Annotated in this window: 50 protein-coding genes and 3 tRNA genes (1 of these 53 cut by a window edge); 31 read left to right on the top strand and 22 right to left on the bottom strand. The window is 53.1% G+C overall.

The annotated features are described in order from the left end of the window. The first annotated feature begins 50 nt into the window (after positions 1 to 50). Together ACMV8I_RS19225 and ACMV8I_RS19220 are read left to right on the top strand one after the other, a co-directional pair. Positions 51 to 127, top strand: a tRNA-Asp gene (locus ACMV8I_RS19225). Positions 128 to 672: 545 nt separating this feature from the next. Beyond that, a complete protein-coding gene (locus ACMV8I_RS19220; RefSeq protein WP_498866800.1) occupies positions 673 to 1,476 on the top strand; it encodes a lysophospholipid acyltransferase family protein in 804 nt (267 codons plus the stop codon). A 197-nt stretch (positions 1,477 to 1,673) separates the two neighbouring features. Here the strand turns inward: ACMV8I_RS19220 and yafC are convergent, their stop codons facing one another. Further along, positions 1,674 to 2,567, bottom strand: coding sequence for a DNA-binding transcriptional regulator YafC (yafC, locus tag ACMV8I_RS19215; RefSeq protein ID WP_498866799.1), 894 nt, complete (start codon positions 2,565 to 2,567; stop codon positions 1,674 to 1,676). 280 nt (positions 2,568 to 2,847) lie between these two features. Between yafC and ACMV8I_RS19210 the strand changes: the two genes are divergently transcribed. Continuing rightward, entirely contained in the window at positions 2,848 to 3,657 is an 810-nt protein-coding gene (locus ACMV8I_RS19210; protein WP_498866798.1) for an endonuclease/exonuclease/phosphatase family protein, read from the top strand. A 69-nt stretch (positions 3,658 to 3,726) separates the two neighbouring features. Here the strand turns inward: ACMV8I_RS19210 and mltD are convergent, their stop codons facing one another. Then, complete coding sequence (gene mltD / locus ACMV8I_RS19205) at positions 3,727 to 5,109, bottom strand: murein transglycosylase D (protein WP_498866797.1); 1,383 nt, start codon at positions 5,107 to 5,109, stop codon at positions 3,727 to 3,729. A 70-nt stretch (positions 5,110 to 5,179) separates the two neighbouring features. After that, positions 5,180 to 5,935 carry a hydroxyacylglutathione hydrolase gene (gene gloB, locus ACMV8I_RS19200; RefSeq protein ID WP_498866796.1) on the bottom strand — a complete coding sequence of 252 codons (756 nt, stop codon included), beginning with the start codon at positions 5,933 to 5,935 and terminating at the stop codon, positions 5,180 to 5,182. A gap of 42 nt (positions 5,936 to 5,977) precedes the next feature. On the opposite strand from gloB, the gene ACMV8I_RS19195 reads away from it, so the two are divergent. After that, positions 5,978 to 6,706, top strand: a complete 729-nt coding sequence (locus tag ACMV8I_RS19195) for a class I SAM-dependent methyltransferase (RefSeq protein ID WP_498866795.1) — start codon at positions 5,978 to 5,980, stop codon at positions 6,704 to 6,706. 74 nt (positions 6,707 to 6,780) lie between these two features. On the opposite strand, the gene rnhA is transcribed toward ACMV8I_RS19195, so the two are convergent. Then, a complete protein-coding gene (rnhA, locus tag ACMV8I_RS19190) occupies positions 6,781 to 7,263 on the bottom strand; it encodes a ribonuclease HI (protein WP_498866806.1) in 483 nt (160 codons plus the stop codon). Between the two features lie 54 nt (positions 7,264 to 7,317). On the opposite strand from rnhA, the gene dnaQ reads away from it, so the two are divergent. Together dnaQ and ACMV8I_RS19180 are read left to right on the top strand one after the other, a co-directional pair. Continuing rightward, positions 7,318 to 8,067 (top strand): DNA polymerase III subunit epsilon, encoded by a 750-nt coding sequence (gene dnaQ, locus ACMV8I_RS19185; RefSeq protein WP_498866794.1) that lies wholly within the window; start codon positions 7,318 to 7,320, stop codon positions 8,065 to 8,067. A gap of 126 nt (positions 8,068 to 8,193) precedes the next feature. Then, positions 8,194 to 8,270: transfer RNA gene (locus ACMV8I_RS19180), tRNA-Asp, on the top strand. A gap of 80 nt (positions 8,271 to 8,350) precedes the next feature. Here the strand turns inward: ACMV8I_RS19180 and ACMV8I_RS19175 are convergent. Next, positions 8,351 to 9,853 (bottom strand): NCS1 family nucleobase:cation symporter-1, encoded by a 1,503-nt coding sequence (locus ACMV8I_RS19175; protein ID WP_498866793.1) that lies wholly within the window; start codon positions 9,851 to 9,853, stop codon positions 8,351 to 8,353. 189 nt (positions 9,854 to 10,042) lie between these two features. On the opposite strand from ACMV8I_RS19175, the gene ACMV8I_RS19170 reads away from it, so the two are divergent. The 3 genes from ACMV8I_RS19170 to puuE are packed head-to-tail and all read left to right on the top strand — an operon-like array spanning position 10,043 to position 12,481. Further along, a complete protein-coding gene (locus ACMV8I_RS19170; RefSeq protein ID WP_498866792.1) occupies positions 10,043 to 10,777 on the top strand; it encodes a GntR family transcriptional regulator in 735 nt (244 codons plus the stop codon). Continuing rightward, positions 10,777 to 11,544, top strand: a complete 768-nt coding sequence (locus tag ACMV8I_RS19165; protein WP_498866791.1) for an aspartate/glutamate racemase family protein — start codon at positions 10,777 to 10,779, stop codon at positions 11,542 to 11,544. Before ACMV8I_RS19170 ends, ACMV8I_RS19165 begins: the two co-directional genes overlap by 1 nt. Next, positions 11,537 to 12,481: an allantoinase PuuE gene (puuE, locus tag ACMV8I_RS19160; RefSeq protein WP_498866790.1), complete on the top strand. Its 945-nt coding sequence runs from the start codon at positions 11,537 to 11,539 to the stop codon at positions 12,479 to 12,481. Before ACMV8I_RS19165 ends, puuE begins: the two co-directional genes overlap by 8 nt. 659 nt (positions 12,482 to 13,140) lie before the next feature. Here the strand turns inward: puuE and hpxZ are convergent. From hpxZ to ACMV8I_RS19140, 4 genes are read right to left on the bottom strand one after another with little or no spacing between them, the layout of a single operon-like run. Continuing rightward, the gene (gene hpxZ, locus ACMV8I_RS19155) at positions 13,141 to 13,524 is read right to left on the bottom strand and encodes an oxalurate catabolism protein HpxZ (RefSeq protein WP_498866789.1); all 384 of its coding nucleotides are present in this window, start codon (positions 13,522 to 13,524) and stop codon (positions 13,141 to 13,143) included. 19 nt (positions 13,525 to 13,543) lie between these two features. Then, positions 13,544 to 14,944 carry an AtzE family amidohydrolase gene (locus ACMV8I_RS19150; RefSeq protein ID WP_498866788.1) on the bottom strand — a complete coding sequence of 467 codons (1,401 nt, stop codon included), beginning with the start codon at positions 14,942 to 14,944 and terminating at the stop codon, positions 13,544 to 13,546. Beyond that, complete coding sequence (gene hpxX, locus ACMV8I_RS19145; protein ID WP_498866787.1) at positions 14,941 to 15,135, bottom strand: oxalurate catabolism protein HpxX; 195 nt, start codon at positions 15,133 to 15,135, stop codon at positions 14,941 to 14,943. The genes ACMV8I_RS19150 and hpxX overlap by 4 nt, the downstream gene beginning before the upstream one ends. Before the next feature lie 21 nt (positions 15,136 to 15,156). After that, positions 15,157 to 16,743 carry a gamma-glutamyltransferase family protein gene (locus ACMV8I_RS19140; RefSeq protein WP_498866786.1) on the bottom strand — a complete coding sequence of 529 codons (1,587 nt, stop codon included), beginning with the start codon at positions 16,741 to 16,743 and terminating at the stop codon, positions 15,157 to 15,159. Between the two features lie 246 nt (positions 16,744 to 16,989). Here ACMV8I_RS19140 and ACMV8I_RS19135 point away from each other — a divergent pair, with 246 nt between their 5' ends. The 7 genes from ACMV8I_RS19135 (at position 16,990) to hpxK (ending at position 23,460) form a co-directional block, all read left to right on the top strand. After that, positions 16,990 to 17,829: a MurR/RpiR family transcriptional regulator gene (locus tag ACMV8I_RS19135; RefSeq protein WP_498866785.1), complete on the top strand. Its 840-nt coding sequence runs from the start codon at positions 16,990 to 16,992 to the stop codon at positions 17,827 to 17,829. 226 nt (positions 17,830 to 18,055) lie between these two features. After that, positions 18,056 to 18,847: a transporter substrate-binding domain-containing protein gene (locus ACMV8I_RS19130; RefSeq protein WP_498866784.1), complete on the top strand. Its 792-nt coding sequence runs from the start codon at positions 18,056 to 18,058 to the stop codon at positions 18,845 to 18,847. Between the two features lie 21 nt (positions 18,848 to 18,868). Then, positions 18,869 to 19,534, top strand: coding sequence for an amino acid ABC transporter permease (locus ACMV8I_RS19125; RefSeq protein ID WP_498866783.1), 666 nt, complete (start codon positions 18,869 to 18,871; stop codon positions 19,532 to 19,534). 2 nt (positions 19,535 to 19,536) lie between these two features. After that, on the top strand, positions 19,537 to 20,205 hold the full coding sequence (locus tag ACMV8I_RS19120; RefSeq protein WP_498866805.1) for an amino acid ABC transporter permease: 669 nt from the start codon (positions 19,537 to 19,539) through the stop codon (positions 20,203 to 20,205). Next, positions 20,186 to 20,935: an amino acid ABC transporter ATP-binding protein gene (locus tag ACMV8I_RS19115; RefSeq protein WP_498866804.1), complete on the top strand. Its 750-nt coding sequence runs from the start codon at positions 20,186 to 20,188 to the stop codon at positions 20,933 to 20,935. The genes ACMV8I_RS19120 and ACMV8I_RS19115 overlap by 20 nt, the downstream gene beginning before the upstream one ends. A 24-nt stretch (positions 20,936 to 20,959) precedes the next feature. Continuing rightward, on the top strand, positions 20,960 to 22,198 hold the full coding sequence (locus ACMV8I_RS19110) for a pyridoxal-phosphate-dependent aminotransferase family protein (protein ID WP_498866782.1): 1,239 nt from the start codon (positions 20,960 to 20,962) through the stop codon (positions 22,196 to 22,198). Further along, entirely contained in the window at positions 22,198 to 23,460 is a 1,263-nt protein-coding gene (gene hpxK / locus ACMV8I_RS19105; RefSeq protein WP_498866781.1) for an allantoate amidohydrolase, read from the top strand. Before ACMV8I_RS19110 ends, hpxK begins: the two co-directional genes overlap by 1 nt. A 1-nt stretch (position 23,461) precedes the next feature. Here hpxK and ACMV8I_RS19100 read toward each other — a convergent pair whose 3' ends face one another. Further along, a complete protein-coding gene (locus tag ACMV8I_RS19100) occupies positions 23,462 to 24,772 on the bottom strand; it encodes a glutamine amidotransferase-related protein (protein WP_498866780.1) in 1,311 nt (436 codons plus the stop codon). A 299-nt stretch (positions 24,773 to 25,071) separates the two neighbouring features. Here ACMV8I_RS19100 and ACMV8I_RS19095 point away from each other — a divergent pair, with 299 nt between their 5' ends. After that, positions 25,072 to 25,581, top strand: coding sequence for a DUF1993 domain-containing protein (locus ACMV8I_RS19095; RefSeq protein ID WP_498866779.1), 510 nt, complete (start codon positions 25,072 to 25,074; stop codon positions 25,579 to 25,581). Positions 25,582 to 25,656: 75 nt separating this feature from the next. Here the strand turns inward: ACMV8I_RS19095 and ACMV8I_RS19090 are convergent, their stop codons facing one another. Then, complete coding sequence (locus ACMV8I_RS19090) at positions 25,657 to 26,430, bottom strand: amidohydrolase (protein WP_498866778.1); 774 nt, start codon at positions 26,428 to 26,430, stop codon at positions 25,657 to 25,659. Beyond that, the gene (locus tag ACMV8I_RS19085; protein WP_498866777.1) at positions 26,418 to 27,578 is read right to left on the bottom strand and encodes a pyridoxal phosphate-dependent aminotransferase; all 1,161 of its coding nucleotides are present in this window, start codon (positions 27,576 to 27,578) and stop codon (positions 26,418 to 26,420) included. Before ACMV8I_RS19085 ends, ACMV8I_RS19090 begins: the two co-directional genes overlap by 13 nt. 165 nt (positions 27,579 to 27,743) lie before the next feature. Here ACMV8I_RS19085 and ACMV8I_RS19080 point away from each other — a divergent pair, with 165 nt between their 5' ends. From ACMV8I_RS19080 to ACMV8I_RS19070, 3 genes are read left to right on the top strand one after another with little or no spacing between them, the layout of a single operon-like run. Continuing rightward, positions 27,744 to 28,358 (top strand): methylthioribulose 1-phosphate dehydratase, encoded by a 615-nt coding sequence (locus ACMV8I_RS19080; RefSeq protein WP_498866776.1) that lies wholly within the window; start codon positions 27,744 to 27,746, stop codon positions 28,356 to 28,358. Further along, entirely contained in the window at positions 28,355 to 29,041 is a 687-nt protein-coding gene (gene mtnC, locus ACMV8I_RS19075) for an acireductone synthase (protein ID WP_498866775.1), read from the top strand. The genes ACMV8I_RS19080 and mtnC overlap by 4 nt, the downstream gene beginning before the upstream one ends. Before the next feature lie 12 nt (positions 29,042 to 29,053). Continuing rightward, positions 29,054 to 29,599, top strand: coding sequence for a 1,2-dihydroxy-3-keto-5-methylthiopentene dioxygenase (locus ACMV8I_RS19070; RefSeq protein ID WP_498866774.1), 546 nt, complete (start codon positions 29,054 to 29,056; stop codon positions 29,597 to 29,599). A gap of 710 nt (positions 29,600 to 30,309) precedes the next feature. On the opposite strand, the gene ACMV8I_RS19065 is transcribed toward ACMV8I_RS19070, so the two are convergent. The 4 genes from ACMV8I_RS19065 to mtnA all read right to left on the bottom strand — a co-directional run bounded on the left by ACMV8I_RS19065 (position 30,310) and on the right by mtnA (position 33,376). Further along, positions 30,310 to 30,969 carry a DUF799 domain-containing protein gene (locus ACMV8I_RS19065; protein WP_498866773.1) on the bottom strand — a complete coding sequence of 220 codons (660 nt, stop codon included), beginning with the start codon at positions 30,967 to 30,969 and terminating at the stop codon, positions 30,310 to 30,312. Next, positions 30,966 to 31,343, bottom strand: a complete 378-nt coding sequence (locus ACMV8I_RS19060) for a DUF4810 domain-containing protein (protein WP_498866772.1) — start codon at positions 31,341 to 31,343, stop codon at positions 30,966 to 30,968. Before ACMV8I_RS19060 ends, ACMV8I_RS19065 begins: the two co-directional genes overlap by 4 nt. Before the next feature lie 15 nt (positions 31,344 to 31,358). After that, complete coding sequence (locus tag ACMV8I_RS19055) at positions 31,359 to 32,024, bottom strand: CsgG/HfaB family protein (RefSeq protein ID WP_498866771.1); 666 nt, start codon at positions 32,022 to 32,024, stop codon at positions 31,359 to 31,361. Positions 32,025 to 32,347: 323 nt separating this feature from the next. After that, positions 32,348 to 33,376, bottom strand: a complete 1,029-nt coding sequence (mtnA, locus tag ACMV8I_RS19050; RefSeq protein ID WP_498866770.1) for an S-methyl-5-thioribose-1-phosphate isomerase — start codon at positions 33,374 to 33,376, stop codon at positions 32,348 to 32,350. A gap of 112 nt (positions 33,377 to 33,488) precedes the next feature. Here mtnA and mtnK point away from each other — a divergent pair, with 112 nt between their 5' ends. Continuing rightward, entirely contained in the window at positions 33,489 to 34,688 is a 1,200-nt protein-coding gene (gene mtnK / locus ACMV8I_RS19045; RefSeq protein WP_498866769.1) for an S-methyl-5-thioribose kinase, read from the top strand. Positions 34,689 to 34,794: 106 nt separating this feature from the next. Further along, the gene (locus ACMV8I_RS19040; protein ID WP_498866768.1) at positions 34,795 to 35,319 is read left to right on the top strand and encodes a YehS family protein; all 525 of its coding nucleotides are present in this window, start codon (positions 34,795 to 34,797) and stop codon (positions 35,317 to 35,319) included. A gap of 108 nt (positions 35,320 to 35,427) precedes the next feature. Here ACMV8I_RS19040 and fadE read toward each other — a convergent pair whose 3' ends face one another. Further along, positions 35,428 to 37,884, bottom strand: a complete 2,457-nt coding sequence (gene fadE / locus ACMV8I_RS19035) for an acyl-CoA dehydrogenase FadE (RefSeq protein ID WP_498866767.1) — start codon at positions 37,882 to 37,884, stop codon at positions 35,428 to 35,430. Positions 37,885 to 38,132: 248 nt separating this feature from the next. On the opposite strand from fadE, the gene lpcA reads away from it, so the two are divergent. Together lpcA and ACMV8I_RS19025 are read left to right on the top strand one after the other, a co-directional pair. Next, entirely contained in the window at positions 38,133 to 38,714 is a 582-nt protein-coding gene (lpcA, locus tag ACMV8I_RS19030; protein ID WP_498866766.1) for a D-sedoheptulose 7-phosphate isomerase, read from the top strand. 26 nt (positions 38,715 to 38,740) lie between these two features. Then, entirely contained in the window at positions 38,741 to 39,508 is a 768-nt protein-coding gene (locus ACMV8I_RS19025) for a class II glutamine amidotransferase (RefSeq protein ID WP_498866765.1), read from the top strand. Here ACMV8I_RS19025 and dpaA read toward each other — a convergent pair. Continuing rightward, positions 39,479 to 40,204 (bottom strand): peptidoglycan meso-diaminopimelic acid protein amidase, encoded by a 726-nt coding sequence (gene dpaA / locus ACMV8I_RS19020; protein ID WP_498866764.1) that lies wholly within the window; start codon positions 40,202 to 40,204, stop codon positions 39,479 to 39,481. The genes ACMV8I_RS19025 and dpaA overlap by 30 nt on opposite strands. Before the next feature lie 254 nt (positions 40,205 to 40,458). Then, a complete protein-coding gene (locus ACMV8I_RS19015) occupies positions 40,459 to 41,355 on the bottom strand; it encodes a glycerophosphodiester phosphodiesterase family protein (RefSeq protein ID WP_498866763.1) in 897 nt (298 codons plus the stop codon). Between the two features lie 238 nt (positions 41,356 to 41,593). On the opposite strand from ACMV8I_RS19015, the gene dinB reads away from it, so the two are divergent. Continuing rightward, a complete protein-coding gene (gene dinB / locus ACMV8I_RS19010; protein WP_498866762.1) occupies positions 41,594 to 42,652 on the top strand; it encodes a DNA polymerase IV in 1,059 nt (352 codons plus the stop codon). 137 nt (positions 42,653 to 42,789) lie between these two features. Here dinB and pepD read toward each other — a convergent pair whose 3' ends face one another. Next, positions 42,790 to 44,250 carry a beta-Ala-His dipeptidase gene (gene pepD, locus ACMV8I_RS19005; protein ID WP_498866761.1) on the bottom strand — a complete coding sequence of 487 codons (1,461 nt, stop codon included), beginning with the start codon at positions 44,248 to 44,250 and terminating at the stop codon, positions 42,790 to 42,792. Between the two features lie 463 nt (positions 44,251 to 44,713). Between pepD and gpt the strand changes: the two genes are divergently transcribed. The 6 genes from gpt to ACMV8I_RS18975 all read left to right on the top strand — a co-directional run bounded on the left by gpt (position 44,714) and on the right by ACMV8I_RS18975 (position 50,222). Then, the gene (gene gpt / locus ACMV8I_RS19000) at positions 44,714 to 45,172 is read left to right on the top strand and encodes a xanthine phosphoribosyltransferase (protein WP_498866760.1); all 459 of its coding nucleotides are present in this window, start codon (positions 44,714 to 44,716) and stop codon (positions 45,170 to 45,172) included. Between the two features lie 570 nt (positions 45,173 to 45,742). Further along, positions 45,743 to 46,990, top strand: a complete 1,248-nt coding sequence (gene frsA, locus ACMV8I_RS18995) for an esterase FrsA (RefSeq protein WP_498866759.1) — start codon at positions 45,743 to 45,745, stop codon at positions 46,988 to 46,990. A gap of 63 nt (positions 46,991 to 47,053) precedes the next feature. Further along, on the top strand, positions 47,054 to 47,455 hold the full coding sequence (gene crl, locus ACMV8I_RS18990) for a sigma factor-binding protein Crl (protein WP_498866758.1): 402 nt from the start codon (positions 47,054 to 47,056) through the stop codon (positions 47,453 to 47,455). Between the two features lie 141 nt (positions 47,456 to 47,596). Beyond that, positions 47,597 to 48,700 carry a glutamate 5-kinase gene (gene proB, locus ACMV8I_RS18985; RefSeq protein WP_498866757.1) on the top strand — a complete coding sequence of 368 codons (1,104 nt, stop codon included), beginning with the start codon at positions 47,597 to 47,599 and terminating at the stop codon, positions 48,698 to 48,700. 23 nt (positions 48,701 to 48,723) lie between these two features. After that, positions 48,724 to 49,977 carry a glutamate-5-semialdehyde dehydrogenase gene (gene proA, locus ACMV8I_RS18980; protein ID WP_498866756.1) on the top strand — a complete coding sequence of 418 codons (1,254 nt, stop codon included), beginning with the start codon at positions 48,724 to 48,726 and terminating at the stop codon, positions 49,975 to 49,977. Between the two features lie 169 nt (positions 49,978 to 50,146). Continuing rightward, a tRNA-Thr gene (locus ACMV8I_RS18975) sits at positions 50,147 to 50,222 on the top strand. Between the two features lie 14 nt (positions 50,223 to 50,236). On the opposite strand, the gene ACMV8I_RS18970 is transcribed toward ACMV8I_RS18975, so the two are convergent. Beyond that, positions 50,237 to 51,334, bottom strand: a complete 1,098-nt coding sequence (locus ACMV8I_RS18970) for a tyrosine-type recombinase/integrase (RefSeq protein ID WP_498866803.1) — start codon at positions 51,332 to 51,334, stop codon at positions 50,237 to 50,239. Further along, positions 51,217 to 51,412, bottom strand: partial view of a helix-turn-helix domain-containing protein gene (locus ACMV8I_RS18965; protein ID WP_498866755.1) — the 3' portion only. Its footprint extends 167 nt past the window's final position; 196 of the gene's 363 nt are visible here — the last part of the coding sequence; its start codon lies off the right edge, out of view; its stop codon occupies positions 51,217 to 51,219. Before ACMV8I_RS18965 ends, ACMV8I_RS18970 begins: the two co-directional genes overlap by 118 nt.

Here is a 51,412-nt window from a genome sequence, read left to right as displayed (position 1 = left end):
CAGGAACAAACTTGTATCAGACATTTTCTGATGTGAGTGAAAGAACCGGTGGAGCGGTAGTTCAGTTGGTTAGAATACCTGCCTGTCACGCAGGGGGTCGCGGGTTCGAGCCCCGTCCGTTCCGCCAATTATTGCATAAACCCTGGATCTTATGATTCAGGGTTTTTTGCATCAGAATAGCGAAAGAAATAATACGTTATCTCTATTATTCTATTCAGAATAGAGCCATAAGTAGGTTCATATATTACTTCATTAATATCCCAGTGATTTTTTTTAAAAAATAATTGGTTAATATATTTATTTCTATCAATTCTTCATTTCAATAATTCATTTTAATAAAGGCTTTTTTGGGTTTTTATACTTTTATTTGTGGGTTTTTAAAAATCTAATTCTTAAAATAAAATATATTATCTGAACTAATAGGGTTCAGCTAGCGGTGAAAGAAGAATTAAGAAAGTTACGGATGCAACTGGGAGGAAAATGGAATAAAGTCATTTCTCTTTCGGATCTGAGACTCATCTGGTATGAAATACCCCCCGAACTTTCTTGATTGGTACGTGTTGGCGCCAGCTATCACCAATAAATATGACTGGATCCGTTGGGTAGCTCAGCAACTATGCGTCTTTTTGGACGTCTCTACAAAAACACCCTAGTGATAATGGATAGTCCAACATGACGAATAAGCCTGTGTGGAACAATATTTTCAACCGGCTCTGGCGCTGGGTTTCAACAGGGGTGTTTTTTGCCCTTTTCGGAATTGGTGGCCTGGTGCTTTCTCTGATTTGGTTTACTCTGTTGCGTCTTACCGTTCGTCGGCAGGATCTTCTACAGCAGCTGACGCACAGCAGTATCCGCAATAGCTTCAGATTTTTTCTGAATGCGCTGCGGCTAGCCGGTGTGATGGACTATCAGATTATTGGCGTGGAGAAGTTCAAACAAGACCGAGGATGCCTGGTTGTAGCAAATCACCCCAGTCTACTCGATTATGTCTTTTTGGCATCTTGCATGCCACGCTGTGACTGCATTGTTAAACAAGCCTTGCTGGATAACCCTTTTGTCCGAGGTGTCATCAAGGCTGCAGGGTATCTGGTTAACTCGGATTCTGAGGCATTGATGCTTGCATGTGAGCAGAGGCTTCAGACGGGTGGTACACTACTTATCTTCCCTGAGGGAACACGTTCGATTGTTGGCCAACAATTAGTTCTGCAACGAGGAGCAGCCAATATCGCCGTCAGAGCTGGGTGTGCTGTAAGGATAGTGCAGATCTCCTGCCAGCCGCCAATGCTGACGAAACAGGGTAAATGGTATAGGATCCCTGAGACGAAGCCTCAGTTTATAATCAGGGTTCAGGACAAGATCGACGCCAGACAATTTATCGATGATCATGATCTCTCTCCCGCGCTGGCGGCGAGGCGTCTTACCCGCTATATCCAGTCAGAACTGATGCACGTCGGCACTGAAAGTAACGAGAAATAAGTCATGGGTTCATTAAGTCACAATAAATATTAAATTCTTATTATTGGAATCCCTTAATCTTGAAGGGGGTCACTCCAGAGGAAATTGTCATGTACGCACCTTTGCTTGGTGATGCTCTGGAACGGAACGCCATAGGTGCCCTTGAATTAAGTCTGGCATTAAAAAAACAAATCTGACTTACGCTCCGACGTGGTTTTTTATATCTGCGAATTGAGTTTTTCGCTGAGGAAATCAACAAAACAGCGAATGCGCGAGCTAACAGTCTGATCGCTGTAATAGACGGCGTGCAGCGGCATGGCGATGCGCATAATGTCCGGTGCCAGTAATTCAATTAGATCTCCTCGTTTTACATCCTGTTGAGTCATGAAATCAGACAGGCAGGCGATGCCGTTACCCATCAGGCAGAGCTGGCGCAGCGTCTCCCCGCTCCCAGAACTGATAAATGGCGTAATGGTCAACTGTTGTCCGTCGGCACACAGCAGCGGCCATTTGTTCAGAGCCAGCACCTCATTAAATGCCAGACAACGGTGTTTTTTCAGATCATCGGCATTTTGCGGTACTCCCCATTTTTGCAGATAAGCCGGTGAAGCCAGCACACTGCGATAGCTCAACATCAGTTTGCGGGCCCGCAGGCTAGAGTCCTCCAGTTCGCCTACGCGGATCGCTACATCCACCTTCTGATCAATTAAGTTAATGTTACTTTCAGATGAAAACAGAGCCAGCGTCATCTTGGGAAACCGCTCGGTGAATTCGACCACCAATGGTGAGATCACGTGCAGAATGACCGGCGTGGCAGCATCGACGCGCAGCAAACCTTGCGGAATATCCCGGTGATCTAGCAGTTCATCTTCGGCGGCAGCCATATCCTGCAAAATCTTCTGTACGCGCACAAAGTAGCGCTCACCTTCGTGGGTCAGGTTGATTTGCCGCGTGGTACGATTGAGCAGGGTGATACCGAGTTTTTGCTCAAGGCGTTTGACGGTACGACTGACCACCGAGTTATCCTGCTCCAGTTGCTCAGCGGCGCGGCTGAAACTACCGGTTTCCACCACGGTCACAAAGGTGATTAGCTCTTCCGAACTGGCTTTCATTGTTGTTACTCCAGCAGAAATAATTTCATACTTTGATTAGCCTGGGTATTTAAGCACAGGCTAATCATCATCATCATCATTTCATAGGCGGTATTGTGGAGTAAGGCTATGCCGCATCTATCGTATGCTACCTTAATAATAAAGTCTGATGACAGCGTGTGAATAGCTTGTATACGATTGTAAACAGATTGGGCCTGAGCACTGGCGGGCGTATACTGAAATGTCCGCTGTTGGTATTATCCGAACAGCATGATTTTTAATGGTTGAATAGGCGATAAGCGTGCCGAAAAGAACTTACGCAATGAGGTATGTTGCAGGTCAGCCGGTTGAGCAGATCTTTCCAGGTGCCCTTGCTCATTTAGGCACTGGATTACCTCCCGGAGCTGCGCTACCCAATTCAAACACCTTACGCATAATGGTGTGGAACATTTTCAAACAGCAACGGGCCGACTGGCTTTCAGTGCTGCAAGGGTTTGGTAAAGATGCTCAGCTGGTATTGTTACAAGAAGCACAATCTACGCCAGAGCTGATTCGTTTTGCTACGTCTCATTATCTGGCAGCCGATCAAGTACCAGCCTATATGCTCCCCCAGCATCCATCAGGCGTGATGACACTTTCTGCCGCGCATCCGGTCTATTGTTGCCCGCTGCGAGAGCGGGAACCTCTACTGCGCCTTGCGAAATCCGCTTTGGTGACGGTCTATCCGCTGCTTGACGGGCGGCTGCTGATGGTTGTGAACATTCATGCGGTAAATTTCAGTATCGGTGTCGACGTTTATAGCAAGCAACTGGAGACTATTGGTGAGCAGATTGCCCTGCACAAGGGACCAGTGGTTATGGCGGGGGACTTTAATGCATGGAGCCGACAGCGCATTAATGCGCTGTTTGGTTTCGCCAACAATATTCATCTGCATGAAGTCCGCTTTCCGGCTGACTTTCGCAGGCGTGCTTTTGGCCGTCCGCTAGATTTCATTTTCTACCGCGATTTGAGCGTAACCCAGGCGACCGTGCTGGAAACTCAGGCATCAGATCACAACCCGCTACTGGTGGAATTTTTGGCTCAGAAGACGGGCGCCAAAACCGCTATGTAACCATTGAATTTGCGGCAAAAAAAAAGCACCTTCAAAAGGTGCTTTTTTATGGATGATGCATATAGGACATCAGGCATCTGGCGTTAATTTATTGCTGACGTATAACGTCAGTTTGTTGCCAGGCTGAAGATTATCGGCACCCGCGTTCCAGCGCATCACATCTTTGATGTTGACGCCGTGGCGCTTGGCAATGCTCGACAACGAGTCTCCTTTACGAACCTGATACGTAATACTGCCGCGATTGCTGCTTACCGCGCTGACACTGTTGTCCGCCACTTGCAGGGTTTGCCCAACTTTTAACGCGCTTGCAGAGCGCAAATTGTTCCAACGCTGTAAATCACGAGTCTTCACATTCAGTCGGGCTGCAATCCCAGACAAGCTGTCGCCAGAGCGAACCTTGTAAGCTTTTGCACCTGATGGTGTGTTGCTGGCCAGTTGAGTTTTCTGAACTGCAGCGATATCGCCATCAGCCAGAGAATCTTTTAACTGTGCAGCATGCGCCTTCGGTAAAACAATATAATGAGGCCCATTAGGCGCGGTCACATTCTTCTTGTAGCCAGTATTAAATGACTTCAGCTTAGTCAATGACATGCCCGCCATCTCAGCCGCCTGAGTTAACTGCATCTGCTGGCCTACTTCAACACGCGCTAATGCACGGTCTTTGCTCGGTGTCGGTAAGCTGATCCCATATTTTTTACTGTGCTTCAAAATATCGCTCAGTGCCAACATCTTCGGGACATAAATCGACGTTTCGCGAGGAAGTGCCAGTGACCAGAAGTCAGTTGGACGACCTTTGGCTTTGTTTGCTTTCACCGCTTGCATTACGCGGCCTTCACCACTGTTATACGCAGCAATGGTCAGCAACCAGTCACCACCAAACATTTTGTTCAGGCTTTGCATCATATCAAGCGCAGCGGTAGTCGAAGCCACAACATCGCGGCGACCGTCATACCATTGGTTTTGTTTTAAACCATAATTGCGACCCGTTTGCGGCACGATCTGCCAAAGCCCCGCAGCGTTAGCTGATGAGGTTGCTTTTGGGTCAAAAGCGCTCTCCACTATGGGTAGCAGTACCAGTTCCATCGGCATATTACGTTTCTTAATCTGCTCGGTGATCCAGTACATGTACGGCTCTGCCCGTAATGTTACATCGTGGAGATAGCTCTTATTTTTTAAATATTTTAACTTTTGCTCACGGATCCGGGAATTTTCCGGAACCTTCATCTTCAGCTCGTCGCCAATGAAGTTCCACAGATTGGTTTGCGCAATGGAGTCGTCACTGTTCAACCATCGCTCTGAGGCCACTTGGCCATCATCTGTGTACTCTCCTGCTTCACTTTGACTTGCCGAAGACAAACTCTGTGCATGCTGTTCGGGTATCTTCACGTCCTGCCTGGACGCCTGACAACCCACCAGCAACACGGAGGCGAATATTATCGCTTTTGCCTTCATGTGTGTGTCAACAGTTGCTTAAAAGACAGACGATAATACGTTACCTGACCCAAAAAGACAACCTTGGGTATTAGAAGCTGTCTTTGAGTTGCCTTAGATAGGAAAAAACATGCCAAGAAGGTTTTAAGGGATCGTTAAGCTTTAATTTGTTTTGTAAATCAATATCATCGCATCGTAAGAAAAGGTTAATTTTTCGCTCTAAACCCAGGGTTGTTGGCAGAGATGGTTGCCCCTTTTTTCGCATTTCTTGCACATTCTGCTCATGAGAGTCAATATCATGATCATCGGGTAGTATTGAGCGGGCAAACTTAAGGTTTGAGAGAGTATATTCATGGGCTGCGCAGACTAAAGTTTCATCAGGAAGCTGAGCTAGCTGTTGAAACGATTGGTACATTTGTTCTGGCGTGCCTTCGAACAGACGTCCACATCCGGCGGAAAACATCGTGTCTCCACAGAACAGATAAGGCGCACTGTAGTATGAAATGTGACCTAATGTATGCCCCGGTGTAGCAAAAATCTGCCATTTCACCTCTCCTATTTTCTGTACATCTCCATTTTTAAGAATTATCCGACCGGTCTTGGCTGGGATTTCTTCCGGGCCGTACAATTTTAACGCAGGGAAATGTGCCAAAATCTCGCTTACACCATCGACATGATCGTGATGATGATGAGTCAACAGGATAGCGGTTGGTGTTAATTTGCGCGTTTTCAAGACTTCCAATACGGGGGCAGCTTCGCCTGGGTCGACAATCAAACAGTGGCCATTATGGTCATCCAATAACCAAATGTAATTGTCCTGCAAAGCGGGAATACTGATAAGATTCATAGTAAGTTCTCTTTGGCAAACGCTTGAAAGATGGAAATAAATATGCAGCCAGCACGCACACGTAAAAAAATCATCGCACCAGCGTCATGGGAAGATATTCCCTGCGGTGAGTATTACCGTGCCGCGCTTGAGCAACATCTGCAAGCCTGTTGGGGGAAGTTATATGGTTTCCACCTGTTAAAACTTGGCAATTTGAGCGCCGAGCTGGATACCAGTACCTGCCCTATTTCGCATCAGGTTAACGTCGCTGAAGCAGGGGCGAATTTACATGTGCAAGGCGATCACTATCAGCTGCCTTTTGCCCATAAATCAGTAGATGCCTGTCTCATTGCTCATACTTTAGCCTATGCAGAGGATCCGCACCGGATATTGCGTGAAGTGGATCGCGTGCTGATTGACGACGGTTGGCTAGTACTAAGCTGTTTCAATCCGCTGAGTCTGCTGGGCATGGGGAAAATGATGCCATTTTTCCGCAAACGCCAGCCGTATGCCAGCCGGATGTTTACCCTGATGCGCTTGCTTGATTGGCTCGGCTTACTCAATTACGAAGTGATAGTGAAGACTTGTTTTCAGGTACTGCCATGGTCTCCGAAGGGCGGTGAGATGCTCAGTACGCACCTTCCTGCGCTGGGATGTATGACGATGATTGTGGCACGCAAACGCACCTTACCGTTGACACCTACCGCGAAGAAAGTGCCTGCACGGCGGCAGGCGATACAACAGGCCGTGGGTGCCAGCAGTAAAAGTTATCGTAAAGATCACAAAAAGTAATGTGCAGGCAGGGCCGAAACCCTTCCTTACGTCGGTGCAAGACGAGAAACACACCGTCAGTACTTCTGTACTGCTTAACTCTCTGGTTTGTAGCCCACATCGTCCAGCGTCGGATGACCTGCCGCGTCTTTCGCCAGCACGTCACACCGTTCGTTTTCCGGGTGACCTGCGTGGCCTTTTACCCACATCCAGTTCAGCGTATGTCCCTGAATGGCGGCATCCAGACGCTGCCATAAATCGACATTTTTCACCGGTTTCTTATCCGCCGTTTTCCAGCCACGCTTCTTCCAGTTATGGATCCAACTGGTGATGCCCTGACGGACATATTGGCTGTCGGTGCTGAGTGTCACTTCGCAGGGAGAACTCAGGGCTTCCAACGCAACAATGGCCGCCATCATCTCCATGCGGTTATTGGTGGTTAGCCGGAAACCCGCGCTAAACTCTTTTTCGTGTTGCTTATAGCGCAAAATTGCACCAAAACCACCGGGGCCTGGGTTGCCAAGGCAAGAGCCGTCGGTGAAAATTTCTACCTGTTTGGTCATCTCTGGTAGACTCATCCGCAGAATGTAAAAGCCAAGTCTGACATAAACGAGCGCTGCGAGCACTGCAATATGATTTCTTCCCCTACCAGACAAATTGTTCTCGATACCGAAACCACCGGTTTGAACAAACTCGGCGTCCATTACGAAGGACACCGTATTATTGAAATCGGTGCCGTCGAGGTGATCAACCGTCGCCTGACGGGGCGGAATTTCCACGTTTATCTCAAACCCGACCGTCTGGTTGATCCAGAAGCCTTTGGTATTCACGGCATCAGTGATGAATTCCTGGCTGACAAGCCGACCTTTGCCGACATCGCCGACGATTTTCTCGAGTACATTCGCGGTGGCGAACTGGTCATCCATAACGCCTCGTTCGACATCGGCTTTATGGACTACGAATTCGGCATGCTCAGGCGTGACATCCCGAAAACCGATACCTTTTGCAAAGTTACCGACACCCTGCAAATGGCGCGCAAGCTGTTCCCCGGCAAGCGCAACAGCCTGGATGCACTGAGCGACCGCTACCTGATAGATAACAGCAAACGTACCTTGCACGGCGCGTTGCTTGACTCCGAGATCCTCTCTGAAGTCTATCTGATGATGACCGGCGGTCAGACCATCATGAAGTTCTCCCATGAAGGTGATCAGAAAACCGGAGCTGATGGCCTTGGAACGCAGCCGGTGATCAGACCGGAGGCTGGCCTGAGGGTGATCCGCGCAAGCGAAGAGGAGACTGTCTGGCATGAAGAGCGCCTGGATCTGGTCGTTAAGAAAGGAGGAAGTTGCTTATGGCGTCCTCAACCGGCAGCGGAAGAGTAAACGGTTGCGCTGAATATGTACGGCTTGTGGGAAAACTGTGCAGTCGGAATAAATTGTCAGGAAAAGCATTGACGTAATGAAAGCTATTCCTTAATATTCGCTCCGTTCTTAACCAGAATACAGCGCGGAGCGGTAGTTCAGTTGGTTAGAATACCTGCCTGTCACGCAGGGGGTCGCGGGTTCGAGCCCCGTCCGTTCCGCCAACATTCAGAAGCCCTGAGTTAGCAATAACTCAGGGCTTCGTTGTTCTTACTTTCTGGCAAAAATCTGCCTCTATCTGACGTTATTCAACTTCTGCTTTTACAAAGCCCACTGATGGGCTGGCTGCACGTTCATGGCGTGCAATGAAACGATAGCTGCCACCGGCCAGAAACGCGCCGATAAACCAGCTAAAGTTTGCCACCTGATGCAAGCCCGGAGTGAAGCTAATGAACAGGCCAATCATGACTGCTGGCACCAGCGCCATAATGGCTTTCGGGTTGAAACCATTGTTGTACCAGTAACGGCCGGACGGCGTAGCATTGAATAGCGCGTCAACATCCATATGGCCACGTTTAATCAGATAATAATCCGCCAGCAAAATCCCAAACAGCGGGCCGATAAACGCACCCAGCACGTCCAGCGTATAATGGATAATCTCCGGTGACTGGAACAGATTCCACGGTGTCAGCAACACGGAACCAACGGCGGCGATCATTCCCCCGGTGCGGAAGCTGATTTTCTGCGGAGAACAGTTGGAAAAATCAAAGGCCGGTGATACGAAGTTTGCCACGATGTTAATGCCTATGGTGGCGATGATCATGGTCAGCAGACCGAGTGCGACCGCCACACTGTTACCGACGCGGCTGACGGTTTCGATAGGGTCAGTGATCATTTGGCCGAACAGCGACTGGGTGCCGGACACAATGACCACGGTGACAATCGAGAACAGCAGGAAGTTGAACGGCAGTCCCCAGCGGTTGCCACGGCGGATCTCGCCCATGCTTTTAGCATAACGGGAGAAATCACCAAAGTTGAGCAGTGGTCCTGAGAAGTAAGAGACCACCAGCGCCGTCGCGGTGAGCATTTCCCAGCCCTGCTGGCCGACAGTCAACGTCTTGCTCGACAATGTGAAAGAGATATTGCTCAGGCCGGTTTTATACAAAATCCACCCGGCCAGCATCAGCATCACCACATACACAGCAGGCCCGGCAATATCAATAAAGCGCTTAATGGCGCTCATGCCGTGCCAGAAAACCATCGCCTGCAACACCCACATAATGCCGAAACAAATCCAGCCCATGGCCGACAGACCCAGCCAGTGTGGCACGGTCAGCGGTGTTAGCGACGGGAAAAACTTCAGCAATACCAGCATCAGTGCGCTGGCTGCCAGATAGGTTTGAATTCCATACCAGGCAAAGGCAATAAGACCCCGGATCACTGCCGGAATATTGGCGCCGAACACCCCGAAAGCCTGACGGCAAATTACCGCGTAAGGTACACCGGCCTGCTGGCTGGGTTTAGCCACCAGATTGGCGCAGATCTGCACAATACAAATTCCGCATAACAAACAAAGCAATACTTGCCAGCTCGTTAGCCCGAGGGTGAAGAAGCTGGCGGCCACCACATAGCCGCCCATACTGTGCACGTCAGACATCCAGAAAGAAAATATGTTGTACCAGCTCCAGTTTTGGTTGCGGGTCGGGGCTAAATCGTCATTACACAGTCGCGGGCTGTAATGCGGTTTAATCATGCCTGCACTCATGGATGAAGAGGCACTAGCGGAAGAGATTTCCTGATTTGGCATAAATCGTGCTCCTGTCATAAACACCGTGTCGAAAGAGGGAAGCCGCAAAGGCGGCACGCCAAAAAATAAAGCCGTCACGGAAGCAGTGCAGGATCCAGGCCATCTTTGATTTTTTGTATACAATATTTCCTATTAACGTATACGATTGGCTAATGAATTGGCTCACCATAGAAAAGCGGAGTGGCAGCAATGACCAGTTGGAGCGGGCTGAATACGGCCTATTTTACCGAGGATAAGGACGATCACATTTATAACGCGCTGGTGAAATCGATCGTTGAGCATCAACTTTTACCGGGCAGTAAATTGCCGGAAGAGGCACTGGCTCAGGCGTTTTCCGTCAGCCGTACCGGCATCCGTCGGGTCCTTCAGCGTCTTGCGGCGGTGCAACTGGTTACCTTGCTGCCCAAACGAGGTGCACATGTCACCACGCCGGACGCTGACGAATCCCGAGATGTCTTCGCCACGCGAAAAATCCTCGAATGTGCCAACCTGCCGCAAGTGGTAGCACACTGCCAATCGCCGCATAGAGTGGCGTTACAACAGCTGGTTGAGCAGGAAAAACAGGCACATGAAGAGAGAAATGGCGCAGCGGCAATCCGCCTTTCTGCGGCATTTCACGTCCAGTTACAGGCTATTTCCGGTAACAAAGTGCTGACCGAAACGGTGTCGCAGCTTACTTTACGCTCTTCGCTGGCGATTGCCGCCTGGGGCGCGCCTTGGCAGCAGGGTTGCCGTTGTACCGACCACGACGACTTGCTCGATTTGCTGAAAAATCGCGACGCAGCCGGTCTGGCTGACAGCATGGCTCACCATTTCGACCACATCGTCGCCAGCTTGCGATTTGAACCGGGCCACGTTGAAACACCGGACTTTATGCAACTCTTTGCCGTGCATTCGGCTCAAACGAATAAGGAACCGGGCTGATGTCAACGATCTCGCGATCGCTTTGTATACAATTGATTAATCCTAATACCAGCCTGGCAATGACCGAATTAATGGCGGTGACCGCTCGTCAGGTGGCTGCATCAGGCACGGAGATTCTGGCTGTCTGCCCGAGTGAGGGTGCGCCGTCCATTGAAGGGCATTTTGATGAAGCTATTGCCGCAGTGGGGGTTTTACAACAGGTGAAAGCCGGGCGGGATGCTGGCGTAGATGGCCACATTATTGCTTGTTTCGGCGATCCGGGTTTGCTGGCGGCGCGCGAACTGGCGAGCGCGCCGGTGGTGGGTATTGCCGAAGCCGCGATGCACATGGCGACCATGTTGGCGACGCGTTTTTCCATCGTAACGACCTTACCGCGCACTCTGGTTATCGCCCGGCATTTACTGCATCAGTATGGCTTCGGGCGCCACTGTGCCGCTCTGCACGCCATCGATCTGCCAGTCTCATCACTGGAAGATGGCAGCGGGCTGGCACAGCAGAAAGTGCGAGAGCAGTGTATCGCCGCGAAGAGATCGGACGGCTGTGGGGCGATCGTCCTCGGATGCGGCGGCATGGCAGATTTGGCGCATGAGTTGACGCTGGAACTGGGGATCCCGGTGATCGACGGCGTCAGTGCGGCGGTCAAAATGATCGAGGCAATTGTGGCACTGCGCCTGACCACCAGTAAACATGGCGACTTAGACTATCCGGTTGAGAAAGTGCTCTCAGGGCGTTTTAAGGATCTGAACATGAGGGATCGCGATGTCTGATATTGATTACCGTTTCACTGAGAATTATCCTCGTGACTTAATTGGTTACGGCGGTCACCCGCCGCACGCCAACTGGCCGGGCAAGGCACGTATCGCACTGCAGTTCGTCCTTAACTATGAAGAGGGCGCTGAGAATAATGTGCTGCATGGGGACGTTGGATCCGAGCAATTTCTGTCAGATATTATCGGTGCAGCGAGTTTCCCCGACCGCCATATGTCAATGGATTCCCTGTACGAATATGGCTCGCGCGCCGGTTTCTGGCGCATTCACAAGGAGTTTCAAAAGCGCGGTTTACCGCTGTCCGTATTCGGTGTTGCCATGGCGCTGGCGCGTAATCCGGAGATCGTCAGCGCTATTCAAGCTGCCGACTATGATGTGGTCAGCCACGGTTGGCGTTGGATCCACTATCAGGATATGAGCAAGCAGCAGGAAGCGGAGCACATGCAAAAAGCGGTCACTGTTTTAAAAGACCTGTTCGGCAAAGCGCCATTGGGCTGGTACACCGGCCGCGACAGCCCGAACACCCGTCAACTGGTGGTTGAATCTGGTGGATTCCAGTACGACAGCGACTACTATGGCGACGACCTGCCGTTCTGGACGCCCGTCAAACTCGCCAGCGGCCAGGTGAAACAGCATCTGGTTATACCCTATTCGCTTGAGACTAACGACATGCGCTTCGCCTCGCCGCAGGGCTTCAATAGCGGCGAGCAGTTTTACACTTACCTGAAAGACAGTTTTGACGTCTTATATGAAGAGGGTGAAACCAGCCCGAAAATGATGTCGATAGGCATGCACTGTCGGATCCTTGGGCGACCAGGCCGCTTCAGAGCCTTACAGCGATTTCTTGATTATGTCGAATCGCATGACAGGGTTTGGATCTGCACTAGGCAGGAGATCGCAGATCACTGGGTTAAAGAGCATCCCGCTGCGGGGTAAATGTTTCGGCGTTTAATCTCGATCTTATTTTCAATTTCATCTTTGAAATTCAACTTCAACTTCAACATCAAGGTCGTGGGCGTCGGCCCACACCGACCAGAAGGCGGCCAATCGCTCCCAGGCTCTTTTAAAAACAACAGCTGCGCGGGTCACAATGGCCGTGTTTCAGTCACCGCTGTTATAGCCGCAAAATGCCGCCGCTTAGGCGATGCCTTCGCTGCGGGTTCGAGCCATAGGTCTCGAACCTCTTGCTCAGCGCCATTTTTGAATGCGGCCAAAGCTTTGCTAAAGTCAAAACCAGCCCAATCCTTTCTTATATTTTATCTCTTGATTTACATAGCCGCTGAGGCGCAATCAAAAATGGCACCGGATGAGAGGTTCGAGACCTGAGGCTCGAATCCCGAAATACGGGGACGGCGGAGCCGTGACATTTTGCGCCGTGAACAGAAGTGACTGAAACATGTGCCCTGCCAGCCGCGAAGCTGTCGGTGCCTCAAAGAAAAAACGCAGGAGTTCCAAGAGGAGGCACGTTTATGCTTCCTCTTGGGCGGGTTTGGGCGGCAGCCCAAGGTCTTTCGGTTTGGGTCGGCGCCCAAAGCATTGAATTTGAAGTTAAAAAGTTTCCTCAGCTTTCCAAAGCTGAACCGCCAATGGTTCGGTCAAACCATCAGGCTGACGTGTGCAGCAACAATTTTCCAGCCACTCGGCATCTTCACCCATGTCTGCTGCTGACGCCCGACTTTGTCGGAATGTTCACGGCGAAACTCCGTGCTGGCGATGGCCATGTCATCACCGAAGGTGGTGATGGTGGTGTTGACCAATTCGCGATCGAGACCCTGTGGCGGGCGCGAGGCGCGGAATGCGCGAATGGCCTCGATGCCGTAAAGATTTTCTCCCGCACCAAAGCGCACGGTGCGCGGGTCATGCCAGAACAGCTCGTCGAGCACGTTAGTGTCATTGTTGATCAGCGCCTGTTCATAGCGATAAAAGGCCGCATTCATTTCAGCCAGAATGGCCGGGCGGTCGATGTTGTCAGTTTTCATTCTGCGTTCTCTGGTTAATTTATAACATCACCGGTGAGGTCAATATCTTCACCAAACCCTGTTGCTCGAGTGCCCAGGCGGCGCGCAGGCACAGGTCTTCCCGCCATGGCGGGGCGATCAACTGTAGGCCTATCGGTAACCCATTGGCGGTTATTATAGGTACCGACACCACCGGCAAACCAAGGAAAGAGATCGGCTGCGTCAGCATACCCATGCTGGCGCGGGTAGGCAGGTCGGTGTCGTTAATTCGAAGGGTTTCCTGCCCGACCCGCGTGGCGCTACACGGCGTAGAGGGCGCAATAAGAATATCCCAATGTTCGAACAATGGTAAAACCTGTTGCTGAAACTGGTGGCGGAAACGCTGTGCCTGAACATACCACGCGGCGGGGATCATCGCTCCGGCTAATAAGCGTTCACGCGATAATGGTTCAAACTGCTGTGGAATACTGCGTAACAGCGGTAAATACTGGTTGCCGCCTTCGGACGCGGTGATTAAAAACGCCGCCGAGCGTGCCAGTTCAGCCTGCGGCATCTCAACTTCCGCCTGTGCTTCTAATGCTTTTGCCACCTGTTGCACGGCGGCTTTGGCGTTATCGTCGCACCAGGTGGAGAAATAACCGCCGAGCACCGCGGTGCGCAAACTCTGCTGGCCGCGAGTCAGACGGCTGAAGGTTTCGGTGGTGGGTTTATCAGCCTGAAAGGCATCCTGCGGATCGGTGCCCTGCATGGCATCGTACACTTGCGATAAATCAGCAGCGCAGCGCGCCATCGGGCCGAGATGATCCAGACTGGCGACAAACGGCTGGCTGCCACTGCGAGAAATTCGCCCGAACGTCGGCTTCAGGCCGAGGATGCCGCAGAGCGATGACGGTACGCGAATCGAACCATTAGTGTCGCTGCCGAGGGCAAAGTTCACCAGACCAGCAGCCACGGCAGCGGCGGAACCACCGGAAGATCCTCCGGCAATGCGGGTGATATCGCGCGGGTTACGCGTCACGCCATAGTGGCTGTTTTCGGTGGTGAAACCATACGCGTAGGCATCCATATTTAGCATGCCGGACAGCATCGCTCCCTGGCTGGTGAGGCGGGTCACCGTCCACGCATCGGCCTTAGCCATTGGATTACTGCTGTTGAGGCTGGCCCCGGCCAGCGTCACTTCGCCCGCCACGTCGAGCAGGTTTTTTACCGCATAAGGCACGGCAGCCAGCGGGGGTAAAGGAGCGCCGCTGGCACGCAGCCGGTCGATTTTCGCCGCTTCATTTTGCATACGTGCGTGGGTGATGTGGGTGAACGCATTGAGCGTTGGGTCACTCTGTTCGATATTCTCCAGCGTGGCATTGGCAATTTCCGTGGCTGAGATGTCCCCGCTTTGCAATGCGTGGTGCAGTTGGCTGATGGTCAGAGGCTCAATGGGTTTCATGCGCGATACACCCCGGCAACTTCAAGACGCGAGTCGAGTGGCAGTTCCATCAGCGGTTGCGCCATCTGCGCAATGCGGCTGAAATGCACCAGCACTTCCTGGCGACGTGTGTCGTCGAGTTCCAGTGCCAGAACGGATTCCATCTGGCGTACATAGGCGGCCCAGTCGGCGGTTGTTGCAGTTGTTTTCATGATTATCCCCCTGTCAAAAAATCAAAATCCGGCAGCACTGCCGTTGCTGCGCGGGTCGAACGCGCCTTCGAACATACCGTTAGTATGGCGCACGATAGCGCCGGCATGACCAACCGCTTCGCTGAAATCAGGCAGCATCTCAATGTCATGCCCACGCTGGCGCAGCCCGGCCAGCGTGGTGTGGGCGAAGCGTCCTTCAAGTTTCAATGAATCAGAACTTTCACCCCAGGTGCGGCCGAGCAGCCAGCGCGGGCCGCTGATAGCCTGCTGCAACGACTGTCCCTGCATCACGTGGCGGATAAAAACCGCTGCCTGGGTTTGCGGTTGACCGTCGCCGCCCATCGAGCCATACACCATCGTGCGGCCATCATATAAACGTGCAGCGGCAGGGTTGAGCGTGTGAAACGGCTGTTTGCCGGGTTTGAGTGCCAGTAGATGGTTGGCATCAAGGCTAAATGACGCGCCACGGTTTTGCCATAATACGCCACTGCCTGGAAGTACCACGCCGCTGCCAAACTCATGATAGATGCTTTGAATAAATGACACCGCCAGCCCGCTGCTGTCCATCACACCCATCCAGACGGTATCACCGGGTCCTTTGCCCTTGCCCCAGTCGGCGGCGCGGTGTGGATTGATCCGGGTAGCGAGGACATCGAGGTAGTCCGGATCGAGCAGACTCTGAGCCTCCTGGGTCATCATTTTAGGGTCAGTAATAAAGCGGTCGCGCAGCCCGAACGCCAACTTGGTGGCTTCCACAATACTGTGGATGGTTGCGCCTTCGTCCATTGTTGCCAGCGGCAGACGGTCGGTCAGTCCGAGGATCGCCAGTGATACCAGGCCTTGCGTTGGTGGCGTCAGATTAAAAACTTCCCCTTTGCTGTGTTTAAGGCGCAGAGGCACGCGCCGCTGCGGCCGGTACGCAGCCAGATCGGCACGGGTCACCGGCATACCGAGCTTCTCCATGTCGGCGGCCATATTGTCGGCCAGTTCGCCACGGTAGAAACTGTCCAGTCCGTCCTCGCACAAAATGGAGAGCGTGGAGGCCAGCTGCGGCTGGGTAAAACGCTGACCGGCACGCGGAACTTCACCATTCGGCAGAAATACGCCTGTGAAGGAAGGGATGTCTTTCAACTCGTGCTGCTTGGCGCGGGTGGCGGCTTCTTGTGATGCAGTGACCGGAATACCGTCGGCGGCGTAGCGGATAGCATCCCGCAGCAGACGCGACAGCGGTTTTTGCTCGCCGCCTAACTCCATGGAGATGTTGAGCGCCTCCTGCCAGCCGCCCACCGTGCCGGCAACGGTCAGCGCCGCTTTTGGACCACGGTGCGGAATATGGTTTTCACCGGCGTAGAAATCGAGCGTCGCATGGGTGCCGGCAGCTCCGCTGGCGTCAATGGCCACTGGGTCGCCTTGCGGCGGGACAATCAGCCAGAAGCCATCACCGCCGAGACCGTTCATGTGCGGGTAAACCACCGCAATCGTGGCTGCAGCGGCCACCATCGCTTCGATAGCGTTGCCGCCTTCGCGTAATACCGCCAGCGCGCTTTGGCTGGCGAGGTGATGGGGCGTTACCGCCATACCGAGTGGCGAGCTATTGCTGTTGATCATGCGTAACACCTTTTTTGTTGGAGCGACGAGTGCAGGGAGTGCGTCTTATCGCTGTCTTTGTCATAAGAGTAAGCAAGAGGTGTTCCATATCGGCGGGAAGTCAGTAATTTCACTTGTATTCACAGCGGGGATGCGTGATATGTTGCACTGAAACATCTGTTACAGAGACCCGTGATATTTCGAATGGCAACGGCGTGACCGCTTGCCTGTAATGCGAACTATTTAGGCAGGGTATAGGGGGAAGACATGAAACAAATTGACGAACGTCTGCGCGACCATTATTCAGCTTTGACGCCACAGGAACAGCGGGTGGCAGATTTTATCTTTGCTAATATCGATGATCTGATGAGCTACAACAGCGCCGAGCTGGCGCGCCTGAGCCAGGTCTCTAAGGCCACTGTCAGTCGCCTGTTCAGGCGTCTGGGTTATCCCAGTTACCGCGACATGCGTGATGAAGTGCGCACCCTGCGCCAGAGCGGAATGCCGCTCACCGACAGCCGCGACGCAGTGCAGGGCAACACGTTATTGTCCCGCCATTATAAGCAAGAGATGGCCAATCTCACCCAGTGGATTAACCAGATTGATGACCAACAATTCACCACCGTGATCGCCGCACTCAGTCAGGCGCGGCAGGTGCGGTTGCTCGGTTTTCGTAACAGTTATCCGGTGGCGCTGCATTTGCGTCAGCAGCTGATTCAGGTACGGCCGGGCGTGATGGTGATACCGCAGCCGGGCCAGACGCTGGCCGAGGAGCTGGTGGACCTGACGCCGCAGGACGTGGTTATTTTCGTTGCATTCCGCCGCAGGCCGCGCATGGCAAAGACAATTCTGACGCAGTTACAGACGTTTGGCGTGCCAGTTCTTCTGATTTGCGAACCGCAGGCGCAGGCGATTATCCCGTTAGCAACCTGGCATCTGGCTGCGCCTCTCGACAGCGTATCGGCGTTTGACGCCTACTCAGCACCAATGAGTCTGGCGAATCTGCTCAGCAATGCCCTCCTGCACGAGATGCTGGCTGCCGGCCGTCAGCGTATTCACCAAATTACCGATCTCTACAGCGACCTCGACGAACTCGAACATCGCTAAGCTGCGCCTTTTTGGTGCTATCGCCCACTTTTAGTGCGCACGCTGCCCCTCGAACGTTCTTCTTCTGCCTGCTTATTCGGAGCGGCGATGGCTTTTTTTGTCATCTGGCCCGGTAAATCGTGACTTTTTTCTCATTTCATCTCCGGCACATGCTTTGGCACATTAGTTGCAGAATGCTTGTTAACAGAATCTATCGTTTCACAAATTCAATCACCGGAGATAATCTATGAACATGAACAAACGGCTTTTGGCGTGGGCAGGTGCGGCGATGTTAGTTTTTCAGGCATCCGGCGCGATGGCAGATCAGTTGCAGGATATCCAGAAACGCGGCGTGTTGCGCGTAGCGATCCCTCAGGATTTCCCGCCATTCGGTTCGGTAGGTAAGGACTTGCAGCCTGAAGGCTATGACATTGATATGGCGCATTACCTGGCCGATAAAATGAAACTTAAGTTGCAACTGGTCCCGGTATCGAGCGCTAACCGCGTGCCTTACCTGCAAACTGACAAAGTAGATCTGGTGATTTCCAGCCTGGGTAAGAACGCCGAGCGCGAAAAAGTTATCGACTTCAGCAACGCGTATGCGCCGTTCTTCCTTGGTGTTTTCGGTGCCAAAGATGACAACATGACGGCGCTGACCGGTCTGTCCGGTAAAACCGTCGGCGTGACCCGCGGCGCGGTGGAAGACCTGGCACTGACCGATGTGGCACCTAAAGACGCCAAAATTCAGCGTTACGAAGACAACAACACCACGCTGTCGGCCTATCTTTCCGGTCAGGTGCAGTACATCGCCACGGGCAACTTAGTGGTCGCGGCCATTGCCCGTCAGAATCCGACCAAAGCACTCGTTTCCAAAGTGATGTTGAAAGACTCCCCGTGCTTCGTGGGTCTGCGTAAGGATGAACCGGCACTGAAACAGAAAGTGAATACACTGATTGCCGACGCAATAAGCGACAAAACGCTGAACACGCTTTCTGAAAAATGGATGAAAGCACCGCTGCCTGCGAATCTGGGTTCCTGAGCAGGATAGGAGGAAAGCATCATGACCTATCAGCTGAATTTTCTTGCGCTGTGGCCTTATATGCCGGAGCTGCTGTCCGGCTTGTGGACCACTATCCAGCTGACGGTAATGGCAACGGTTGGCGGCATTGCTATCGGGATCTGTGGTGCTGCCATCCGCTGCGGCCATAACAAAACGTTGCGCACGGTATGGGGCATTTATGTCGAAGCCATCCGCAATACGCCGTTTGTCGTACAGCTATTTTTTATCGTGTTTGGTTTACCGGGCATGGGGCTGAAAATGACCGCCGGGGAAGCGGCGCTGCTGGCTATGTTGATTAACCTGGGCGCGTACAGCACTGAAATTATCCGCGCCGGTATTCAGGTGACGCCAAACGGCCAGTGGGAAGCAGGGCGTGTGCTTGGACTGAGCCGCCGCCAGACGTTTTTTCGTGTGGTGTTGCCGCCGTCATTGAAACGTATTTATCCGGCGCTGGTCAGCCAGTGCATTATCGTCATGCTGGGTTCTTCGGTGGTGTCGCAGGTGTCGTATGAAGAGCTGACCTTCGCCGCCAACTTAATTCAGTCGCGCACGTTCCTGAGCTTCGAGGTGTATCTGGTCACCACGTTGTTCTACCTGCTGCTGTCGGTAGCGATGCGTCAATTACTGCTGTTTGCCGGACGCCGTTACTTTGGGAGCTACAGCTGATGATGACCTTTACCGACTGGGATATTGTGCGCAACCTGCTGCTGGCGGCGCGATGGACACTTTTACTCTCGCTGACGGCGTTTATCGGCGGCACGCTGGTGACAATACCGCTGCTGCTGCTGCGTCTGGGTAAACGGCGCTGGCCGACGCGTTTTGTGCGTCTGTATTCCGAACTGTTTCAGGGAACGCCGCTGCTGATGCAGCTGTTTCTGGCCTTCTTCGGACTGGGGCTGTTTGGCATTGATGTCAGCCCCTGGACCGCCGCCGCGCTGGCGCTCACCTTTTACACCAGCGCCTATCTGGTGGATATCTGGAGCGGCAGTATCGACGCTTTGCCGAAAGGCCAATGGGAAGCCTGCCGCTGTCTGGGTCTCAGTTTTGGCCAGACCTTATGGCGCGTGGTCGCTCCGCAGGCGCTGCGTATCGCGATTGCACCGACGGTTGGTTTTTCTGTACAGGTGATCAAAGGCACGGCGCTGGCGTCGATTATCGGCTTCGTCGAATTGACCAAAGCCGGAACGATGCTCAACAACGTGACTTATGAACCGTTCAAGGTATTTGGGCTGGTGGCGCTAGGCTACTTCCTGATGTGTTACCCGCTTTCGATGTACAGCCATTACCTCGAGAAAACATTGCGTGGAGAAAAAAATAATGCCGCTGATCACCATTAATCAAGTGCAAAAATATTACGGTCAGAATCACGTGCTGAAAGGTGTGGATCTGGACATCGACGGCGGTGAAGTGATCTGCATCATTGGCCGCAGTGGCTCGGGTAAAAGTACTCTGCTGCGCTGCATTAACGGGCTGGAAGGCTATCAGGACGGCAGTATCAAACTCGGCGGTATGACCATCACCGACCGCGACTCCCAGGCGCGTGAAATCAGCCGTTCAGTGGGCATGGTATTTCAGAGCTTCAATCTTTTCCCGCACATGACCGCGCTGGAAAACGTCATGTTGGCACCGCGCCGCGTGTCGGGTAAATCTGCCGCCGAATGCCGTGAACTGGCGGCACACGTGCTGGATAAAGTCGGCCTGGCGGACCGTATGGATTACTACCCGGCTAATCTGTCCGGCGGCCAGCAACAGCGCGTGGCGATTGCCCGTGCGCTGGCGATGAACCCGAAAGTGCTGCTGTGCGATGAAATTACCTCGGCACTGGATCCGGAGTTGGTGGGTGAAGTGCTGAAAGTGCTTGAGCAACTGGCGAAAGAGGGCATGACGCTGGTGCTGGTGACGCACGAAATGAATTTTGCCCGCGAAGTGGGCGACCGCGTGGTGTTTATGCATCAGGGCACCGTGTGGGAACAGGGGGAAAGCCGGGCGTTGTTTGCCAATCCGCAAACCCCAGAATTAAAGCAATTTATCGCGTCAGTTCGTGGCCTCAGCGACGCTGCGGTCTGATAGCACCTTTTTTAAGGAATAGTCATGTTGGATATTCAAACATTTGGACAAATCAACCCACCAACCCGTCTGCTGATGGGGCCGGGGCCAATCAACGCTGACCCGCGCGTACTGCGGGCGATGAGCTGCCAACTGGTCGGGCAATATGACCCGGTGATGACCGGCTATATGAACGAAGTGATGGCGCTGTATCGTGCGCTATACAAAACTGAAAACCCGTGGACGTTTCTGATCGACGGCACCTCCCGCGCCGGTATTGAAGCTGTGCTGCTGTCGGGCATTCGCCCCGGCGACAAAGTGCTGGTGCCGGTATTCGGCCGGTTTGGTCATCTGCTGTGTGAAATCGCCCGCCGCTGCCGCGCCGAAGTGCACACCATCGAGGTGCCGTGGGGAGAAGTGTTTGACCCGCAGCAGATTGAAGATGCGATTAAATCCGTCAAACCGCGCTGGTTGCTGACGGTGCAGGGCGACACCTCCACCACCATGCTGCAACCGTTGGAACAGTTAGGCGACATCTGCCGCCGCCACGGCGTGCTGTTTTATTCTGATGCCACCGCGTCTTTTGCCGGTAACCCAATGGAAACCGACACCTGGGGACTCGATGCCGTCTCAGCCGGTTTGCAAAAATGTCTCGGTGGCCCGTCCGGCAGCTCGCCGGTTACCCTCAGTCCGCGTTTTGCAGAACAAATCCGCCGCCGTAAATGTGTCGAGGAAGGCATCCGCACCGCTGACCACGCTGACGGTGACGAAGAGATGATTTACTCCAACTACTTCGATCTCGGCATGATCATGGATTATTGGGGGCCGGAGCGTTTGAACCACCACACCGAAGCCACCAGCATGCTGTTTGCCTCCCGTGAATGCGCGCGCATCATTCTTGAAGAAGGTCTGGATAACAGCATCGCTCGTCACAAACTGCACGGCGGCGCACTGCTGGCCGGTATTCAGGGGATGGGGCTAGAGGTGTTTGGTGATCTGAACCACCGCATGAACAACGTGCTCGGCGTGGTCATTCCGCAGGGCATTCATGGCGAACTGGTGCGCCAGATGATGCTTAACGATTTCAGTATTGAAATCGGCACTTCGTTTGGCCCGCTGGCCGGAAAAATCTGGCGCATCGGCACCATGGGTTACAACGCCCGTAAGGATTGTGTCATGCAGACGCTGGTGGCGCTTGAAGCGGTGCTGCATCGCCTCGGTTTCGACTCAAAATATGGTGCAGGTTCACAGGCCGCGTGGGATCACTACACGGGGAGCCGTTAATGATTGAAGCTTCAACGCGAGACGCCGCGCGGCGGGTGATGGCCCGCTGTGACGCGCTGGCTGAGATCAGTGAAACACCGGGACAGTTGACCCGGGTTTATCTCTCGACTGAACACCTGCAGGCCAACCGACAGGTCGGCGAATGGATGACGTTGGCAGGTATGCACAGCTGGACCGACAGCGTCGGCAACGTTTGTGGGCGCTATGAAGGGCTGGATCCACAGGCACCGGCGCTGTTGCTTGGCTCGCATCTCGATAGCGTGCGCAATGCGGGTCGTTACGACGGCCCGCTTGGTGTGCTGACGGCAATTGAGGTGGTGGCGCATTTGCATCAAAACGGTATCCGTTTGCCGATGGCCGTTGAAGTGGTGGGCTTTGCCGACGAAGAGGGTACGCGTTTTGGCGTCACGCTGCTGGGCAGTCGTGGCCTGACGGGCACCTGGCCGGAAGACTGGCTGCAACGCAACGATGCACAGGGCATTTCTCTCGCCAGTGCCATGCTACACGCCGGGCTTGATCCGCTGAATATTTTGCAGTCTCGCCGTGCGCTGGATGCTTTTTGTGCCTATCTGGAATGTCACATCGAGCAGGGACCCTGCCTGCAAACTGCTGATTTACCGCTTGGCGTAGTGACGGCTATTAACGGTGCTCGCCGCCTGAACTGTTGTTTCACCGGCCATGCTGGTCATGCCGGAACGGTGCCAATGGGCCAGCGTCAGGACGCCCTGACCGCCGCTGCGGAATGGACGCTGGCGATTGAAAGCATCACCGCCGCCAGAGGCTGTAACCTGGTGGCAACGGTGGGGCATATCGACGTGCCGGGCGGGGCGGTAAACGTCATTCCCGGCCAGGTCAATTTGTCGCTCGACGTGCGTGGCCCGCAGGATGCCATGCTTAATGCCTTGTTGACCGAGCTGTTGGAGAAAGCGCAGCAGATTGCTACCCATCGCGGTCTGACCTTCGATGCTGAGCAGTTCTATAGCATCAATGCCACGACCTGCGACCCGGATTTACAACAGCGGCTGATTCAGAGCGTGACGCCATTGCAGGGGAAGCCGATGTTATTGCCAAGCGGTGCCGGGCATGACGCTATTGCGATGGCCGACTGCTGGCCGGTTGGAATGTTATTTGTACGCTGTCAGGACGGTATCAGCCATCATCCGCTGGAGTCGGTAACGGTAAACGATGTGGCAGTTGCCACCCAGGCTTATATCAATACCGTTTTGAGCTTTGCGGATTTTGATCCAGTAAGCAGGCAGTGAATTAAATGACGCCAGATCCGTTAAATTCACTGCCATAAATAGATGCCATCGAAAAACAGGGCTGTTTCAGCCGCACGCTTTTAGTAAACGCGACGTGGCTGACGTCGCGCTGATGGTTAGATTGGCGGACCTGTTGCAGGAAGGCCATCAGCAATGGGCTGGGGCGTTCGCGGCGCGACTGTAAATCAGGCTGCCCCTGCACGCCGACAAAAAATGGGTGATCATGCAGTTCGATAGCTTCGGCTCCCAGGCCCTGCTCATCGATGCCGCTGACGCGCAAACCGGCGCTTTGCAACGCCTCCAGCAACTGCGGGTTGAGGCTCCAGCGCTGGTTGTAGCGCAGTGTGGCTTTGCCGCCCAGCATTTGTTCGGCGCGGCTGCCCGCCAGACTGTAAACCTGCCGATCACCAAGGCGTTGTTGCTGCGAGTTATCCTGCGGCAGGCAGGTTTGTAGCGCATTCAGCTTGCAAGGGCCGTGCATTACTACGCGGTCATGTCCCAATACCTGCTGCCCCAGTGCGGCCACCATCAAATGCATTCCCTGATTAATGCCTAACAGCGGTAGCCGGTTTTCCATCGCCCAGGTGGCGGTGGCCAGTTGTCCTGCCAGTGGGGTTTCTCCCACAGTGTTCAGCACACCCGGTAACAGAATGCCGTCGACGTCAAATAGTGTGCAGTCGAGCTGGCTACCGATAAGACTTGGCGTGACGTAAATCACTTCGATGTTCAATGCCAGTGCATCGGCGGCATCTCCTAGTGCAGCGAGCATTGCCGGATAACTGTCACGGTGTTCGGCGAAATCCCCCACTAACGCCACGCGCAGGTTTTTCCCTGCGCGCATCACCGGCTGGGCAACCGGGCCGAGCACCCAGCGTCCGAAGGCGTCGCGCCCCCAGCCGTTGCTGCGAATCTTGCCGGTGAGGGTGTCTTCGAGCTGGAATCTATCCTGCTGTTTCACTACCTGCAATAACTCTACGCTGATACCATTTTCCGCAGCAAGTCTGGTCAGTTCCTGACTTATCGGCTGGATGGATGGCACCACAATATCTTCTTTTAATGCGCGCTTTATCAAAGCGTTAAGATCAGACTCGGCGCCCGCGTCGCGACCGGTTAAGCGTTCTAGCCATACCAACCCGCTGGTCAACTGATGTCCCTGTCTGGTGACGTACTGGTGCGCATTGGCAAAACGTTTTGCATCATGAGTGACGGGCAGGTGACACAGCGGTAACGCTCGCAGTTCAGCAAGTATCGCGGCCATCGCGCCGTACAAAGCAGGTTCAGGCGTGGGGTGAGCAATAAAGGTGATGGTCATCAGTAAGCCTCTGTCAGATGTTTTTAGCGGAGAGACTTAATGCAAGAAGCGATCCAGAGTGGGGATGGCGTTATAAAATGGAGGATCGAGATGCCGGGTGGCGGCCGTTGCGTGGAGTACTCCTGTACAGATCCTGTCGCGACGTCCACGCCCCAGAGGGGCCAGAGGTATGAGGGAAATGTATCTGCGATCACAACCAGCGCATGCTGCTCCAGCGACAACACAAAAGGCCATGTGGTGATGCAGGTAACGCGCTAAGCTCAAAGCGGATTATTGTCATCACTCATTAAGGAAGCATCATGTCAGCATCACTTTATGGCAGCACTGCAGCGCAGTTTGTTCACGGTTTACACAATCTTTCAGCCCTGCTGGAAAAAGGCGCTGCCTGGGCGCAGGAAAACCGGACATCGGAAGAGACCGTGCTAAACACCCGCCTGGCAGAGGATATGTACCCGCTGGTGCGTCAGGTGCAAATCGTCAGTGATGTGTCGAAAGGTGCCGTAGCGCGGCTGGCCAGTGTGACACCGCCAGCGATGGAAGATAACGAAGTCAGTTTTGCCGATTTACAGGCGCGTATCGCCAAAACCATTCGCTTTATTGAGAGCGTAAAAGCAGAACAACTGGATGGCGACGACTCACGTCCTATCGTGGTAAAAGGCCGCAATGCGGAACATAATTTCACCGCACATAGCTACGTGATGAGCTTCGCGGTACCGAATTTTTATTTTCATCTCACCACCGCTTATAACATCCTGCGTCATCTGGGTGTGAAGCTGGGTAAGCCTGACTTTATCGGCGAGATCAAATAACTGTCATACGTCAAGTTGCAGGACCATTTTAGCTATTAATTTTTTTCCGGCCATCCTCTGGCCGGGAAATTTCCCTCAGTCCTGATGCGAAAAAATATCGGCGTCGCGCCAGGCAGGGAAGGCTTCGCGATACTGCTGTAAAGCTTCCAGCGATAATTCTGCACTGACCACCACCGAGGCACCCGGTTCGGCGCGGATTAGATTTTCACCCTGTGGATTGATGATGGCGCTGTCGCCACTGTAGTGATGGCCGTGATCGTCATCTCCGACACGGTTACAACCGGCGACATAGGCCTGATTTTCAATCGCGCGTGCGGTCAGCAGCGCCGACCAATGAAGGCTGCGTGCGGCAGGCCAGTTGGCGACATACAGCGCCAAATCGTAGTCCTGTTGATTGCGCGACCACACGGGAAAACGCAGGTCGTAACAGACCTGAGGCAGAATTCGCCAGCCCCGCCACTCCACGATTTCACGGCGTTTCCCCGCGACATAATAGTTGTGCTCACCGGACATGCGGAATAGATGACGTTTGTCGTAAAAATGTACTTTTCCCTGCGGTTCAACCAGCAGGAAGCGGTTCACTGCGCCTATTTTTGTCGTCAGTGCCACGCTGCCGCCGACCATGGCATCCCGCTTTTTCGCCCACTGCTGTAACCACTCAACGACCCGGCTTTCCGGCAGCGCCCGGTCCGGTGCCTGCATGGCAAAACCGGTGGTGAACATCTCAGGCAACACGATCAGGTCGCGGCCCGTCAATGAATCAAGCAGCTTGTCGAAGTGGGCAAGGTTGGCTTCGCCATCCAGCCAAACCAGAGGTTGCTGTAACAGAGACAGTTTTAAAGTTGGCACAGGCGCTCCGCAGCGGCGTCCAGCGTGGCTTCCTGTTTGGCAAAGCACAGCCGGATCAGTTTATGGGGGAAAGAGGCAGCGCAGAATACCGACATCGGGATTGCCGCTACGCCCACATGTTCGGTCAGCCAGTGGCAGAAGGCAACATCATCGAGATCGGAGACGTCGCTATAATCGACCAGCAGGAAATAGGTACCCGCCCCGGGCAACACTTTCAGGCGACTTTTCGCCAGCCCCTGTGCCAGCCGATCGCGTTTGGTCTGATAAAAAGCGGAAAGATCCTGCCAGTGCTGGGGCTGTTCGCGCAGCATATCGGCCAGCGCCAGTTGAACCGGTGTAGTGATGGCAAAAGTCAGATATTGATGGACTTTGCGCAGTTCTGCGCTGATGGTTGCCGGTGCCACGCAATAGCCCACACGCCATCCGGTCATATGAAAGGTTTTGCCAAACGAAGAGACGGCAATCGCGCGTTGGCGAAGTTGCGTGTGGTGCAGCACGCTGGCGTGGCCCTCTTTGGCGAAGCAGATATGCTCGTAGACCTCATCACTCAGCACAAAAATATTGCGATCCGCGATGCGCTGCCACAGCTGCTCAACATCATCATGGCTCCAGGCCGTGGCCGATGGATTATGTGGCGTATTGATAATCACCAGTTTGGTACGATCGCTCAGATTATCGGCGAAGGTGACCCAGTCGACTTTAAATTCAGGCGGTTGCAGTTGGATGCGTTTCATCACGCCGCCCGCCAGCTGTACCGCCGGTGCGTAACAGTCGTAGCTTGGGTCAAACGCGACGACTTCATCGCCCGGACCGACCAGCGCGGTGATAGCGATGTACAACGCTTCCGTGGCCCCAGCAGTGATGGTGATGTCGCTGGTGGGATCCGGCGCGTAGCCGTAAATCAGTTCGGTCTTGGCGGCGATGGCTTCGCGCAGTGCGGCGGTGCCGGTCATCGGCGCATACTGGTTTGCACCCTGGCTGACATGATGAGCCAGACGCTGTTTCAGATATTCAGGCCCGTCAAAATCAGGGAAACCCTGCGACAGGTTGATGGCATTGTGCTGCTGCGCTAAGGCACTCATTTGGGTAAAAATCGTCACGCCTGACGTGGGAAGTTTGCTCTGTGGAATTAACGCTGCTGTGCTCATAGCGGGGCCTGTCTTGCGGACGTATGTTGCTCATGATGATAACACGATGTTAAGATTTGGCAATCGAGACGCTTAGATGGCTAAATGTCATTATCGTCTAATTAATAGCTAGGCTGTATATAGGCTTTCATCTTCCCTCTTTGCCGCACAGGGCCAAGGATCATCATGTCAGAAAATAGACAACTGGGGGCATTGACCGCTGCCTGTCACTGGATTGGTCAAAAAGGCTGGAGCCCGGCGACCGGCGGCAATATGTCGGTGCGCGAGGGCCGGGAGCACTGCCTGATCAGCGAGTCCGGCAAAGATAAAGGCACGCTGACCGAACAAGATTTCCTGCTGGTAGAACTGGCCAGTGGCAAGGCTCCCTGCGGGCGCACGCCGTCGGCGGAAACCGGCCTGCATACGTTGCTATATCGTCTCTATCCGCAAGCGGGCGCAGTGCTGCATACCCATTCGGTCAATTCGACCGTGCTGTCGCGCGTGGAACGCAACGGTGCACTGGTGCTGGAAGGCTACGAAATGCAAAAATCACTGAGTGGTCAAACGACGCATCTCGACCAGATGATGATCCCCATTTTTGATAACAGCCAGGACATTCCGGCGCTGGCGCAAAAGATTGCCATTAGCGCGGAAAAAACGCCGCTGCAATACGGTTTTCTGTTGCGTGGTCACGGTCTGACTTGTTGGGGTAAAGATGTGGCCGAAGCACGTCGTCATCTTGAAGGGCTGGAGTTTCTATTCCAGTGTGAACTGCAACGCCGACTGCTGGAGGCTAAATGATCCGCGCGATTGTCATTGATATTGAAGGTACCACCACGGATATCCGTTTTGTGCATCAGGTGTTGTTCCCCTATGCCCGCGAACGGTTGGCAGAGTTTCTCCGCAGCCAGCACGGCGAGCCAGAAGTGGCAGCCGCGCTGGCTGCATTACGTGCCGAAATCGACCAGCCGCAAGCCAGTGTAGACGTACTGATCGAAAAGCTTTATGCCTTCATGGACGGCGACGTGAAGTCCACTGCGTTGAAAGTGTTGCAGGGCATAATTTGGCGCAGCGGCTATGAAAACGGCGATTTTCGCGGGCATCTCTATCCGGAGGTTGCACCGCAGTTACAGACGTGGCATCAGCAGAATCTGCGACTTTGCATCTATTCCTCAGGCTCAGTTGATGCGCAGAAATTGCTGTTCGGCTACAGCGATGAGGGCGATCTCACACCGTTGTTCAGCCACTATTTCGATACCCGTGTGGGCGCCAAGCGTGAAACCGAGTCCTACCAGAATATCGCCGAGCAACTGGTCCTGCCAGCGGAAGATTTATTGTTCCTCTCGGATATTCGCCAGGAGCTGGATGCTGCCCGTTTAGCGGGATGGCACACCTGCCAGTTGATCCGTGATGACGCCGACGCGCTAAGCGATCACCCGCAGGTCAATCGTTTTGATCAGATAGCCTTAGAAACATTCCTATAAAGAGGTTTACGCATGAGTGCTTTGACTATTTTTAGCGACCAGGATCCCTCCGCACCCATCTGGCACAGCCGTGACGGTGAGGAAATTGCAACGGAACTGAACAAGATCAACGTGCGTTTTGAGCGCTGGCAGGCAGATCGCGAACTCGGCGATAACCCGCAGCCTGCGGAGGTGATCAGCGCCTATCAGCATGAAATTGACAAGCTGGTGGCCGAGAAGGGCTATCAAAGCTGGGATGTGATCAGCATGCGTCCAGACAATGAGCAGCGCGGAGTGCTGCGCACCAAGTTCCTCTCCGAACATACTCATGGCGAAGACGAAGTGCGTTTTTTCGTTGATGGCGCAGGACTGTTTTGTCTGCATCTGGAGGGGAAAATTTTCCAGATCCTGTGCGAGAAAAATGACCTGATCTCTGTTCCTGCCAACACCCGACACTGGTTTGACATGGGCGGTTCCCCGTCATTTACCGCCATTCGCCTGTTCGATAATGTTGAAGGGTGGGTAGCGCACTTTACGGGCGATAAGATCGCGGATGGATATCCGAAGTTGGGGGAGTAAGCCTTTTAGAAAGGTTTTTAAATCTTTTAACTCTTTTAAATTCAACATCAAGACCGTGGGCGTCGGCCCACACCGACCAGAGACCCGCAGTCGCGCGGGCCTCTGGACTCCGCGCTTTTTCATGAAACACCGGCAGCTGCGCGGGTCACAATGGCCGTGTGTCAGGGACCATGATGACAGCCGCAAACTCCGCCGCTGCGCGATACTCTCATTGCGGATTACAACCCACGCAAACTGACGCGCGGTTTTCCACCGCTTATTCGACGTCGTTTTGAACGCGGCCGAGGTTTTTTCAAATTCAAATTCAAATTCAAAAAACAGGTTGTATCTGTTTTTAAAAATGTTGATGCCGCATTCAAAATATCACCGGCAAGTCGGTGGCGAGACAACATCTTTACCGTTGGCTCAAACCCGCCGCCGGGAATCGCGGAGCGATGATATTTTGCGGCTATCGCAGAGATACCTGAAACACGGCCATTGTGACTTGCGCAGCTGCTGTTTTTAAAAAACGCAGGATTGTTAAGGGCCGCGTTTACGGCCCTTAACCCGGTGTGGGCCGGCGCCCACGGTCTTGAACTGAAAAAACGAGCTCGGATCGTAACCCGAGCCCCGCCCGGTGTGGGCCGGTGCCCACGACCTTGACCTTGAACTGAAAAAACGAGCTCGGAGCGAAACCCGAAACCAACCGGTTTGGGCGGCAGCCCACTAACTTAGCGAGCCGCTTCTTTCCCGTAGTTCGCAGAACGCGGTCCATACAACAGTCCGTTAGAGCTACCAGAGCTGAGCAGGCGGCTGCTGGTTACGGCAGCCACATCATGGCTCTTATCGCTCAGGGTATTGGCGACTTGGTTGACTGCGGCTTGGACCAGTATGCCGATAATGCCGTTATTGCCACTACTCTGTTCATTGCTGGAGGCCGTAGCACTGCCGGTCCACAGTACTTTGCCGTTACGCAGGTCAATCAGTTTGGCATTAGCCGTGATGCGCGCTTCACTGGAGATGACCTTATAGCTGCTGCCGTAATCGGTGATATCGATATACAGCGCTGCGTCGGCACCGAAGATTTGACGCAGTTTCGTGACGCTAACGGCGCGAATGTCTTCCGGCGAAGTCATGCCGTTTTGTTTGAAGGTTTCGTCCACCACCGCAACCGGGAAAACATAATAACCATCTTCAGCCAATGGCAGCGTAACAACCGATGACACACTGTGGCTGGCGTTGATATCAGGAGAATGGTTTACCGGCGGCAATACCAAAATGGATTTCGGTTTGCTCTCTTTAAACGCGGTGTAATCGTAGGATACCGGTTTGGCACAGCCGGTTAATACCAGTGTGATTAATGCCGCCGTCAGCAGGAATAAACGTTTCATTTGATGCTCCCTTTATTTTTTTTCAGCAGGAAATCCATATATGCCGCTGACTCTGGAAATAATGTTTTCTCAGTATTGAATTCCTGGAATGCTTGATCGGTATTGCCGGTATTGGCATAAAGCAATCCAAGTTGGGCATGCAGGCCAGGAGGAACCAGTTTATTAGTGGCGCGGGATTTCTCAATAGACTCTTTCAGCGAGGCAATTTGCTGCTCTGGCCCCACCTTATCACTCTGATAATACTGATAAACTGTCGTCTGATATTGATCCCAGTTATAGATGTTTTTAGGCTGCGTCGCGCAACCCGCCAATACTAGTAACAACATCGCCAGACCGCTTTTTTGCCACGCATTTTTTTGTTCAATGAATTTCATGATTATTTCCGTATATTAATTAGCAGGACGCCATGCGCCGCTTTCGATTCCATTCACCAGATTGTTCACCGCTTCGCGGATCGCCAGGTCGAGTACTTTGCCATTTAAGGTGGAGTCATAACTTGCCGTGCCGCCGAAACCAATAATTTCTCGGTTTGAAAGGCTGTATTCGCCCGCGCCCTGCGAAGAATAAACCACTTCTGACGTTTGCACATTGACCACGTTAAGATTGACTTTTGCATAGGCAATTTGCTGTTTGCCTCGGCCGAGAATGCCCCACAACTGGTTATCGCCGACTTCTTTACGACCAAATTCAGTTACATCGCCGGTGATGATGTAGTTGGCACCTTTCAGCGTCTGAGCCTGGCCTTTGATACCGGCTTCTTCTTTGATCTCATCCATATTGGTGCGATCCAGAACGTTGAAGCGTCCGGTTTGTTGCAGGTCAGTGACCAGCAGCGTTTTGGACTGATTTCCCAGACGATCGACACCGTCAGAGAAAATCCCGCTCATATAGCTTGAGCGATTATCAAACTTGCCAACCGCAATTGGACTACGCTGACCGTTATATTGCGTGTTGTAAGAGGCCACTTTTGCCACTTCTAAAGAACGTGAAGACTCCGTTGCACAACCACTCAGTGTTGCAGCGGCAACCAGCGCAATGAATAGTGTTTTTCTCATGTACCTACCCTTTATCCCTATAGATTAGTTTTATTTACAAAAAGCCGCTCTTTATGCAGTCGATAAGTTCAACGTAAAGAACCGTTAGTTATTATCGGCTAATTTATGAAGAACATGAATATTATTCATAGGAATCAATCCCTGTGAAGGTCATAGCCACATGTATAAAAAGGGCAAAGGATAGTAGCACCAAATGTCATTTTGGGATCTAAAATTGTTATTTTGGGGAAGATGAGAGCGGGGGAAACAGACAATCATCCTTTTAACTTATGTATTTTATTGGCAATGAGAAAAAGGGGCGAGGAGTTTCTCACCCGATGGCTTCATTTTAATGGGGCCTGGAACACCCCTTGCTGAACCTGAGCTGGGCTGACTACGCCGACATCGAGTACCCATCCGCTGATTAAGGCTGCGGGCGTAACGTCAAAGGCTGGATTGTAAACGTTAGCATTCAGCGGTGCCCATTGCACTGAACCAAAGCTGCCAGAGACACCGGTGACTTCACGCGGATCTCGCTGTTCTATGGGAATGGCGGCACCGTTCGGGCAGTGCGGATCGTGGGTGGTGTGTGGCGCAGCAACGTAAAACGGAATGCCGTGATATTTCGCCAATACTGCCAGACTGTAGGTACCAATCTTATTCGCGACGTCACCGTTGGCGGCGATGCGGTCAGCACCGACCCAGATGGCATCAACTTTACCCAGTGCCATTAGGCTGGCTGCCATCGAGTCACAAATCAGCTGATAAGGAATGCCCAACTCGCCGAGTTCCCAGGCGGTTAAACGCCCGCCCTGCAACAGTGGTCGTGTCTCATCTACCCAAACTTGCTGAACATTCCCTTGCTGGTAAGCGCGGGAAATCACCCCAAGCGCAGTCCCTACGCCCGCTGTCGCCAGGCCACCGGTGTTGCAGTGCGTCAGCAGGCAACTGCCCGGTTTGACCAGCCCGGCGCCGTGGTCAGCAATACTGGCACACAGCGCTTTATCCTCTTCCACCAGACGTAGCGCCTCATTTACCAGCTTCACAATGAAATCAGGTTGTTCCAGCGGGACCTTCATACGTTCCAGATTATTCATCAGGTTAACGGCGGTCGGTCGGGATTGGCGCAATGCTTCCAGCGCCTGGTACAACTGCGGCCTGGGCATTCCGCCCTCAGCCAGCAGCGCTAACAGCAGGCTGGCTGATAGGCCAATCAGCGGTGCGCCGCGAACGCGTAAGGTGCGGATATGATCAACCAGCGCGGTGACATCTGCGCAGGGGAGCCAGTCAGATTGCTGGGGAAGTGCCTGTTGATCGAGGATCCACAGCTGATTTTCATGAATTCGTAAACTGGTAGTGGTGAGATTTTTCATTGTGGTTAAACCTTTGTTGCCCAGTTGCATCTATTTGCTTATTCTGCCAACATGCTTTACGGATGTATAGACGTCTGGATGTTTTATTGAGAATTGAATTCGAGAGGTCGCGATGTCCCGCTATTATACGTTTACTGCTGCAGATGCCGTTGAATATGCCCGTCAGTTTGGCGGAGTGTCCGATCCTCAGTCCCTGGTTTCCGCTGACGAAATTGGCGATGGTAACCTGAACCTGGTGTTTAAAATCCGCGATATCGCAGGCGTCAGCCGGGTGATCGTCAAACAGGCCTTGCCTTATGTGCGCTGTGTCGGTGAGTCGTGGCCGCTGACGCTAGACCGGGCGCGCATTGAAGCCGAAACGCTGGTCGCGCACGGCACGTTTTCCCCACAGCATACGGTGAAAGTGTTACACCATGACGCAGAACTGGCTGTGATGGTGCAGGAAGATCTCTCCGATCACGCTATCTGGCGCAGCGAGCTGGTACAGGGCAAATATTATCCGCAGGCTGCCAGTCAGTTGGGGGAATATCTGGCGCAAACGCTGTTTCATACTTCCGATTTTTATCAGAATGCCCAGTTCAAGAAAGCCGAAGTGGCGCGCTTTACCAATCCTGAACTTTGTCAGATCACCGAAGATCTGTTTTTCACCGATCCTTACGTTGATCACGAACGCAATAATTTCGCGCCAATTTTACAGCCGGAAGTCGATGCCCTGCGTGCCGATAAATCGCTGCGTCTGGCGGTGGCGTCACTCAAACACCGTTTTCTCAGTAAGGCCGAAGCGCTGTTGCATGGTGACATTCACAGTGGCTCGATTTTTGTGGCTGACGGTAAACTGAAAGCCATCGATGCGGAGTTCGGCTTTTACGGACCATTAGGATTTGATCCGGGTTCGGTCATGGGAAATTTACTGCTCAATTATTGTGGTTTACCGGGGCTGGTGGCGGTGCGCGAGGCCGCTGATGGGCGCGAGCAGCGTCTGAATGATTTACGCGTGCTGTGGCTCAGCTTCTCGGAAGGTTTCTTGCGGCTGGCACGCGATAAAACGCAGGACCCATCACTGGCGGAAGAGGGCTATGCGGCGCAGTTCCTGCAACAGGTTTGGCATGACTCGGTAGGGTATTGCGGCGCTGAGTTGATCCGCCGCACCATCGGTCTGGCACACGTTGCCGATCTCGACGCCATCAAAGATGATGCCATGCGCGCCGATTGCCAGCGCCATGCCTTGAGTCTGGGGCAGAAGCTTATTTTGACAGCGCCGCAGATTGGCGATATTGAATCGTTGATTGCCCGTATCCGTCAGTTCAGCTAAACCGATCCTTTTCTTGTATAATGCCCGGCTTCGAGGTGCGAACATTATTTAGGGTGTAGGCCCGGTGGCATTTCCTCGGTTTACTCCATACAGGAATACAAGAATTATGATGCATAACGATGTCTTGCGCAGCGTGCGCCACATGCTGGATTTAAGCGAAGGCAAACTGATTGAAATCCTTAAAACGACAGGTACTCCCGTCAGCCCGGAAGTCATGTCGCGCTATCTGAAGAAAGATGACGAAGAAGATTACATGGAAGTGCCAGACGAAGTGATGAGTAACTTCCTGAACGGCTTGATCACGTTCAAACGTGGCAAAGATGACCGTTTCCCGGTGCCGGAAGTGGAAAAACGCGTGACCAATAACATCATGCTGAAAAAACTTCGCGTGGCATTCGAACTGAAAACCGAAGATATGTTGAGCGTCCTGGCTGCGGCTGACTTCAAGATGGCCGAAGGCGAATTGAGCGCATTTTTCCGCAAGGAAGGCCACAAGAACTACCGCCCATGCGGCGATCAGGTTCTGCGTTATTTCCTTAAAGGTCTGACCGCGCGTGTACGTCCGCAAACGCAAAAGCCCGCTCAAAAGCCAACGCAAAAACCAGCCCAAAAGCCAATCAAAAAAAGCTAAAAACGTTTCCTCTGAAACGGGTGCGGTTAACTGTTGAATAGAAAAGCCTGAGTGTTTACCGCACTCAGGCTTGTTGCTATTAAGGGTAAGGGCCGGGTTGAAAAGGCGCTATGCCGCTTCAGTGTGGCGCGGTTTCGCTTCCTTCTTTACTTCAGGCTGCTGCTTTTTTGCTGCCAGTTCATCTGCTTCAAATTCGTCGACGTTAATCGAGCGCAGACGACTCTCTTCTGCACGGCTTAGAATACGGGCTTCGTCGGGGGTCAGATGACCGGCGTCAAGACCTTGCTGTGCCAGAATGTCCAGACGGGTAAATGAAAGTTTCTTGCCCATCGCGTCACTCAGGCGTTTATGCACCGGTTCTGCGGCGATGATGTCGGCCAGTGCGGCTTCCAGTTGGCCAATCGGATTGTTTTCGCTGGCTTCGAAGAACTGACCGCGTCCAATGCGGCTGCGGGTGGCTGACGGTACCTGCAGAATGCGCGCCAACTGGTGATCTAACTGGTCAGACGGTGCAGAGTGCGCACGGCCCAGCGGGAAGATAACCAGGCGCATTACCCCGGCGATAAAGCCGTTCGGGAAGTTGCGCAGCAGATCGTCAATGGCGATTTCTGCCTGATTCAGACAATCTTGCACGCCCCAATGCACCAGCGGCAAATCAGCTTCGTGACGGCCTTCTTCTTCATAACGTTTCAGGGTCGCGGTGGCTAAATACATCTGGCTAAGAATATCGCCAAGACGCGCCGAGATACGCTCGCGACGCTTCAGACTGCCGCCCAGCACGCCCATCGAAATATCCGACAGCAGCGCAAGGTTAGCGCTCAGGCGGTTGATGTGCTGGTAGTAACGCGCCGTGGCGTCTTTGGCTGGTGTGACGCTGGTGCGGCCATTCGTCAGGCCGAGCCAGAAGCTGCGCATGTTGTTGCTGCCGACGTGGCCGATATGACCGAACAGCGCGCGGTCGAAATCTTGCAGGTTATTGCTTTCTGCCGCGGCCATCTCACTCAATACGTAAGGGTGACAGCGGATAGCACCCTGACCGAAGATGATCATACTGCGTGTCAGGATATTGGCGCCTTCCACGGTGATAGCAATCGGTGCGCCCTGATAAGCACGGGCCACGAAGTTGCTTTTACCGAGCATGATGCCTTTACCGCCGGTAATATCCATGGCGTCCATCACCGCACGCTGGCCGCGATGGGTACAGTGATATTTCACGATAGCCGACAGCACCGCGGGTTTTTCACCGAGCATGATGCCGTTGGTGATAAGCGTTGCGGCGGCATCCATTACGTAAGCGTTGCCGGCAATGCGCGCCAGTGGCTCTTCGATCCCTTCCATTTTACCGATCGGCAATTTGAACTGACGGCGTATATACGCATAAGCGCCGGTCGCCAGAGCCAGTGATTTCAGGTTGCCGGTCGCGTTAGAAGGCAGGGTGATGCCACGGCCAACCGACAGGCATTCAACTAACATACGCCAGCCCTGACCGGCCATTTTTGGTCCGCCGATGATGTAATCGATAGGCACGAAAATATCGTTGCCGCGCGTCGGGCCATTCTGGAACGGCACGTTCAGCGGGAAGTGGCGATGGCCGATCTCCACGCCCTGCGTGTCCGTAGGGATCAGCGCACAGGTGATGCCTGGCTCAGTGGTCTCGCCCAACAGGTGATCCGGGTCTTTCAGTTTAAATGCCAGACCGAGCACGGTGGCGATAGGTGCCAGTGTGATATAGCGTTTGTTCCACGTCAGGCGCATACCCAGCACCTCTTCGCCTTCCCACTGGCCCTTACACACGATGCCAACGTCAGGAATGGCACCGGCGTCTGAACCCGCTTCAGGGCTGGTCAGGGCAAAGCAAGGAATCTCCAGGCCCTGTGCCAGACGTGGCAGATAGTGATCTTTTTGCGCATCCGTCCCGTAATGTTGCAGCAGCTCGCCGGGGCCGAGGGAGTTAGGCACCCCAACGGTGATGGCCAGAATACCTGAGACACCGGACAGTTTCTGCAAGACGCGGGCCTGAGCATAAGCGGAGAAATCCAGACCGCCGTACTCTTTCTTGATGATCATTGCGAAGAAGCGATGCTTTTTCAGATAAGCCCACAATTCTGGTGGCAGATCCGCCAGCTCATGGGTAATTTCGAAATCATTGGCCATGCGGCAGGCTTCTTCCACCGGGCCATCAATGAATGCCTGTTCTTCCTCGGTCAGGCGCTGCTGCGGATAATCCTGCAACTTTTTCCAGTCCGGTGTGCCGCTGAACAGATCGCCTTCCCACCAGGTGGTACCCGCTTCGATAGCCTCTTTTTCCGTGCGTGACATGCTCGGCATCACTTTACGGAAGGTACGCAGGGCCGGAGCGGAGAACAGCGAACGGCGCAGTGCCGGAAGATTGAAGGGCAACAACATGATCACCAGTGGCGCCAGCAGCCATAGCGTCCATAAATTAATTGCACCCATGGCGGCGATAAACGCCACGATCACCAGGCTGCTTAATGGCAAATTGATGCGGTGGTAGAACAACACACCGATAATAAACAGTAGGGCGACAATGCTAATAATCATCATGATAAAACTCCTGAGTTGTAGGAGGTCTGACCTGTTAGGTGGATGTATTGGTTTTAGTCCAGGTCTATTTCTTTATCAACTAATTTACATCTTAATTACAACTTGGCTCACAAACCGACAGCACGAAGGGCTAAAAGCGGAAACTATCAGATTCATTACCGCTTCATTGCTTCTCGGTGTTTCGGCGATCCGTTACACTGCAAAACGGAACATCTTATTTACTACTAATGGACATAAAAGAGGCTGCCATGTACCAGGATATTATCCGTAGTGAACTGAACGAAGCTGCTGACACGCTGAACAAATTCATCAGCGACCCGGCTAACATTGACTCAATTCAACGTGCTGCCGTGATGCTGGCGGATTCCTTCAAAGCAGGCGGGAAAGTAATTTCTTGCGGTAATGGCGGATCGCACTGCGACGCCATGCACTTCGCCGAAGAGCTGACCGGTCGTTACCGTGAAAATCGCCCTGGTTATCCGGCAATCGCAATTTCAGACGTCAGCCATATCTCCTGCGTAGGTAACGATTTCGGCTTTGACCATATTTTCTCACGCTATGTCGAAGCGGTTGGCCAGAAAGGCGACGTACTGTTTGGCATCTCAACGTCTGGCAACTCCGCCAATGTGATCAAAGCCATTGAAGCGGCGCGTGCTAAGGGCATGAAAGTGATCACCCTGACCGGCAAGAACGGCGGCAAGATGGACGGATCCGCCGATGTGGAAGTTCGGGTGCCGCATTTCGGCTTCGCCGATCGCGTGCAGGAAGTTCACATTAAAGTGATTCATATCCTAATTCTGTTGATCGAAAAAGAGATGGCGAAGGCATAAGACCTTTGTTGTAAAGGAGGCTGGTGATGTGCGAGTTGCTCGGGATGAGCGCTAATATTCCTACTGACATCTGTTTTAGTTTCAGTGGATTAGTGCAGCGCGGTGGCGGTACAGGTCCGCATAAAGATGGCTGGGGCATTACTTTCTACGAAGGTAACGGCTGCCGCACCTTTAAAGATCCGCAACCGAGTTTTAATTCGCCCATCGCTCGCCTGGTTCAGGAGTATCCGATCAAATCCTGCGCGGTGATTTCGCATATCCGTCAGGCCAACCGCGGTGAAGTGTCGCTGGAAAATACCCATCCGTTTACCCGTGAACTCTGGGGCCGCAACTGGACTTATGCTCATAACGGCCAATTGCGCGGTTATCGTCAGCTGGTTACCGGCACGTTACGCCCAATAGGCCAGACCGACAGTGAATTTGCCTTCTGCTGGCTGCTGCATAAACTGACCGAGCGCTATCCGCGCACACCGGGAAACTGGCCGTCAGTGTTTCGCTATATTGCATCATTGGCTGACGAGTTACGGCAGAAGGGCGTGTTTAACATGCTGCTGTCGGACGGGCGTTTCGTGATGGCCTATTGTTCCACCAATCTGTATTGGATCACCCGGCGGGCGCCGTTTGGTAAGGCAACGTTGTTGGATCAGGACGTGGAAATTGATTTTCAGCAGCAGACGACACCCAATGATGTCGTCACGGTGATCGCCACTCAACCTCTTACGGGTAACGAAACCTGGAACAAAATTGCGCCAGGCGAGTTCGCATTATTTCACTGTGGTGAACGCCAGCTGTGATGCCAGCGGGATCACTTTCACCGGTTGAGTCAGCACATACTTACCTGCGCTGACCACCACGTTCGGTGGAATATGGTTTTTCTGGAAATAGTCGTAGCCGGGTTTCAGCTCATTCCAGAAACTGATGTATGAAGAGCTTTTATGCGCCACCATGTTGGCGTCGGTCATGCGGAATGGATAAATGCTGATCTGCACGTTACGCTGACCAAACTGGAAGGCTGCCTGCACGTAAGTGAAAATTTCATCCATATACTGGTCAGTCATCGCATAACAGCCGATGGACTTACAGTTACCGTGGATCATCAAGTATTTGCCGGAATAACCCTGAGCCATGTCGTAATCATTCGGAAAGCCGATGTTAATCGCGCGATAGAATTTGCTGTCAGGTTTTAAGTGATGCATATCTACGCTGTAAAAACCTTCCGGACTTTTGAAATCCCCTTCGCGGCGTTTATTCCCTAAGCCGCCAGAAAAATCACAAATACCGTATGTGCCAATCAGGCGATATTCACCCTGAAGTTCGGCATAAAGTTCAAGCTTACGTTCCTGCTTGAAGATTTGAATATAGACGGGGGAACCTAATAGCTTTTGCTTAAGTGCCTGATTTACCGGGACGGGCTCACTGGCGGCCGCTGTTCCGAGGGTAAATAAAGGTAAACTGAGGAGCATCGCAAGTAACAGCGCGATTCTAATCATTCTTCTTCCTGCTAATAAAATAGTTCTGATTATTTTGTCTACAGATACAAAGATCTTTAAGACCGCCACTGATGTACAATCGGCACTTAACATGCTTGATTTGCTGCCATCTTAATACTGATGGTTTTTTTAGCAATGGCGCTGATAATAATTTTAGTTATAAATTAATAAAAAATGGGAGAGATTGTTTTTTATACCGCTGCTGTGTCGGAATACGTGCGATATCCCGGCATTGCTGCCGGGAACGAGTGTCGTTAACGCGGGATCTTTTTGAAGTCAGCCGGGGAGTTCACCAGAACGCCGTCGGCGTGTAATTTTTTGGCCTGTTGATAATCTGTCTGGTTGTTTATGCCAATCAAAATAATGTGGGCCTTGCCCTGAGAACGGAAACACTCCATAGCTTCTTTATCCCATTCAAGCGTGGCTTTTGAGCGCGCTTCACCGAGTGTATATTTCTCCACCACTTCCACCTCGCGCTTCATTTCCAGCGCATACCAGCGCTCTTTCTTATCCGGTTGAATCTGGCACTGATGGGCCATGGTGATATTGGCAAGCACGGTACGGGTCAAATCACGGCTTTCAAAACGTGGTAACCCTGCGGGCAGCGCTTCAAGATATTTTGTATCAGTCGAGTAGATACGGGTTCTCGCCAGGCTGTGTGTCTCTTTCAGTACGCTGTTCAGCGCTGCCGCCATTTTTTCCGGAGCAGCATCCGGGGTTTTGATGTCGATATAAAATTGGGTTTTCGGAAAAGCGTTTAAAATACTCTCCAATGTTGGAATACCGATATTTTTCCCACGATATGGATGTATCTCGCCGGAACCGAATGCCCATCCGGCATCTACCTTGGCCAACTCTGTCGCGGTAAATTGGGAGATCGGCCCCTGCTGATTGGTCAGAGTTTTCAAATCGGAAGGACGGTAAAGTACCGGCACGCCATCTTTTGACAGCTGCACAGTGATCCAGATGGCATCAGCACTATTTTCAAGCGCCAACGTGATGGCGGGAAGCGTGTTTTCAGGCGCGTCGGCGGTACCGCCCCGGTGGGCGATAATCTGCGGGGCATGCATACCCGTTGCGGCGAAAGTCACCGGCGACAACAAACAGCCGGATAATAATGTGCTTAGCAATAGGCGGGATGGGTTTTTCATCTTGGCGGGTTCCATTTAGCTGAAGGATGATACCCGGCCAATATACGGAGCGATTGTTGTATTAATATTAAAGTGATCGGAAAAAATGTTTATAAATTAATAATTAATCTTTATTTCCTCGCGTTATTCATGGAGTGAATGAGGGATTTTTCAAATCTATTTACGCTTATGAGTTGAAGATGACTCACTTGAGTTCTCTTATTTTAACTGTATACTTATACAGTTATTGGGGAGGGGTATGCGCAAAATTATTCACGTTGATATGGACTGCTTCTTTGCTGCCGTGGAAATGCGCGACGATCCTTCCCTGCGTGATATTCCGATAGCCATCGGCGGTAGCCGCGACCGCCGGGGTGTCATCAGCACTGCCAATTACCCTGCACGTAAATTCGGTGTGCACAGTGCGATGCCTACCGGCATGGCGCTGAAACTCTGCCCGCATCTCAAAGTGATCCCAGGCAGAATGGAAGCTTATAAAGAAGCTTCAAACCATATCCGTGAAATTTTCTCCCGCTATACTTCCCTGATTGAACCGCTGTCGCTGGATGAAGCCTATCTGGATGTTTCAGAGACCACGTTATGCAGCGGTTCGGCGACGCTGATTGCTGCTGAGATCCGCCAGACGATTTCCGATGAAATAAACCTTACGGCTTCGGCCGGCATCGCGCCGATTAAATTTCTGGCGAAGATCGCCTCCGATCTCAATAAGCCCGATGGACAATATGTAATAACGCCCGACCAGGTGGCCGGCTTTCTGCTGGATCTGCCGCTGAGCAAAATTCCCGGCGTAGGCAAAGTGACGGCACAGCGTCTGCAGGAGCGCGGTCTGAAGACCTGCGGCGACGTGCAACGCTATGACCTGGCGCTGTTGCTGAAAAACTTCGGTAAGTTTGGGCGTGTCTTGTGGGAACGCTGTCAGGGAATTGATGAGCGGGGTGTGTCACCGGAGCGGCTGCGCAAGTCAGTCGGTGTGGAGCGCACGCTGGCGGAGGATATTCACAGCTGGGAAGAGTGCGTCACGTTGATTGAACGGTTGTTTCCTGAACTCGAAACACGTCTAAGCCGTGTCAGTCCAGACCTGCGCATTGCACGACAAGGCATCAAGCTTAAATTCCATGACTTCCAGCAGACCACTCAGGAACACGTCTGGCCGGTGCTAAATAAAGAGGATTTACTGAAAGTAGCGCGGGAAGCCTGGGAACAGCGGCGCGACGGTCGGGGCGTAAGGCTGGTCGGTTTACATGTCACATTGCAGGATCCGCAAATTGAGAGGCAGTTGCTGCTCCCCTGGGAATAAATCAGGCGTTGGCTTTCGCACCTCTCTGCGAAAAAAGGCTGGGAGGAGGTTTGGCTCTGGCGACTCAGCACCTGAAACCCACACCCCATCCCAACCTTTCCCCCCGAGAGAGGCGAAGGCTGGGAAAGGGTTAACAATCAGTTCTTTTCAGGGATCGCTTTCAGCAGCGCCGTCAGCAGTTGCCAGTAGAGGCCAACACTTTCGATATGTACCTGCTCATCCGGCGAGTGTGGCCCGGTGATGGTCGGCCCGATGGAGACCATGTCCATGTCAGGGTACGGTTTTTTGAACAGACCGCATTCCAGACCGGCGTGGATCACCATGATGTTAGGGGTTTTATCGAACAGTTGCTGGTAGGTTTCGCGCACCAGCGTCATCACCGGTGAGCTTGGCTCAGGTTTCCAGCCAGGGTAGCTCCCTTTTGCCAATGTCCTGGCGCCAGCCAGTTTGCCGAGTGAATCAAGCATACTCACCACGTACTCTTTACCGCTGTCGATAAGCGAACGGATCAGGCAGTTGATCGCCACTTCGTCGTCTTTCATGGTGACAACGCCGACGTTCAGTGAGGTTTCAACCACGCCTTTAACGTCATCGCTCATGCGGATCACGCCGTTTGGCGTTGCGTTTAGCAGCGCGATAAAACCGTTCTGGCTTGCTACGTTCAGCACTTTTGCAGGGCTTTCAACCGCTTCAATCACCAAGGCAATTTTCTTCTCGACCGCAGACAGTTCAAACTGAAGAGTGGCGAGGAATTCCTGCACAGCCGCTTTAAGTGCGTCAGCATTAGCCGCAGACACCGCCAGCGTCGCGATAGCTTCACGTGGGATGGCGTTACGCAGCGTACCGCCGGTGAAGTCCATCAGGCGCAGACCGAGGCTCTCGGCGTGCTCCGCGAGGAAACGTGCCAGCAGTTTGCTGGCGTTACCGAGGCCAAGGTGAATTTCAGCGCCGGAGTGGCCGCCTTTCAGCCCTTTCAGCGTCAGCTTCAGCGTAGCGTACCCAGCAGGTAAGGCTTCGCGGGTCAGGGGCAGGGTGGAGGTGAAATCAATCCCGCCTGCGCAACCCATGTAGATTTCGCCTTCGGTTTCTGAGTCGGTGTTGATCAAGATCTCAGACTGTAACCAGTTCGGCTGCAGGCCAAATGCGCCGGCCATGCCGGTCTCTTCGGTCATCGTCAGCAGGACTTCCAGAGGGCCGTGCTCAACCGAGTCATCCGCGATCACCGCCAGTGCAGAGGCCAGACCGATGCCGTTGTCGGCACCCAGTGTGGTGCCACGGGCTTTTACCCAGCCGTTGTCGACGTAGGCCTGGATGGGGTCTTTAGTGAAATCATGAACGGTATCGTTATTCTTTTGCGGCACCATGTCGAGGTGGGCTTGCAACGCCACCGGCTTGCGGTTTTCCATGCCTTTAGTCGCAGGTTTGCGCAGCAGAATATTACCGACTTCGTCACGCTCAGCGTGAATCCCTTTTTCCTGCGCCCATTCAACGATGTGTTTCGCCAGGGCTTCTTCATGGTAAGAAGGATGCGGAATGGAACAGACTTTGGCAAAAATATCCCACAGCGGCTGTGGCGAAAGTTGAGACAGTTCAGACACTATAAGTCTCCTGTAACAGTCAGCTCAGTCAGGTGCAGTGTGCAGGTGAACTGATAGAGAAACTGTAGGTTTAAGATTAAGTAAGACCCGCCAGACGTTGTAGCGAGTGGTCTGACACAATATCACTTAATCTTAACCTGTGCGCGTACGCGGGGAGAAAATCCGGGTTTTTTGGGCGCTGGCTTCCAGATAACCGCTGGTTTTTATGAGCTGAAATCACTATAATCCCGCGCAACCTTTTTCCCCGAATACACCCGTCATACGTCAAATTGCAGATGCGTTGGCTGCGTTCGTTCACCCGAATCACTGATTTATGTCAGCTCATCGGGATTCGTTCACTTGCCGCGTTATAGGGGTCAGCGCTAAGCGCTGTTCAAAATGCCGCTGGTATTTTGTCCTGCAATTCGAATTATTTAGGGTTTAAATTTTTAAAAGCCGTCAATTCACTGGCTGGGACACCTATATGAGCGAAAAATACGTTGTAACCTGGGATATGCTGCAAATCCATGCCCGCACCATGGCAAAGCGCCTGCTGCCGGCAGAACAGTGGACTGGCATTATTGCGGTCAGCCGTGGCGGTCTGGTTCCTGCGGCTCTGCTGGCGCGAGAACTGTGCATTCGTCATGTTGATACCGTCTGCATCTCCAGCTACGACCATGATAATCAGCGCGACATGCACGTGCTGAAACGCGCAGAAGGTGACGGCGAAGGCTTTATCGTGATCGACGATTTGGTAGATACCGGCGGGACCGCCAAAGCTATCCGCGAGATGTACCCGAAAGCCCATTTTATTACCATTTTCGCTAAACCCGCCGGTGCGCCGCTGGTTGACGATTATGTCATCGACATTCCGCAAGACACCTGGATTCAGCAGCCGTGGGATATGGGCGTGGTGTTTGTTCCCCCATTAGTTGGCCAATAATCCTCGTCATCCTTCTTGCTGTCTCTGCGTTGGCTGCCTTCATTCGCCCCAGTCACATACTGATGTATGCTCCCGGGGACTTATTCAGTTGCCGCCTTGATACAACAAGAATGATTTAGAGGATTTCAAGGTTCCCGTCATCCTTCTTGCTGTCTCTGCGTTGGCTGCCTTCATTCGCCCCAGTCACATACTGATGTATGCTCCCGGGGACTTATTCAGTTGCCGCCTTGATACAACAAGAATGATTTAGAGGATTTCAAGGTTCCTGTCATCCTTCTTGCTGTTTTTGCGTTGGCTGCCTTCATTCGCCCCAGTCACATACTGATGTATGCACCCGGGGACTTATTCAGTTGCCGCCTTGATACAACAAGAATGATTTAGAGGATTGCCATGATGATCCTCTTAAAGAACGCCTGGCTAAATGCCGGGCGTTTTGCTTTGGTTTTTCTGGTCGGATATAAAGCGGGATCCTATCGCGCTTGACCTGTCTCTTGTCTTGCCGCAACGTACTTCCTATATAGAGATGGCAGAATAACACTCATATCGCTTGCAAACGGAGGACACTGCACCATGGCGCCTGTCAACCTTACGGAAAAACTGTTTAAACCTACCTTTAAATATCCTGAGACGTCGACGCTGGTTAATCGCGTTCATCATCAAAGTAATGGCTCGCTGCATTCCGCGCTGGAGGGGGACTCTGCACCCTGCTGGTATCGCACGATCAATCGTCTTATGTGGTTATGGCGCGGCGTTAATCCGATTGAAGTGGAAGAAGTGTTATCGCGTATTGCGGTGTCGACTTCCAAACACAGCGACGAGCGACTGCTGGATACGGTGATTGGTTATCGCAGCGGTAACTGGATCTACGAATGGTCGCAGCAGGGGATGGCCTGGCAGCAAAAGGCGCAGGAGGCGAAGGATGTTAATCTGGCCAGCGAGTACTGGCTCAACGCCGCTAACCTTTACAGCATCGCCGGTTACCCGCATCTGAAAGGCGATACGTTGGCTGAACAGGCGCAGGTGCTGGCAAACAAAGCCTTCGAACAATCTGCGCTGCATTCGCCGTACCAACTGAAAGAGATCGACTTTGCCATCGAAGGCGGGGCATCGATCACCGGTTTCCTGCATTTGCCGAATGAAGGTAAAGCGCCATTCCCGACCGTGATGGTGTGCGGCGGTCTGGACACCTTACAGAGTGACCATCAGCGCCTGTTCCGCGAATATCTGGCGCCGCGTGGCATTGCCATGTTGACCATTGACATGCCGTCGCTCGGTTTTTCCATCAAATGGAAACTGACCCAGGACACCAGCTTCCTGCATCAGCAGGTGCTGGCACAGTTGAGCGACGTTGTCTGGGTTGATGCCACCAAAATTAGCCTGGTTGGTTTCCGCTTTGGTGCTAACGTGGCAGTGCGTTTGGCCTATCTTGAACCACGCCGAGTGCGTGCCGTAGCGACGCTCGGCGCGCTGGTGCATACCTTGCTTTGTGACGCCAAATGTCAGGAGAAAGTGCCGGACATGCACATGGACGTGCTCGCCAGCCGCCTGGCTATGTCGAATGCCTCCGACAGCGCGCTGAAGACCGAACTAAATCGATATTCTCTGAAGACGCAGGGTTTACTCGGGCGCCGGACCCCCACGCCAATGCTAGCCGGTTACTGGGAGAACGATCCTTTCAGTCCTAAGGAAGAATCGAAGCTAATTGTCGATTCGTCTGCCCAGGGTAAGCTGTTAACCATCAAGCCGGAGCCGCTTTTCCGTAACTTTGATCGTGCATTACATGAGATCAGCGACTGGCTAGTAGCGAGAATGCGCTAACTTAACAGTTGCTAATTTTTAACGTTTTGCTAAAAAGGATGGCTTACATATGGAGGTTGTACAATGACGTTACCAAGTGGTCATCCTAAAAGCCGGCTAATGAAACGTTTCGGTACTCTGGGGCCTTATATCCGCGAAGGAAAATGCGAGCACGATCGCTTTTTCTTTGACTGTCTGGCGGTCTGCGTAGACGCAAAACCTGCGCCTGAGAAACGTGAGTTCTGGGGCTGGTGGATAGAACTGCAGGCTGAAGCTGAACGTTTTACTTATATCTATCACTTTGGATTATTTGATAAAGACGGAAACTGGAAGACCAAAAACATTAAAAATTCTGAAGTTAAGGACAAGCTGGAGACCACGCTGCGCGGTTTCCACAAGAACCTCAACGCCATGATTGTTGATATGTCATTAAAGCTTGAACCTGCCGAAAATTTCAGTGACGAACCATTGAAGCTGTCAGCCTGACGTTAACGCTTCACCCTGAATTAACTCTGTTATCCGGCGTTATGCCTTCGGGCATAACGCTTCTCTCCTTTTCCAAAGACAACCACCCACCTCTTCATTTAAACTCTGTTCAATACTTTTATTTCAAACGGCAGAATGATTATGAGTGGCAGCCAAACCTTGGTTGTAAAACTGGGCACCAGCGTGCTCACCGGCGGCTCCCGTCGCCTTAACCGGGCTCACATTGTTGAGCTGGTCCGCCAATGTGCGCAGCAACATGCTGCCGGGCACCGAATTGTGATTGTAACGTCGGGCGCGATTGCCGCCGGGCGCGAACATCTGGGTTACCCTGAACTTCCCGCCACCATCGCCTCAAAACAACTGCTGGCTGCGGTCGGACAAAGCCGTTTGATCCAACTGTGGGAACAGCTGTTTTCCATTTATGGCATCAATATCGGTCAGATGCTGCTGACCCGCGCCGATCTGGAAGACCGCGAGCGCTTCCTCAATGCGCGCGATACCATGAATGCGCTGCTCGATAACCACATCGTACCGGTGATCAACGAAAACGATGCGGTGGCGACGGCCGAGATTAAAGTCGGCGACAACGACAACCTGTCAGCGCTGGCGGCGATCCTCGCCGGAGCCGACAAACTGCTGTTGCTGACTGACCAGCCGGGCCTGTTTACCGCCGATCCGCGTACTAATCCGGAAGCTGAGTTAATTCGCGAGATCACCGCCATCGACGATGCCCTGCGCGGCATTGCCGGTGACAGCGTATCTGGCCTCGGTACGGGCGGCATGGCCACCAAATTACAGGCCGCAGACATTGCCTGCCGTGCGGGTATCGATACCATTATTGCCGCAGGCAGCCTGCCGGGCGTGATCAGCGACGTGATCAAAGGCGTCTCCGTTGGCACCCGTTTCCACGCCATGCAAACGCCGCTGGAGAGCCGCAAACGCTGGATCTTCGGCGCACCACCGGCGGGTGAAATTACCATTGATGACGGCGCGGTTGCCGCCATGCTTGAGCGCGGCAGTTCGCTGTTGCCGAAGGGCATTCGTGAGGTTAAAGGCGATTTCTCACGCGGTGAAGTGATCCGCATCATCAGCCTGGCCGGTCGCGATCTAGCCCACGGCGTCAGCCGTTATAACAGCGACGCCATGCGCATGATTGCCGGTCACCATTCCCAGCAGATCAGCGATATCCTCGGTTACGAGTACGGTCCGGTTGCCGTACACCGTGACGACATGATTGTCAGTTAAGAGTGTCAAATAAGGAAATTCCCATGTTGAACGCAATAGGCAAGGCCGCCAGACAGGCCTCCTACCAGCTTTCCACCCTCAGCACCGCAGAGAAAAACCGTGCGCTGCTGACGATTGCCGACAAGCTCGAGGCCAACGCCCAGAGCATTATTCAGGCCAATGAACGGGATATGTCCGCCGCGCGTGAAAGCGGCATGACCGAGGCGCTGCTGGATCGTCTATTGCTGACGCCCGCCCGCTTATCCGCGATTGCCAGCGACGTGCGTGACGTCTGCCGTCTGAGTGACCCGGTAGGGCAGCTGATTGATGGCTCAACTCAGGACGGCGGGCTGAAGCTCGAACGCCGCCGGGTGCCGCTGGGCGTGGTCGGCGTGATTTACGAAGCGCGGCCTAATGTCACCATCGACGTCGCCAGCCTGTGTCTGAAAACCGGCAACGCGGCGATTCTGCGCGGCGGTAAAGAGACGCATCATACCAATCAGGCCACGGTGAAAGTGATCCAGCAGGCGCTGGAGCAGTGCGGATTGCCAAAGGCTGCGGTACAGGCCATCGACAGCCCGGACCGTGCGCTGGTGGCCGAGATGCTGCGGCTGGATAAATACATCGACATGCTGATCCCTCGCGGCGGCGCAGCGCTGCACAAACTGTGCCGCGAGCAGTCCACCATTCCGGTGATCACCGGCGGCATTGGCGTGTGCCATACCTTCGTTGATGAAAGTGTGGATTTCGCCAAAGCACTGACCGTGATTGAAAACGCCAAAGTGCAGCGCCCGAGCGCCTGTAACAGCCTCGAAACGCTGCTGGTACATCAGGCCATTGCCGCCCAATTTCTGCCGGAACTGAGTGCTAAAATGCACGCCGCCGGCGTAACGCTGCACGCAAGTCGAGCCGCCATGCCGCATTTGCAAAATGGCCCGGCGAAGGTGGTGGCAGTTGTGGAAGAAGATTACTCGGACGAATGGCTGTCGCTGGATCTGAACGTGACCGTCGTCGCCGACATTGACGCGGCCATCGCGCATATCCGCGCTTACGGCACCGAACACTCCGACGCGATCCTCACCCGCTCCATCAGCCAGGCCGACCGCTTTGTGAATGAAGTCGACTCCTCGGCAGTTTACGTCAACGCCAGCACCCGCTTCACCGACGGCGGCCAGTTTGGCCTCGGCGCAGAAGTGGCGGTCAGCACCCAAAAACTCCACGCCCGCGGCCCGATGGGATTAGAAGCCCTGACCACCTATAAGTGGATTGGTTATGGGGATGATTTAGTGCGTCCGTAATCGAAGAATGAAGAGTATTTGCACCGGTGGATTTGAGAGAAGAAACCGGTGCAACGCACATGAAATCAACAGGATGATGAGAAAAGCAGCAAACACACTTTCCTACTATTGACTCACGCAGAAGATTTCAATAAATTACGCCACGTAGTCCCCCGCAGCACCTCAAAAAGCCGACTTAGCTCAGTAGGTAGAGCAACTGACTTGTAATCAGTAGGTCACCAGTTCGATTCCGGTAGTCGGCACCATATAAAACAATCACTTACGCTATCTTAAGCACCTTATCGATTCCATGCTGTGCCGTATTTGTGCCATCGACCACAATCATTGAGTCCAGTTTGCATGCGTGTTCTGATAGGTGATTGGGAGAGAGATGTGCGTATCGGCGCACCATTTCAATACACTCCCAGCCACCCATTTCCTGCAATGCCGAAAGTGGAACACCACTTTGTATCAACCAGCTCGCCCAGGTATGCCTCAAGTCATGAAATCTGAAATCCTCGATCCCCGCCAACTTTAATCCCTTCTGCCATTGCCTGTTATCATCCACCCGCATTTTCCGAACATCTGGCGTCATTGAGCCATCAGCACGATTCTTCGCTTTGGTGTGCACAAATACCCATCGCGAGTGAAGACCGAACTGTTTTCTCAGAACAGAACATGCCGTATCGTTCAGCGCGACGCCTATCGCCTTTCCTCCCTTTGCGTTCTCCGGATTAATCCATGCCACTTTTCGCGGCATATCAATTTGCGACCATTCCAAATTAATGATGTTGGAACGCCGCAACCCTGTAGATAGAGCGAAGATAACTACCGGCCTGATGATGTCCGGCATAACACGGATCATCCTTTCCGCCTCCTCTCGGGTTAGCCAGCGAATGCGCCGGTTAGGAGTTGAACGTGATTTCAGATTAGGCGCTTTCTCCAGCCATCCCCATTCCTTTTCCGCAATTCTCAGTAGGCTACGAATAAAAGCCAGGTAAAGATTCTTGGTGGCATTGGTAACTTCAACCTTACCGTTAGACTTCCTGTTCTTCAGGCCAGCAACAGCCGAAGTAATTTCCTCCGGCCTGATGCTTGATAGAATTCTTCCTGAGAAGTGCTCCAGGAAGAATTCAATCTTGGTCTTGTCATCATCCAATGACCGCTTATGTTGCTTATCCGTAAGCCAGCGAACGCATGCTTCTTCAAAGGTTTTTTGAGGGGCTTCACCTAACCGGCTAACCCGCCATGACTCAGATTTCAGTTTGTCGTGCAGCTCTTGCGCTTCAAGCCTGTCTGACGTGTCAAGAGACCGCCTAACACGCTTTCCGTCTGGCGTTGCGAAGTCGCAGTGCCAAACTCCACCACGTTGTTTGATCGCCATAATGTATCCTCTTTACGGCCATCTGATTCACTCACGGCCTGATTGTGCTTTTGATTGTGAACATACTCAAGG

The organism is Ewingella sp. S1.OA.A_B6 (assembly GCF_049889095.1).
GTDB lineage: Bacteria > Pseudomonadota > Gammaproteobacteria > Enterobacterales > Enterobacteriaceae > Ewingella.
The sequence above is the reverse complement of the archived record's forward strand: the minus strand, read 5'-3'. Positions and strand labels throughout refer to the sequence as shown.

What these genes read in the sequence shown, in the direction of transcription:
- ACMV8I_RS19150 (WP_498866788.1), bottom strand. Translation starts at nt 14,944, where the DNA reads ATGAAACCCATTGAGCCTCTGACCATCAGCCAACTGCACCACGCATTG.
- fadE (WP_498866767.1), bottom strand. Translation starts at nt 37,884, where the DNA reads ATGATGATTATTAGCATTGTCGCCCTACTGTTTATTATCGGTGTGTTG.
- lpcA (WP_498866766.1), top strand. Translation starts at nt 38,133, where the DNA reads ATGTACCAGGATATTATCCGTAGTGAACTGAACGAAGCTGCTGACACG.
- yafC (WP_498866799.1), bottom strand. Translation starts at nt 2,567, where the DNA reads ATGAAAGCCAGTTCGGAAGAGCTAATCACCTTTGTGACCGTGGTGGAA.
- ACMV8I_RS19065 (WP_498866773.1), bottom strand. Translation starts at nt 30,969, where the DNA reads ATGAAACGTTTATTCCTGCTGACGGCGGCATTAATCACACTGGTATTA.
- mtnA (WP_498866770.1), bottom strand. Translation starts at nt 33,376, where the DNA reads ATGAAAAATCTCACCACTACCAGTTTACGAATTCATGAAAATCAGCTG.
- ACMV8I_RS19170 (WP_498866792.1), top strand. Translation starts at nt 10,043, where the DNA reads ATGACCAGTTGGAGCGGGCTGAATACGGCCTATTTTACCGAGGATAAG.
- hpxX (WP_498866787.1), bottom strand. Translation starts at nt 15,135, where the DNA reads ATGAAAACAACTGCAACAACCGCCGACTGGGCCGCCTATGTACGCCAG.
- ACMV8I_RS19055 (WP_498866771.1), bottom strand. Translation starts at nt 32,024, where the DNA reads ATGAGAAAAACACTATTCATTGCGCTGGTTGCCGCTGCAACACTGAGT.
- ACMV8I_RS19220 (WP_498866800.1), top strand. Translation starts at nt 673, where the DNA reads ATGACGAATAAGCCTGTGTGGAACAATATTTTCAACCGGCTCTGGCGC.
- ACMV8I_RS19085 (WP_498866777.1), bottom strand. Translation starts at nt 27,578, where the DNA reads ATGAGCACAGCAGCGTTAATTCCACAGAGCAAACTTCCCACGTCAGGC.
- hpxZ (WP_498866789.1), bottom strand. Translation starts at nt 13,524, where the DNA reads ATGAAAACTGACAACATCGACCGCCCGGCCATTCTGGCTGAAATGAAT.
- ACMV8I_RS19175 (WP_498866793.1), bottom strand. Translation starts at nt 9,853, where the DNA reads ATGCCAAATCAGGAAATCTCTTCCGCTAGTGCCTCTTCATCCATGAGT.
- ACMV8I_RS19080 (WP_498866776.1), top strand. Translation starts at nt 27,744, where the DNA reads ATGTCAGAAAATAGACAACTGGGGGCATTGACCGCTGCCTGTCACTGG.
- ACMV8I_RS19140 (WP_498866786.1), bottom strand. Translation starts at nt 16,743, where the DNA reads ATGATCAACAGCAATAGCTCGCCACTCGGTATGGCGGTAACGCCCCAT.
- ACMV8I_RS19130 (WP_498866784.1), top strand. Translation starts at nt 18,056, where the DNA reads ATGAACATGAACAAACGGCTTTTGGCGTGGGCAGGTGCGGCGATGTTA.
- ACMV8I_RS19165 (WP_498866791.1), top strand. Translation starts at nt 10,777, where the DNA reads ATGTCAACGATCTCGCGATCGCTTTGTATACAATTGATTAATCCTAAT.
- ACMV8I_RS19025 (WP_498866765.1), top strand. Translation starts at nt 38,741, where the DNA reads ATGTGCGAGTTGCTCGGGATGAGCGCTAATATTCCTACTGACATCTGT.
- ACMV8I_RS19070 (WP_498866774.1), top strand. Translation starts at nt 29,054, where the DNA reads ATGAGTGCTTTGACTATTTTTAGCGACCAGGATCCCTCCGCACCCATC.
- ACMV8I_RS19110 (WP_498866782.1), top strand. Translation starts at nt 20,960, where the DNA reads ATGTTGGATATTCAAACATTTGGACAAATCAACCCACCAACCCGTCTG.
- dpaA (WP_498866764.1), bottom strand. Translation starts at nt 40,204, where the DNA reads ATGATTAGAATCGCGCTGTTACTTGCGATGCTCCTCAGTTTACCTTTA.
- frsA (WP_498866759.1), top strand. Translation starts at nt 45,743, where the DNA reads ATGGCGCCTGTCAACCTTACGGAAAAACTGTTTAAACCTACCTTTAAA.
- ACMV8I_RS19100 (WP_498866780.1), bottom strand. Translation starts at nt 24,772, where the DNA reads ATGACCATCACCTTTATTGCTCACCCCACGCCTGAACCTGCTTTGTAC.
- crl (WP_498866758.1), top strand. Translation starts at nt 47,054, where the DNA reads ATGACGTTACCAAGTGGTCATCCTAAAAGCCGGCTAATGAAACGTTTC.
- mtnC (WP_498866775.1), top strand. Translation starts at nt 28,355, where the DNA reads ATGATCCGCGCGATTGTCATTGATATTGAAGGTACCACCACGGATATC.
- ACMV8I_RS19095 (WP_498866779.1), top strand. Translation starts at nt 25,072, where the DNA reads ATGTCAGCATCACTTTATGGCAGCACTGCAGCGCAGTTTGTTCACGGT.
- ACMV8I_RS19125 (WP_498866783.1), top strand. Translation starts at nt 18,869, where the DNA reads ATGACCTATCAGCTGAATTTTCTTGCGCTGTGGCCTTATATGCCGGAG.
- dinB (WP_498866762.1), top strand. Translation starts at nt 41,594, where the DNA reads ATGCGCAAAATTATTCACGTTGATATGGACTGCTTCTTTGCTGCCGTG.
- mltD (WP_498866797.1), bottom strand. Translation starts at nt 5,109, where the DNA reads ATGAAGGCAAAAGCGATAATATTCGCCTCCGTGTTGCTGGTGGGTTGT.
- ACMV8I_RS19015 (WP_498866763.1), bottom strand. Translation starts at nt 41,355, where the DNA reads ATGAAAAACCCATCCCGCCTATTGCTAAGCACATTATTATCCGGCTGT.
- gpt (WP_498866760.1), top strand. Translation starts at nt 44,714, where the DNA reads ATGAGCGAAAAATACGTTGTAACCTGGGATATGCTGCAAATCCATGCC.
- ACMV8I_RS19195 (WP_498866795.1), top strand. Translation starts at nt 5,978, where the DNA reads ATGCAGCCAGCACGCACACGTAAAAAAATCATCGCACCAGCGTCATGG.
- dnaQ (WP_498866794.1), top strand. Translation starts at nt 7,318, where the DNA reads ATGATTTCTTCCCCTACCAGACAAATTGTTCTCGATACCGAAACCACC.
- ACMV8I_RS19115 (WP_498866804.1), top strand. Translation starts at nt 20,186, where the DNA reads ATGCCGCTGATCACCATTAATCAAGTGCAAAAATATTACGGTCAGAAT.
- proA (WP_498866756.1), top strand. Translation starts at nt 48,724, where the DNA reads ATGTTGAACGCAATAGGCAAGGCCGCCAGACAGGCCTCCTACCAGCTT.
- gloB (WP_498866796.1), bottom strand. Translation starts at nt 5,935, where the DNA reads ATGAATCTTATCAGTATTCCCGCTTTGCAGGACAATTACATTTGGTTA.
- puuE (WP_498866790.1), top strand. Translation starts at nt 11,537, where the DNA reads ATGTCTGATATTGATTACCGTTTCACTGAGAATTATCCTCGTGACTTA.
- hpxK (WP_498866781.1), top strand. Translation starts at nt 22,198, where the DNA reads ATGATTGAAGCTTCAACGCGAGACGCCGCGCGGCGGGTGATGGCCCGC.
- ACMV8I_RS19060 (WP_498866772.1), bottom strand. Translation starts at nt 31,343, where the DNA reads ATGAAATTCATTGAACAAAAAAATGCGTGGCAAAAAAGCGGTCTGGCG.
- ACMV8I_RS19120 (WP_498866805.1), top strand. Translation starts at nt 19,537, where the DNA reads ATGACCTTTACCGACTGGGATATTGTGCGCAACCTGCTGCTGGCGGCG.
- proB (WP_498866757.1), top strand. Translation starts at nt 47,597, where the DNA reads ATGAGTGGCAGCCAAACCTTGGTTGTAAAACTGGGCACCAGCGTGCTC.
- mtnK (WP_498866769.1), top strand. Translation starts at nt 33,489, where the DNA reads ATGTCCCGCTATTATACGTTTACTGCTGCAGATGCCGTTGAATATGCC.
- ACMV8I_RS19040 (WP_498866768.1), top strand. Translation starts at nt 34,795, where the DNA reads ATGATGCATAACGATGTCTTGCGCAGCGTGCGCCACATGCTGGATTTA.
- rnhA (WP_498866806.1), bottom strand. Translation starts at nt 7,263, where the DNA reads ATGAGTCTACCAGAGATGACCAAACAGGTAGAAATTTTCACCGACGGC.
- ACMV8I_RS19135 (WP_498866785.1), top strand. Translation starts at nt 16,990, where the DNA reads ATGAAACAAATTGACGAACGTCTGCGCGACCATTATTCAGCTTTGACG.